Annotated in this window: 49 protein-coding genes, 1 tRNA gene and 1 pseudogene (2 of these 51 only partly in view); 13 read left to right on the top strand and 38 right to left on the bottom strand. The window is 55.5% G+C overall.

Going from position 1 to position 57,671, the window contains the following annotated elements:
• Positions 1 to 1,149, bottom strand: the 5' end (the start) of a protein-coding gene (locus tag QSK07_RS08500) for a TonB-dependent receptor domain-containing protein (RefSeq protein ID WP_285721355.1). It extends 1,224 nt beyond the left edge of the window; only the first 1,149 of its 2,373 coding nucleotides appear in the window; the start codon lies at positions 1,147 to 1,149; the stop codon falls past the left edge of the window.
• A 240-nt stretch (positions 1,150 to 1,389) separates the two neighbouring features.
• Here QSK07_RS08500 and QSK07_RS08505 point away from each other — a divergent pair, with 240 nt between their 5' ends.
• Positions 1,390 to 1,686, top strand: a complete 297-nt coding sequence (locus QSK07_RS08505) for an Rdx family protein (protein WP_033733740.1) — start codon at positions 1,390 to 1,392, stop codon at positions 1,684 to 1,686.
• Here QSK07_RS08505 and QSK07_RS08510 read toward each other — a convergent pair whose 3' ends face one another.
• From QSK07_RS08510 to QSK07_RS08545, 8 genes are all read right to left on the bottom strand, one after another.
• Positions 1,687 to 2,226, bottom strand: a complete 540-nt coding sequence (locus QSK07_RS08510) for a PadR family transcriptional regulator (protein WP_285721356.1) — start codon at positions 2,224 to 2,226, stop codon at positions 1,687 to 1,689.
• Positions 2,227 to 2,297: 71 nt separating this feature from the next.
• Entirely contained in the window at positions 2,298 to 3,125 is an 828-nt protein-coding gene (locus tag QSK07_RS08515) for a siderophore-interacting protein (RefSeq protein ID WP_502921706.1), read from the bottom strand.
• Positions 3,126 to 3,440: 315 nt separating this feature from the next.
• Positions 3,441 to 3,623, bottom strand: coding sequence for a hypothetical protein (locus QSK07_RS08520; RefSeq protein WP_285721358.1), 183 nt, complete (start codon positions 3,621 to 3,623; stop codon positions 3,441 to 3,443).
• Between the two features lie 231 nt (positions 3,624 to 3,854).
• On the bottom strand, positions 3,855 to 4,724 hold the full coding sequence (locus QSK07_RS08525) for a helix-turn-helix domain-containing protein (protein WP_285721359.1): 870 nt from the start codon (positions 4,722 to 4,724) through the stop codon (positions 3,855 to 3,857).
• A 428-nt stretch (positions 4,725 to 5,152) separates the two neighbouring features.
• Positions 5,153 to 5,332, bottom strand: coding sequence for a DUF2474 domain-containing protein (locus QSK07_RS08530; RefSeq protein WP_135907709.1), 180 nt, complete (start codon positions 5,330 to 5,332; stop codon positions 5,153 to 5,155).
• A 1-nt stretch (position 5,333) separates the two neighbouring features.
• Complete coding sequence (cydB, locus tag QSK07_RS08535; RefSeq protein WP_013359001.1) at positions 5,334 to 6,338, bottom strand: cytochrome d ubiquinol oxidase subunit II; 1,005 nt, start codon at positions 6,336 to 6,338, stop codon at positions 5,334 to 5,336.
• Position 6,339: 1 nt separating this feature from the next.
• A complete protein-coding gene (locus tag QSK07_RS08540; protein WP_285721360.1) occupies positions 6,340 to 7,752 on the bottom strand; it encodes a cytochrome ubiquinol oxidase subunit I in 1,413 nt (470 codons plus the stop codon).
• 778 nt (positions 7,753 to 8,530) lie between these two features.
• A complete protein-coding gene (locus tag QSK07_RS08545) occupies positions 8,531 to 8,911 on the bottom strand; it encodes a winged helix-turn-helix transcriptional regulator (protein WP_275221507.1) in 381 nt (126 codons plus the stop codon).
• Between the two features lie 98 nt (positions 8,912 to 9,009).
• Between QSK07_RS08545 and QSK07_RS08550 the strand changes: the two genes are divergently transcribed.
• Both QSK07_RS08550 and treF read left to right on the top strand, forming a co-directional pair.
• On the top strand, positions 9,010 to 9,867 hold the full coding sequence (locus QSK07_RS08550; protein ID WP_285721361.1) for an SDR family oxidoreductase: 858 nt from the start codon (positions 9,010 to 9,012) through the stop codon (positions 9,865 to 9,867).
• Positions 9,868 to 10,218: 351 nt separating this feature from the next.
• Positions 10,219 to 11,877, top strand: a complete 1,659-nt coding sequence (treF, locus tag QSK07_RS08555) for an alpha,alpha-trehalase TreF (protein WP_098052394.1) — start codon at positions 10,219 to 10,221, stop codon at positions 11,875 to 11,877.
• Positions 11,878 to 11,950: 73 nt separating this feature from the next.
• Here treF and QSK07_RS08560 read toward each other — a convergent pair whose 3' ends face one another.
• From QSK07_RS08560 to QSK07_RS08580, 5 genes and pseudogenes are all read right to left on the bottom strand, one after another.
• Positions 11,951 to 12,457 carry a ferritin-like domain-containing protein gene (locus QSK07_RS08560; RefSeq protein WP_285721362.1) on the bottom strand — a complete coding sequence of 169 codons (507 nt, stop codon included), beginning with the start codon at positions 12,455 to 12,457 and terminating at the stop codon, positions 11,951 to 11,953.
• Positions 12,458 to 12,467: 10 nt separating this feature from the next.
• Positions 12,468 to 12,950 (bottom strand): annotated as a pseudogene (locus tag QSK07_RS08565) (YciE/YciF ferroxidase family protein).
• Positions 12,951 to 13,453: 503 nt separating this feature from the next.
• Positions 13,454 to 13,618: a con-10 family general stress protein gene (locus QSK07_RS08570; protein WP_004571242.1), complete on the bottom strand. Its 165-nt coding sequence runs from the start codon at positions 13,616 to 13,618 to the stop codon at positions 13,454 to 13,456.
• Positions 13,619 to 14,369: 751 nt separating this feature from the next.
• Positions 14,370 to 15,335, bottom strand: coding sequence for a sensor domain-containing diguanylate cyclase (locus QSK07_RS08575; protein ID WP_285721363.1), 966 nt, complete (start codon positions 15,333 to 15,335; stop codon positions 14,370 to 14,372).
• Positions 15,336 to 15,637: 302 nt separating this feature from the next.
• Positions 15,638 to 15,713 (bottom strand) — tRNA-Phe (locus tag QSK07_RS08580).
• 223 nt (positions 15,714 to 15,936) lie between these two features.
• Here QSK07_RS08580 and QSK07_RS08585 point away from each other — a divergent pair.
• Complete coding sequence (locus tag QSK07_RS08585; protein WP_285721364.1) at positions 15,937 to 17,256, top strand: methyl-accepting chemotaxis protein; 1,320 nt, start codon at positions 15,937 to 15,939, stop codon at positions 17,254 to 17,256.
• Between the two features lie 28 nt (positions 17,257 to 17,284).
• On the opposite strand, the gene mrdA2 is transcribed toward QSK07_RS08585, so the two are convergent.
• The 14 genes from mrdA2 to QSK07_RS08655 all read right to left on the bottom strand — a co-directional run bounded on the left by mrdA2 (position 17,285) and on the right by QSK07_RS08655 (position 31,508).
• Entirely contained in the window at positions 17,285 to 19,156 is a 1,872-nt protein-coding gene (gene mrdA2, locus QSK07_RS08590; RefSeq protein ID WP_275221516.1) for a peptidoglycan DD-transpeptidase MrdA2, read from the bottom strand.
• A 221-nt stretch (positions 19,157 to 19,377) separates the two neighbouring features.
• Positions 19,378 to 20,091, bottom strand: coding sequence for a purine-nucleoside phosphorylase (gene deoD / locus QSK07_RS08595; protein ID WP_098052385.1), 714 nt, complete (start codon positions 20,089 to 20,091; stop codon positions 19,378 to 19,380).
• Positions 20,092 to 20,117: 26 nt separating this feature from the next.
• Positions 20,118 to 21,341: a phosphopentomutase gene (deoB, locus tag QSK07_RS08600; protein ID WP_285721365.1), complete on the bottom strand. Its 1,224-nt coding sequence runs from the start codon at positions 21,339 to 21,341 to the stop codon at positions 20,118 to 20,120.
• A 95-nt stretch (positions 21,342 to 21,436) separates the two neighbouring features.
• The gene (gene deoA / locus QSK07_RS08605; RefSeq protein ID WP_285721366.1) at positions 21,437 to 22,765 is read right to left on the bottom strand and encodes a thymidine phosphorylase; all 1,329 of its coding nucleotides are present in this window, start codon (positions 22,763 to 22,765) and stop codon (positions 21,437 to 21,439) included.
• Between the two features lie 62 nt (positions 22,766 to 22,827).
• Positions 22,828 to 23,607, bottom strand: a complete 780-nt coding sequence (gene deoC / locus QSK07_RS08610; RefSeq protein ID WP_098052382.1) for a deoxyribose-phosphate aldolase — start codon at positions 23,605 to 23,607, stop codon at positions 22,828 to 22,830.
• Positions 23,608 to 23,841: 234 nt separating this feature from the next.
• The gene (locus QSK07_RS08615; protein WP_285721367.1) at positions 23,842 to 24,639 is read right to left on the bottom strand and encodes a TatD family hydrolase; all 798 of its coding nucleotides are present in this window, start codon (positions 24,637 to 24,639) and stop codon (positions 23,842 to 23,844) included.
• Positions 24,636 to 25,688, bottom strand: coding sequence for a patatin-like phospholipase family protein (locus tag QSK07_RS08620; protein ID WP_285721368.1), 1,053 nt, complete (start codon positions 25,686 to 25,688; stop codon positions 24,636 to 24,638). Before QSK07_RS08620 ends, QSK07_RS08615 begins: the two co-directional genes overlap by 4 nt.
• 221 nt (positions 25,689 to 25,909) lie before the next feature.
• Positions 25,910 to 26,071: a DUF1328 domain-containing protein gene (locus tag QSK07_RS08625; protein WP_003848537.1), complete on the bottom strand. Its 162-nt coding sequence runs from the start codon at positions 26,069 to 26,071 to the stop codon at positions 25,910 to 25,912.
• Between the two features lie 96 nt (positions 26,072 to 26,167).
• The gene (gene osmY, locus QSK07_RS08630; RefSeq protein ID WP_013359017.1) at positions 26,168 to 26,782 is read right to left on the bottom strand and encodes a molecular chaperone OsmY; all 615 of its coding nucleotides are present in this window, start codon (positions 26,780 to 26,782) and stop codon (positions 26,168 to 26,170) included.
• Positions 26,783 to 27,039: 257 nt separating this feature from the next.
• The gene (gene prfC / locus QSK07_RS08635; protein WP_098053131.1) at positions 27,040 to 28,626 is read right to left on the bottom strand and encodes a peptide chain release factor 3; all 1,587 of its coding nucleotides are present in this window, start codon (positions 28,624 to 28,626) and stop codon (positions 27,040 to 27,042) included.
• 293 nt (positions 28,627 to 28,919) lie between these two features.
• Positions 28,920 to 30,023, bottom strand: coding sequence for a M20 peptidase aminoacylase family protein (locus QSK07_RS08640; protein WP_285721369.1), 1,104 nt, complete (start codon positions 30,021 to 30,023; stop codon positions 28,920 to 28,922).
• 4 nt (positions 30,024 to 30,027) lie between these two features.
• Positions 30,028 to 30,501 (bottom strand): YjiG family protein, encoded by a 474-nt coding sequence (locus tag QSK07_RS08645; protein WP_003848518.1) that lies wholly within the window; start codon positions 30,499 to 30,501, stop codon positions 30,028 to 30,030.
• Positions 30,491 to 31,159, bottom strand: a complete 669-nt coding sequence (locus tag QSK07_RS08650) for a nucleoside recognition domain-containing protein (protein WP_285721370.1) — start codon at positions 31,157 to 31,159, stop codon at positions 30,491 to 30,493. Before QSK07_RS08650 ends, QSK07_RS08645 begins: the two co-directional genes overlap by 11 nt.
• Before the next feature lie 196 nt (positions 31,160 to 31,355).
• Entirely contained in the window at positions 31,356 to 31,508 is a 153-nt protein-coding gene (locus tag QSK07_RS08655) for a hypothetical protein (protein ID WP_285721371.1), read from the bottom strand.
• A 141-nt stretch (positions 31,509 to 31,649) separates the two neighbouring features.
• Between QSK07_RS08655 and ftnA the strand changes: the two genes are divergently transcribed.
• Positions 31,650 to 32,156, top strand: a complete 507-nt coding sequence (gene ftnA, locus QSK07_RS08660; RefSeq protein WP_033733871.1) for a non-heme ferritin — start codon at positions 31,650 to 31,652, stop codon at positions 32,154 to 32,156.
• Between the two features lie 357 nt (positions 32,157 to 32,513).
• On the opposite strand, the gene QSK07_RS08665 is transcribed toward ftnA, so the two are convergent.
• Both QSK07_RS08665 and QSK07_RS08670 read right to left on the bottom strand, forming a co-directional pair.
• Complete coding sequence (locus tag QSK07_RS08665) at positions 32,514 to 34,877, bottom strand: glycoside hydrolase family 31 protein (RefSeq protein WP_285721372.1); 2,364 nt, start codon at positions 34,875 to 34,877, stop codon at positions 32,514 to 32,516.
• 10 nt (positions 34,878 to 34,887) lie between these two features.
• Entirely contained in the window at positions 34,888 to 36,198 is a 1,311-nt protein-coding gene (locus QSK07_RS08670) for an MFS transporter (protein WP_285721373.1), read from the bottom strand.
• 223 nt (positions 36,199 to 36,421) lie between these two features.
• Here QSK07_RS08670 and QSK07_RS08675 point away from each other — a divergent pair, with 223 nt between their 5' ends.
• Complete coding sequence (locus QSK07_RS08675; RefSeq protein WP_285721374.1) at positions 36,422 to 37,486, top strand: LacI family DNA-binding transcriptional regulator; 1,065 nt, start codon at positions 36,422 to 36,424, stop codon at positions 37,484 to 37,486.
• An 11-nt stretch (positions 37,487 to 37,497) separates the two neighbouring features.
• Here the strand turns inward: QSK07_RS08675 and QSK07_RS08680 are convergent, their stop codons facing one another.
• Positions 37,498 to 40,347 carry a bifunctional diguanylate cyclase/phosphodiesterase gene (locus tag QSK07_RS08680; protein ID WP_098052373.1) on the bottom strand — a complete coding sequence of 950 codons (2,850 nt, stop codon included), beginning with the start codon at positions 40,345 to 40,347 and terminating at the stop codon, positions 37,498 to 37,500.
• Between the two features lie 272 nt (positions 40,348 to 40,619).
• Complete coding sequence (locus QSK07_RS08685) at positions 40,620 to 41,231, bottom strand: cupin domain-containing protein (protein WP_285721375.1); 612 nt, start codon at positions 41,229 to 41,231, stop codon at positions 40,620 to 40,622.
• Positions 41,232 to 41,562: 331 nt separating this feature from the next.
• Here QSK07_RS08685 and QSK07_RS08690 point away from each other — a divergent pair, with 331 nt between their 5' ends.
• Positions 41,563 to 42,045, top strand: coding sequence for a YlaC family protein (locus QSK07_RS08690; RefSeq protein WP_098052371.1), 483 nt, complete (start codon positions 41,563 to 41,565; stop codon positions 42,043 to 42,045).
• Here the strand turns inward: QSK07_RS08690 and QSK07_RS08695 are convergent.
• The 3 genes from QSK07_RS08695 to QSK07_RS08705 form a co-directional block, all read right to left on the bottom strand.
• Positions 42,006 to 43,445, bottom strand: a complete 1,440-nt coding sequence (locus QSK07_RS08695) for an aminotransferase-like domain-containing protein (protein WP_285721376.1) — start codon at positions 43,443 to 43,445, stop codon at positions 42,006 to 42,008. The genes QSK07_RS08690 and QSK07_RS08695 overlap by 40 nt on opposite strands.
• Before the next feature lie 126 nt (positions 43,446 to 43,571).
• Positions 43,572 to 45,719, bottom strand: a complete 2,148-nt coding sequence (locus QSK07_RS08700) for a bifunctional diguanylate cyclase/phosphodiesterase (RefSeq protein WP_285721377.1) — start codon at positions 45,717 to 45,719, stop codon at positions 43,572 to 43,574.
• Positions 45,720 to 45,863: 144 nt separating this feature from the next.
• On the bottom strand, positions 45,864 to 47,945 hold the full coding sequence (locus QSK07_RS08705; protein WP_285721378.1) for a putative bifunctional diguanylate cyclase/phosphodiesterase: 2,082 nt from the start codon (positions 47,943 to 47,945) through the stop codon (positions 45,864 to 45,866).
• Between the two features lie 546 nt (positions 47,946 to 48,491).
• On the opposite strand from QSK07_RS08705, the gene QSK07_RS08710 reads away from it, so the two are divergent.
• Genes QSK07_RS08710 through QSK07_RS08730 form a run of 5 tightly spaced genes read left to right on the top strand, consistent with a single transcriptional unit; the run spans position 48,492 to position 53,752 of the window.
• Positions 48,492 to 49,061, top strand: a complete 570-nt coding sequence (locus QSK07_RS08710; RefSeq protein WP_275221533.1) for a spore coat protein U domain-containing protein — start codon at positions 48,492 to 48,494, stop codon at positions 49,059 to 49,061.
• Positions 49,062 to 49,083: 22 nt separating this feature from the next.
• Complete coding sequence (locus QSK07_RS08715) at positions 49,084 to 49,599, top strand: Csu type fimbrial protein (RefSeq protein WP_275221535.1); 516 nt, start codon at positions 49,084 to 49,086, stop codon at positions 49,597 to 49,599.
• 25 nt (positions 49,600 to 49,624) lie between these two features.
• Positions 49,625 to 50,323, top strand: a complete 699-nt coding sequence (locus tag QSK07_RS08720; RefSeq protein ID WP_285721379.1) for a fimbrial biogenesis chaperone — start codon at positions 49,625 to 49,627, stop codon at positions 50,321 to 50,323.
• Between the two features lie 7 nt (positions 50,324 to 50,330).
• Positions 50,331 to 52,778: a fimbria/pilus outer membrane usher protein gene (locus QSK07_RS08725; protein ID WP_285721380.1), complete on the top strand. Its 2,448-nt coding sequence runs from the start codon at positions 50,331 to 50,333 to the stop codon at positions 52,776 to 52,778.
• Positions 52,775 to 53,752 (top strand): Csu type fimbrial protein, encoded by a 978-nt coding sequence (locus tag QSK07_RS08730; protein ID WP_285721381.1) that lies wholly within the window; start codon positions 52,775 to 52,777, stop codon positions 53,750 to 53,752. The genes QSK07_RS08725 and QSK07_RS08730 overlap by 4 nt, the downstream gene beginning before the upstream one ends.
• Here the strand turns inward: QSK07_RS08730 and QSK07_RS08735 are convergent.
• The 3 genes from QSK07_RS08735 to exbB all read right to left on the bottom strand — a co-directional run bounded on the left by QSK07_RS08735 (position 53,749) and on the right by exbB (position 56,459).
• The gene (locus tag QSK07_RS08735; RefSeq protein ID WP_285721382.1) at positions 53,749 to 55,071 is read right to left on the bottom strand and encodes an MFS transporter; all 1,323 of its coding nucleotides are present in this window, start codon (positions 55,069 to 55,071) and stop codon (positions 53,749 to 53,751) included. The genes QSK07_RS08730 and QSK07_RS08735 overlap by 4 nt on opposite strands.
• 236 nt (positions 55,072 to 55,307) lie before the next feature.
• Positions 55,308 to 55,730 (bottom strand): TonB system transport protein ExbD, encoded by a 423-nt coding sequence (exbD, locus tag QSK07_RS08740; RefSeq protein ID WP_098052362.1) that lies wholly within the window; start codon positions 55,728 to 55,730, stop codon positions 55,308 to 55,310.
• 6 nt (positions 55,731 to 55,736) lie between these two features.
• Positions 55,737 to 56,459: a tol-pal system-associated acyl-CoA thioesterase gene (exbB, locus tag QSK07_RS08745; protein WP_197061516.1), complete on the bottom strand. Its 723-nt coding sequence runs from the start codon at positions 56,457 to 56,459 to the stop codon at positions 55,737 to 55,739.
• Positions 56,460 to 56,808: 349 nt separating this feature from the next.
• On the opposite strand from exbB, the gene QSK07_RS08750 reads away from it, so the two are divergent.
• Positions 56,809 to 57,671 carry the 5' portion of a TRAP transporter substrate-binding protein gene (locus QSK07_RS08750; RefSeq protein WP_285721383.1) on the top strand. It continues 109 nt past the right edge of the window, so only the first 863 of its 972 coding nucleotides appear in the window; it begins with the start codon at positions 56,809 to 56,811; the stop codon falls past the right edge of the window.

Below are 57,671 nucleotides of genomic sequence, written 5' to 3' on the forward strand. Positions count from 1 at the left end.
TCGTCCGATGTTTTTAAGCGCACGGGTGTCAAAACCGTAACTGTCGCTGTTGTAGTCGGAGTAGACGGTTTGCCTGGCGGTGGCGCTCGACGGCATAAAGGTGTTGTCATGTGCCTGGGTTTGCTGCCAGTAAACGCGGGTTGTCAGACTGTCGATCAGGTCATTGTAAGGCGTGTACTCATCCGCCAGGCTGATGCCCCAGCGTCGGGTATCGCTCTGCTGCTGCGCCGTTCCCAGGACCGTATTGCCGGACGAGCTCCAGCTGTCGTAATGGCTGTGGTTAGTTTTATGGTAATAATCTAAAGTCGCGCTGAGCTTATGAAGATCATTGGGCTGCCAGATACCCGAGGTCATAAAGGCATCGGAATGCCAGTTGGCTGGATAGGCATCAACCGTGTCGCTGTTATTGCGGGTCTGTTGTCCGTCACGACGACTGTAAACAAAGATTCCCCGCAGCGTATCATCGCCTGCTGCTGCCGTAACGCCGTTGTGCCAGCTGCGGCTGGCAGAGTCGTAGTCGCTTTGATAACCGAAATAGTTGCGTTTACCGGGATGCAGATAGTCATCCGGGGATTTGTTACGGAACGAGACATTACCGCCAATCGAGTTATTCGGCTGATCCACTGCCGTGGCACCCTTCTCAATTCCGATATGGCCAAACATATAGGGATCAATGTAATCGCGGCCAATCCCAAAGCTGTCGAGACCGGCACGTCCCACATAGCTGCGGCCGGTGGCCTGCGGTAATGGAATGCCATCCACATCAAGACCCACGCGGTTGCTCTCTAAACCACGAATGTTGTATCCGGTATAACCGGCCCGGTCAAAGCCGCTCTTACCGGCTGAGGAACCGCCACTGGTGCCGGTGGCGCTGATCAGCGGTTCATAACGCATGATCGATCCAAAATCAGTGGCGCCACGTTGCTGCAGATCGCTGGCAGAGAGGATGGTTTTGCTGCCCGCCGTTTGTTTAATTTCCGGTGCATTCACCGTCATTACCGGTTCAGCACTGCTGCCATAGCGGTCGGAAAGGGTCAGCGTGGCAGGTTCACTGCCCGCAGCATAGGTGCAGGTGGTATTGATAAAGGTGGCGAGCAACGCCAGCTCAGACAGACGCGGTTGCGTCAATCTCCGAAAACGTGGTGACATAGGCGCGAATTACCTGATTAATTGTTAGTATTCGCTCACTTGCTTGCTGCAACATAAAAAAACGGCTCTGCATAAAAGCCGTAAAAAGTCAGAACATCATGCGGGTGTAATCATTATCGCCGGGAATTTAATGCAACTGATAATCATTATCAATCCTATTTACATTAAGACATAAACCACAGCGCACAAATTGTTAACCCGAATGCATCTGCATTTATCAATACGTAAAGGAAGAGAGTTATGGCGCAAAAACCTGTGGTTGTTATTCACTACTGTATGCAATGCAACTGGCTGATGCGGTCAGCGTGGATGGCGCAGGAACTGTTGCATACCTTCGCCGAGGATCTGGCAGAGGTCACGCTGAAACCCGGCACCGGCGGTATTTTTGAGATTACGCTGGATGGTCATCTGCTGTGGGAACGTAAGCGGGACGGTGGTTTCCCGGATGCGACTACCCTGAAACAGCGCGTGCGCGACATCTGTTTCCCGGATCGTACCCTGGGCCACATCGACAAGAATAAGAGTGAAATCAGCTGATTAACTGCGGGTGATTTTATCAGCCGCGTCGTGCAGCGCCCTAATCAGCGTCTGCAGCGCGGCCTCTGAAATATCTTCCTGCGCCAGTCGCTGATTCAGAGCCATCTTCAACTCGTGAATCGCCTGTTCCACAGCAGGAATGCTGCGGTTATTGACCACGATAGCTAGCGTGGAGAGTCGCGTAATCAGGCTGGCTACGGTTTCGCGATTATCCGCCAGCTGCGCCTCACCAGCCGCCGTCAGTCGGTAGGCTTTACGTGCTGCCTGCGCATCCACTACCTGAATCGCCTCCATCTCTTCCAGCAGCGTCAGGTTGGGATAGATGATCCCCGGGCTGGGCGAATACTCTCCCTTTGACAGCTCCTCAACGGACTTTATCAGCTCATAGCCGTGCGCCGCATTCTGCGCCAGGAAATGGAGCATCAGCAGGCGAATCTCACTCGCTTCCAGCATCTTTTCACGTCGTTTACGTCGTCCGCTGCAGCCGCCTGCGCGCGAAGTCTGTTCGTCAGATGAAGTGGAAGTCGGATGCTGTTTCATGACCTGCCCTGCTGAAAAAAAGGAGAGTGATGGTAGTCCGCCATCTGGCAAAACTCAATTGCCAGCGCGGCTTACTTCTGATGCCAGTAGGCCACTGCCCGCACGAAGTCGCTGTCGAGACCACGCTGCGATATAAAGTAGTCAGACAGCGCTTTGACAAACTCACCTTCGCCGGTCAGCCAGATAAAGTAATCCTCCGTCGGAATAGCGATCTGATCCAGCCGGGTAATCAGCTGGCTGAGCTGCGCTTTTTGCATCTGACCGCTGCCCAGCCAGTTTGTCGTTACGCCTGCCGCATCCGCTAAATAGTCGCGACCGGTCGCTTCATCGGTTAAGGCATAGAGATGCAGCGCCTGGGCGCGGGCGTCACGCTGACGGCGGGCAAAAGCGGGCAGCCCGGTTTCGTCGCAGACGTAGAGCTGGAATGCGTAATCGGTCGGTACCACCAGCGAGCCGCGTGGCCCACCAACAATCAGTTTGTCGCCCACCTGCGCCTGCGCGGCCCAGTCACTGGCTACGCCATGCTGATGAATATAGAAGTCGAGGGTCAGTGAAGACACACCATCGAATTCCAGCGGCGTGTAATCACGCGCCTGCGGACGTAAACCTTCAGGCCAGACAATGCCTGCATCGGTAATTTGTGGCAGAGCCAGTGCTTCACCTTCAGCAGAAGGGAAAAACACCTTTATGTGGTCATCAAAGCCTGGCGACGTAAAGCCTGCCAGATCGCTGCCGCTGAACCGTATGCGCCAGAATTTCCCGGCAATATGCGTTTTACTTTCGACCTGGATATGGCGAAAACGCAGTTCATTGCGGACGCGCTGGGGTAAACGCTTATCGACTGTTGTAGTCAAAATCTCTCTCCTGAAACAGGGCTTATGCCCGATAGTCAGGGGCATATCCGCCATGATTAAACAACAATGGAATAACAATCATTCTCATCTGAAGCCCCAAGATTAGCTATGATATATCTTCGGCGCAAGAACGAAAAATGCGATCCTGAAACTTAAGATATATTTTAAACAGTGTCGTAAGTGAGTAGATGCGGACAGGAAGCAGCATGAATGAGAAGCATCAGAGATGCAGCATGCAGGTGAATAGGCCTCAGGGAGGAAGCCGCAGGTGCAGAGTGTGAGCAGGTAAATCAGGCAGAAGCTGTCCGGCTCCTGACGAGCCGGGCATTATCTCGCGCCGCCGGTTCTGGGCATCAACACTTACAGCGTGTCGCTGAATCCGGAAAGGGAGGCATTACTGCTGGTGTGATCCGGCAGTTCACCATCACCCAGGATTTCATGCTGGGTAACCTGAGAGTGCGGATGCAGTCCGGCAGGCGGTGAGAAAGGCTCAGCCTGCTGCGCCATCGCCATTGCAGGCAATGCCAGGATCAGGGAAATCATTAAGCGTCGCATAGTTGTCTTCGATTGTCGTTTTGGCCAGAAAAGGCCTGAAATGCAGATGAATCTTCCAGCCCTGTCACAGAAGCACGATGATTCAGATATGACAGGGTTTTCGGGGGAGGATTTTACGCCAGAATGACGACTTATTTTATAAAATCGTGCGGTTTATCACGGTTTATAGCACGAAAGATGCATTGGCAGGAGCAGAAGCGATCGCCCCTGCCCTGCCGGCTACGCCTGCATCACCGGAATAGAAAAAACGCCGCTAAGCCAGTCGGGCTTACAGTGCGTGAAATCAAGACGCAACAGATCTTTGCCCGGACGGCGCGACACGCCCAGCATAGGCAAATGCTGATAGTAGATATCCTCGATAAAGCGCGTCAGCTGCTCCGGCCTGCCGCTCCAGCGGATCGACGCATAAAGGCCGCACATCTCGCTCCAGCTGGCGGCATTGTCACCCAGCAGCCCGGCATGTTGTGGTGCCAGCGCCTGAAACAGGCTGATATTCTGCTGATCAGCAGAGCTATGGCCGGGACCATACTGAAAGCCTAACCAGCCGTGCGTCGCATGACTGCCCGCCAGCGCGACCAGATGCCGTGCCTGCTCTGCCACACGGTGGTCGTGGTCGGCGATATACTCACCAAACCTGCACTCCCACTCCAGTGTATCTCCGCACAGATGCAGTTCTTCCTCACGTTCCACCAGCGTCGCACGCTCTGCCAGCGATCGCACCAGAATGCGACCATGGAAGTTTTTAACCGGCAAATGAGGAATACGGCGAAACGCGCCAGGCGTCAGTGAAAAGTGGCCTTTGAATACCCTCGTGAAGTTTTGCTGGTTATCAAAGCCAAAACGTACGGCGATATCGATCAGCGTCATGCGCGTCAGACGCAGCGCCATGGCCGCCATCGTCAGACGCCGTTTGCGGGTATATGCCGCCAGCGTCTGTCCGGTCATCTCCTTGAACATGCGCTGCATGTGCCATTTGGAATAACCTGATTTCAGGGTAATTTGATCGATATTGAGATCGTCGGTGAGGTTGGCTTCTATCCACTCGACCAGATCGGTAATGTGCTGTTTTTTAATAGCCTGACTGAGCATGATGGCGATTTACGACGCGGGTTAGGACTGGAATTTTCGTTACAAAAGAATAACAAAAATTATGAATCGGTGTAAGGAAAGGGTAAGGCCCACACACCTGTTCGGGGCGATTCCGCATTAATTGCTTAGGTTACTAACTAAAAAAGGCTGACTGACGTCAGCCTCAGATTGTTGACAAAGTCCATCTCGGTAGCGGTAAGACCGAGCCTGCGAAGGGAACACGGTCAGATCAGAAAGACGCAAAAACCGCCATCCATGGCCTGCTCGGCCCGCGCGATTACGCACCTCATCCCTGAGGTGCGCCCGTAACCGGGCCAACGCGTTGCGTTGTTCAAAAACGCTCCCGGCGTTTTTGTCCCTGTCGCGGGACGCTTTCCTCTTCTGACCGTGCTCCCTGCGCATTGAGCTTATTTATTGCTGCCAGACGATTAATGACTGCGCATTCCCGCCGCAGTCATCATCATGCGGAACAGCGAGGCGACAACGCCCAGCGCAAGCACGCTGGCAGCGTAAATAAACACCAGCCACATCACACGCTTCCACCACGGGGCTTTCGTCTCTGCGTTGTGGTTATGGTTGTGGTCTTTCATGCTGCTGAGGCTTTTCATATCAATGATATCCTGCGTCTGCTTTGATTTTTCCACGGAACACGTAGTAGCTCCAGAAGGTATAGCCCAGGATCATCGGGATAATCAGCAGGCTACCCACCAGCATAAAGGCCTGACTCTGCGGAGGTGCCGCAGCGGCCCAGATGGTCACAGAGGGTGGAATAATGTTTGGCCAGATACTGATGCCCAGTCCGGAGAAGCCCAGGAAGATCAGCGCCAGCGTCAGCAGGAACGGTGAATAGTGTGCCTCACGTTTGATGGCGCGAATAATGCCCCACGAACAGAGCAGCACCAGCACCGGAACCGGCAGGAACAGGAAGAGATTTGGCGTGCTGAACCAGCGATGAGAAATGTCGGCATGCGCAAACGGCGTCCACAGGCTGACGATCCCAATAATCACCAACAGTGCAATCACCAGCGGCGTCGCCAGCGCAGACATCTTACGATGCAGTTCATTCTCGGTCTTCATGATGAGCCAGGTACAGCCCAGCAGCGCATAGGCCACCACCAGGCCCACGCCGCAGAACAGCGGGAACGGTGCCAGCCAGTCCATTGCGGAACCGGCAAAGCGGCGTCCCTCAACCGGAATACCATCCAGCAATGCACCGACCGCCACACCCTGACTGAAAGTAGCGATGATCGAACCGGCAATAAACGACTTGTCCCAGAATGCACGATGGCCTTCCACCGCTTTAAAGCGGAACTCGAAGGCAACGCCGCGAAAAATCAGACCGATCAGCATGGCGGTCAGCGGAATCGACAATGCATCGGCGATGACTGCATAGGCCAGCGGGAACGCACCAAACAGGCCTGCGCCCCCCAGCACCAGCCAGGTCTCATTACCATCCCAGACCGGCGCGACGGTATTCACCATCATGTCGCGCTCGCCAGCATCTTTGTTGAACGGGAACAGCAGACCAATACCCAGGTCAAAACCATCCATCACGATATACATCAGGGTTGCGAAGACGATAATCACAAACCAGATAACGGAAAAATCGATCATCTTAGTGGTCTCCATCCTTAAAGGTGGCAGCGGAAAGTGGACGCGCTGGTGTTTTCTTCTGACCCGGTCCACCCTCTTCGGTGATATGACCTTCGCCGACAACCGGTCCCTGCTTAATCAGACGCATCATGTAGTGATACCCCACGCCAAACACCGAGCTGTAGACCAGAATAAAGGCCAGCAGGCTGATGCTCATGTGCATATCGCCATGTGCCGAGACCGCATCAATAGTGCGCTGCACGCCATAAACCACCCACGGCTGACGACCGATTTCCGTGGTAAACCAGCCTGCCAGAATCGCAATCAGACCCGATGGACCCATCAACAGTGCAAACCACAGGAACGGGCGCGACTCATAGAGACGCCCTTTGAAACGCAGCCACAGGCTGACCACGCCCAGCGTGATCATCAGCAGGCCCAGCGCCACCATCACACGGAAGGACCAGAAAATCACCGTTGAATCAGGGCGATCCTCTTTCGGGAACGACTTCAGCGCCGGAACCTGCTTGTCCAGACTGTGCGTCAGAATCAGGCTGCCGAGATAAGGCACTTCCAGCGCATATTTGGTGCGCTCCTGCTCCATGTCGGGAATACCAAACAGGATCAGCGGTGTGGCTTCACCCGGCGGGTTTTCCCAGTGTCCTTCAATCGCCGCGATCTTGGCAGGCTGATGCTCCAGCGTGTTCAGACCGTGAGCATCTCCAATCATCGCCTGAATCGGCGCGACGATCAGCGCCATCCACAACGCCATGGAAAACATCCTGCGGATGGCAGGATTGTTGTTGCCCTTCAGCAGATGACAGGCCGCCGATGAACCGACAAAGAAGGCACTCGCCAGGAACGCCGCCACCGACATATGGAATAACCGGTAAGGGAAAGAGGGGTTAAAGACGATTTTGAACCAGTCCTGCGGAACCACGATGCCATTCTGAATGATGTAGCCCTGCGGCGTATGCATCCAGCTGTTAGAAGCCAGGATCCAGAAGGTCGAAATCAGTGTACCCAGTGCGACCATGCAGGTGGCAAAGAAGTGCAGACCCGGACCTACGCGATTCCAGCCAAACAGCATCACGCCCAGGAAGCCCGCTTCCAGGAAGAACGCCGTCAGCACTTCATAGGTCAGCAGCGGACCGGTGATACTGCCGGCAAACTCTGAGAAGCCGCTCCAGTTCGTGCCGAACTGATAAGCCATCACCAGCCCTGACACCACACCCATACCGAAGTTAACGGCAAAGATTTTGGACCAGAAATGGTAGAGATCGCGATAGGTTTGATCGCGGGTTTTGAGCCACATACCTTCGAGTACGGCCAGGAAGCTGGCGAGACCGATGGTGATGGCGGGAAAGATAATATGGAAGGAAACAGTAAATGCGAACTGAATCCTGGCCAGATGAAAGGCATCTAATCCGAACATTGCTTACCTCTTTGCCACATAGAACACCATGTATTTACTTATTATTAACAACTTAAACCTGATGCGCTGACTTCTCTGCGCTTATTGAAATTCCCGCCGCAAATTTAGAACTATTCGCGACGAGGAAACAGAAACAGTGGGGTTAATGAAAACTATAACAGTCTTTGTTGATTTTTATCATTGTTTTTAGCGGGAATTACTTATTTAAAAATAAGGCTTAAAGGTTAATCAGAGCGTATTTATGTGTCGTTAATGTTACGTTATTTATCACTTTAAAAATTCACATGGGCAAAGCAATTCCTGACTAAAAAAAGCCTTCAACCGGCTGTTTTCAGAGGTTATTTTGTTATAAACCCTGTTTTTAAAAAGGTCAATTTTGAGAACAAATAAATTAAATAATCTTATTTTTTAGAGAGTTACTTCAGTAAATGATTACCACTACCGCTTTGTTTATTTTTTTTGCATTACTCTTGCTAATTCAGACCTGCACCCAGGCGAAAAACAGCCAGAACGGCACCTTTTAGTGCCACCGGATATGTTAATAAAATGGGTCAAAAAGCTGGAATGAATTAACAGCGCGTCCGAAGCAGTCGGTTATTCCGGGCCAGAGCCTGATGAAATGATTTAATAACCAGCAAAGAGGCGAAAAAAACGCTTAGGTTATTTTCCTGCCGTTACGTTATTCCGGTTTCAGGGAGTGAAATGGGAGAAGAACAGATCAGAAATCTCCTGTCAGCATCGCCACACCTTCACGACAGGATGGCTGACAGGCGGGAATTTACTCAGCTGCAGACTTTTCGCGCTGTGCCAGAATCCGGCTCAGGTTCAGCTCCAGCCAGTCCGCCAGCCCCACTACCTGTTCACTGACTTCGCAACCAAGCGGGGTCAGACGATACTCAACGTGCGGCGGTACGACATCGTAAGCGATGCGCTGCACGAAGCCATCTTCTTCCAGATAGCGCAGATTCTGCGCCAGCATGCGTTCACTGACCCCACCGACCGCCCGGCGCAATGCACTGAAACGCAGGGTCTGGTCCTGCAGGGCCAGCAGAATCAGTACGCTCCAGCGGCTGGTCACCCGTTTCAGTACGTCGCGCGACGGACAGTTAACGTTAAGCAGTTCACCGCGACTAAATTTTTCACTTAGTTTTTCAGACATTTAACCTGCGCACCTTAAACTAACAATTCTGTAAGTACTTACTAAAAATTAGTTTATACCCTAGTCTGGATTTCACCAACAGCCACAGGAGTTATCCCATGATTGCAGTTACAGGTGCCACCGGCCAGCTGGGCCGAATCGTTATCGATGCATTACTGAAAAAAGTTCCGGCAGCAGAAATTGTTGCCGCTGTGCGTACGCCCGCCAAAGCGGCCGATCTTGCTGCGCTGGGCGTGATTGTACGCCAGGCCAATTATAGCCAGCCAGAGACGCTGGAGGCCGCTTTTGCAGGCGTGGATAAGCTGCTGCTGATCTCGGGCAGTGAAGTGGGCCAGCGTGAGGCGCAGCATAAAGCTGTCATTGACGCTGCAAAGGCTGCTGGCGTGGGCTTTATCGCCTACACCAGTCTGCTGCATGCGGATACCTCACCGCTGGGTTTAGGTGTTGAACATCGCGCGACCGAAGCGCTGCTGAAAGCCTCGGGCATCCCGTTCGCCCTGCTTCGCAACGGCTGGTACACCGAGAACTATGCCGCCAGCATTCCTCCGGCGCTGGCACATCATGCGTTTATCGGCGCGGCAGGTGAAGGTCGCATCGCGTCGGCTGCCCGTCAGGATTACGCTGAAGCGGCGGCTGAAGTGATGACCCGTGACGATCAGGCGGGCAAAGTCTATGAGCTTGCAGGCGACGACAGCTATACGCTGGCGCAGTTTGCGGCGGAGATTGCTGCACAGAGTGGTGAGAAAGTCGATTACGTCAACTTGTCTCAGACTGACTTTGCCGCCGCGCTGAAAGGCGCTGGCCTGCCAGAAGGTCTGGCGGCGATGCTGGCAGATTCTGATGCCGGTGCAGAAAAAGGTGGCCTGTTTGATGATTCGCGTCAGCTGAGCAAACTGATTGGTCGCCCGACCACAAGCTTGCAGGCGGTGATCCGCGCAGCACTGGCGAACCATTAGTCCAGCTCTTTCTGAGCGGGCAACCCTGCCCGCTCACTTCCCACTCCGGCCCTGATTTCCGTTGCGTATGCCATTTTCTGCACCCTTTACGGCTGCGGTTTCTTTTACAAAATGTGAATAAATGCCAGTTTTCTTCAGCTTAAATTTTTTTATTCATGCTGCTAAGAGATTCATCCGAAATGTGTTTTTTGTGAACACCGCGATATTTGGTTGAATTGACTGGAATTTATTAAAAAGCCTCGATTAATCGACAATTTTTATTACGTTCATAGATATTCTGCATTGTTGTTCCGCAGGATGAGAGGTCTATAATTTCTCCTTTGTGCAACCACGACCGCTCAGGAGGCCGTTATTAATACCCATCGCCAGCAACAAAATGCACTTGAAGAGGTTCGTGCCGGGGCGGAAGTTGAGTATCAATACGATCCCCATGAACTGAAACTGGATCGCATGCAGGATTCTGAACCGGAACCGGAGCTGATTGAAGGCTTACCGGCACCGGATGCGCTCACGCCTGCCGATCGTTATCTGGAACTGTTTGAACATGTCCAGATGTCGCGGATTTTTGAGGATAGTAAAACCTTCCCCGACTGTTCGCCTAAGTACGATCCGCTGGATGTGCTGATGCGCTATCGTCGACAGAAACGCAGCAGTGATTTCGACCTGTCGCGTTTTGTCGCCGATCACTTTTATCTGCCTGGCGTAAACGAAAGTTTTTATGTCTCCAACCCGGATAAATCGCTTAATGAGCATATCGATGACCTGTGGCCGGTTCTGACTAAAATGCCGCAGCAGCATATGCCTCACTCATCGCTGCTGCCGTTACCGAAACCCTATGTTGTACCAGGCGGCCGCTTTGGCGAAACCTACTACTGGGACTCCTACTTCACCATGCTGGGCCTGGCGGAATCGGGCCGTGATGACCTGCTGCGTCATATGGCAGACAACTTTGCCTGGCTGATCGATAACTACGGCCATGTGCCAAACGGCAACCGTACTTATTATCTCAGCCGTTCTCAGCCGCCGGTATTTGCCCTGATGGTGGAGCTATTCGAAGAGGATGGCGTGCGCGGTGCTAAGCGCTATCAGGAACAGCTGATGAAGGAGTATCAGTTCTGGATGGATGGTGCCGGCTCACTGATGCCAAACCAGGCCTATCGTCACGTCGTGCGGATGCCAAATGGCTCGCTGCTGAACCGTTACTGGGATGACCGCGATACGCCACGTGATGAGTCGTGGATGGAAGATGTCGAAACCGCGCGCGAATCTAAACGTCCGGCCAGCGAAGTCTATCGTGACCTGCGTGCGGGTGCAGAGTCGGGCTGGGATTACTCCTCGCGCTGGCTGCGGAATCCGAAACGGCTGTCGAGTATCCGTACGACACAGTTTATCCCTATCGATCTGAATGCGTTCCTGTACAAGCTGGAGCTGATGATTGCCACCCTGTCGCATGCCAAAGGCGAAGAGCTGACGGCGCTGGCCTGGCAGAAAAAGGCGGAAACGCGGAAACGCGCCATTACCCGTTACCTGTGGGACAGCACCGCCGGTGTGTTCCGCGACTACGACTGGCGTCGTGAGCGTTTTGGTGCCTTTACCGTTGCCTCGGTCGTTCCGCTGTTTGTGGGTCTGGCGACGCCGTACCAGGCGCACCTGCAGGCAATCTCCCTGCGTCATCTGTTGCTGAGCAACGGTGGCCTGCTGACCTCAATGGTGGAAAGCGGTGAGCAGTGGGACCGTCCCAACGGATGGGCACCGATGCAGTGGATGGCTGTTGTTGGCCTGAATAACTACGGTGAAGAGACGCTGGCAAGTGAAGTCGCGGTGAACTGGCTTAATACGGTTAATAACTTCTATCAACTGCACCATAAGCTGGTCGAAAAGTATGACATCAGCGGCGACCGCGCCCGTCCCGGCGGTGGCGGCGAGTATCCATTACAGGATGGCTTCGGCTGGACCAACGGCGTCACGCGTAAGCTGATGACGATGTATGGGCATTTAATGGCTGACTGAGTGTCGCAGCCTGTAAATTACTAAATGCAAAAGCCGGATCATTCCCGGCTTTTTTCATGCAGGCATTCAGGCGTTACTTCTTCGCTTCTGCGCCCGGCTGCGACGCACGTTGCAGGAATTTCTGAGTTACTTCAGGCAGGTGCCGGAGCAGCCACTCCGCCATGGCCACTTCCTGATCGCGGATCTCGTTGAGGATGCGAACACCCTGCGTATCACCCACCTGCTCCGCCGCGGCAATCAGGCTGGTGTAGCTGGCGATTTCAGCATTCTCAAAAACGTAGCCACTGATGGCACCCTTCACCACTTCATCTGAGTTAAACATACCGCCCACCGCCTGGCCGGTCGCCGCCATTTTACCCATCGCATCTTTCATCACAGAGTGATCGATAGCGTGGCTGTCAAGCAGCTGTTCCAGCAGGGTCAGCTGATACTTAGTTTCTTCCAGATGTTGTGCCAGACGCTGTTCCAGCGCCGGATAGTGTTCAAGACGGCCTGACATCTTGCTCAGCATGCTTTCTGCCTGCTTTTCCATCGCATGCGCATCGCGCAGCCAGTCATGATAATGTTCAATCGCAGTCATGTGTCACTCCTTAAGAGACGGTAATAGCCTCGGCTACCGAGGTGAGTTTCTCATCCGTTTGTTTCTCTTCATTCAGGGTCGCAGCCAGCAGCTCTGCCGCTTTGGTCTATCCCAGCTTCAGCGCCAGTGCATGCAGCGTGCCGTAGGTGGCAATCTCATAGTGCTCAACTTTCTGTGCCGCACCGATCAGCCCCTGATCGCGGACTTCGCTCTTTTCGACCGAGTCGATAATTTCCTGGGCCTCTTCAACCAGACCTTCAGGCGCATGGCATTTCATTCTTTTGATTTTGACTTCAGGTGTCACGTCTGCCAGTTCATCCAGTCGTTCAATCTGAGCACAGGTCTCTTCAGGATGCTGATTAAACGCAGTGATAAGATTTTCGTCACTGGCAGCACGCGCCATTTCAGGCAATGCACGGGTTATCTGTTTCTCAGCGCTGTATACATCGGAAAGGTCGTGGATGAACAGATCGTTTAACGTTTTCACTGTCATAAGATAGCCTCATCGATCAAAAAGCTGCGTCGGTAATAACGCATCGCCAGTCATATCGTTGGCATCTGAAAAGTTTAGTGGAGATTCTTAATATCGCACGCTGTGGCAGTATGAATTTAATACAAAAGTGGCATACAAAATGCAATTTCCTTTTTACAACAGTCATTTAGCCAAAAACGTTTTTAGGGCTGCGGCTTCGCTCGCTGCGATCGGAATTTGTACAAAACAATAAATCGCTGTATAAATTTTTTAGGATTACGTGCATAAAAAAATCACCAGTCAAACCATAGTTGTACATAAATTTATTAAACCGTATAGCTTTAATCGATCTGGAATAAAAAACCGGCAGGGAAAACCCAACCGGTTTAATTAACGGCATCTCTCTGTGTCAATGGTAAATCAGCGACATAATTCAGGAGGTAATTATATTTCAGGAAAATGAAAAAAGAATCTGTGCAGCCCGGAAATCGCGTTAAGCTGCCATCCAGCAGCCTTAAAAGCGTTTAGCTTCTGCGGCTTACCTTACCTCCCTTGCGCCCGGCTTCGATGGCACGTTCAGGATCGTTCTTAAAGTTCCCGCCACTTTTCTGGCCGCCTTTGCGCCCTGCTTCTGCAGCACGCTCTTTATCAGCCGCAAAATTTCCGGCCCCACCACGATATTGAGTCATTCTGTGTTCCTCTTTGAAATTAAAATCAGAATTTGCACAGTTAATGCTTCATCAGGCCGATTCAGCAACCTGAATGCAGACAGAAAACCTGACCGTTCAAGCGAGAAAAATAAAAAACCCGTTACCGATCTGACTTATTGGCAGTTCAACCCTCATCCGGACTGGTAACGCATTTAACCTATCGCTCTGTTCTATTCAAAAAAGAGATTCGGTGCAAAATACATTTCTTACAAAAATCGCCGCGCCCTATTAATCGATCATTTTCGAAAAAAGTCCAATTGAAAAAAAAGTAACCGAAGCGGCACGGAGATAACTTCATCGATATCAGTTAGTGAAGATGATCAACAAACGATCAATTTCCCCAAGCGAAGCGGTAAATATATTTACACACTGCTGTTTTTGAAGCTGAATTAAGCGAGACGTAAGGCTTAGACTGTGCCCGCTGAAAATAGCTTATTTTGATCAATAAACGATCAATTATACTGATTAAATGAAAATTTTAATCAGAATGATACGCAATAAAGGGTACAAATATTCAGGATTAAACGAAGCGGTGATATTCAGGTAAATCAGGGATCAAAATCGCGTTTTCGGAATAGTACTAAAAAGTGTTTTTTGTGGAGAACTTCATAGGTTTTATGAGCCTACAGGAGGCGAGCAGAAGGCGAAATCAAAAAATGACGGGTGTAATCGTGCAGCGTCAGTCGGAAAATGGTGCGTCAGTGGTGTGCAGGGATGAAGCCTGACAGCGTCAGAGGGGGTCTGACACGGTGGAATAAAAGGCAACGCCGCGTTTACCGTTTTTCTTTATGCGGTACATGGCTTCATCAGCACGTGCCAGGGCGGTATCAAAGTCATCTTTTACCTCAACCTGTGACACGCCTACTGACGCGCCTATGTGCGCGTGCCCGTTAGCCAAATCAAAAGGGGTAAGCACTGCGTCAAGGCAGGCATGCGCCAGCTGTCTGACCTGCGGCTGCCCGAGTGCAAACGGCAATAGCAGGACGAACTCATCGCCGCCGAGCCGGCCAATAATCACTTCCGTCGGGGAGAGTTCAATCAATCGCTGGCTTAACTGAATTAACACTTCATCACCGCTGCGATGCCCCAGGGTGTCGTTAACGTGCTTAAAATTATCCAGGTCAATAAAGACAACGCAGAGCGGCCCCTGCGCTTTCATTTCACAGAAATCATTTTGCAGGGCATGACGATTGTTGAGCAGCGTAAGGGGATCGTGCAGCGCCAGCAGAGCGAGCTGCTCTTCATATTGCTTCTCTTTGGTCATGTCGATGTGAGTACCGATGACTTTAACCGGCTCGCCGTGCGCGTTCCACTCGCTGACCCGGCCCCGATCCAGCACCCACGTAATACTGCCATTTTTGGCGATCATGCGATGCAGCGCTTCATAGTAAGGCGCTTTTCCGGCGATGTGATCGTTAAACGCGCGCAAAACTTCGGCGGCATCATCAGGATGCAGACTCTCTTTCCACGATTCGAAGTTGGCGTCTGTCTCTTTGGGCTGGAAGCCGAGCATCGCGCCCCAGCGCCGGTTAAAAATCACCAGTTTGCCGCTGGGAATATCGAGCTGCCACAGGAATAATCCGGTGCCATCCAGCGCCGCGTTGAGTTTTGTACGGGCGTCATGCGCTATACGCTTCAGACGCGCATTATGCTTTTTCAGGTTCTGTATCTGCAGACGCAGCGCTTCTTCTGACATGACCGTGAGAGAACTGTAAAAAGGGCTATTGTGCCTGTCAGGTTGATTCTGTAAAGAGTGGCTAATAAAACACGATTAGCCGCGGTCAATTGCAGGCTGGACAGCACATCAGGCGGTGCGGGTCTGGCTACACAGCACAGAGGCGAACCGGCAAATTGGTTTCGCCGTGAAATCTGTTTGTATTGCTACAGCATTGTGAGGAGAAATGCGCCGGACTGAAGTGTAATTCGGTAATGTCAGGGAGTCTCGCGACCCGGTTCGCCAGAACGCAAAAACCCGCCAGAGGCGGGTTCTTTTAATTTTGGTGCCCGAACCCGGAATCGAACCAGGGACACGGGGATTTTCAATCCCCTGCTCTACCGACTGAGCTATTCGGGCAACGGGGCGCATTAAACCAAAGCGGCCCGGCAGCGTCAAACGCTTTTCACCAAAATCACATCGACTGACGGCTTTTCCATCAACCCACTGACTACCGCTGGCCTGACTCAAAAACTGTGACGGATGTCAGCATAAATTTCAGGCAGCGAACCGGTAAAGGCTCCATTGTGCCGCGATTTTGCCGATATAGGAGGCGAGGCCAACACGAATAATAAGGATCGCCATGTTTTCCACCATTACATCAGGCATCGCTTCACGCCACGGCTGGCAGAAGCGCTCACACTCAGCCGCCACGCTGAGTTCGCTCAACGGCTCCATCGCCATGGTTGAATTCTCTCCCGATGGCACCATCCTCAGCGCCAATGCGCTGTTTCTGGCGCGTATGGGCTATACGCTGGCGGAGATCGAGGGCCAGCACCACAGCCTGTTTTGTACGCCGGAACAACTACAATCGCGGGCGTATCAGGATTTCTGGCTGCGGCTGAACCGGGGCGAAAGCTTCAGCGATAAATTTCTGCGTATGGCGAAAAACAGCCGCCCGATCTGGCTGGAAGCCAACTATGTGCCGGTGCAGAACCGTCATGGCCGGGTGATTAAAATCGTCAAACTCGCCACCGACATTACGGGTCATATCAACGATGCGCAGGAGCAGCGCGCCATCACCACCGCTATTGAACGGTCGATGGCGGTCATCGCCTTTAACCTCAAAGGTGAAGTGCTGAAAGCCAACGACAACTTTCTGAAAACCATGGGCTACCAACGTGAGGAGGTAGAAGGTATTCACCACAGTCGCTTCTGCTCACAGACACTGCGCGATAGCCGCGAATATAGCGAGTTCTGGGAGCAACTGAACCGGGGTGAATTTGTCTCGGGTCAGTTTCCCCGGGTAAATAAACGGGGCGAGACGGTCTGGCTGCGCGCCACTTATAACCCGGTTTTTGATGAACAGGGCCGGCTCTACAAAATTGTGAAATTCGCCACGGATGTGACAGCACAGGTGGAAAAGAATCAGCAGGAGCATGATGCGGCGCAGCACGCTTATCACACCGCGCTGCAAACGGATGAAAGCACAAAGCTGGGTGCCGATGTGATCGCCAGCAGCGTACAGACCATGAATGCGCTGGCGGGTGAACTGCAGGGGATCTCCGGTGATATCACCGGACTGAGTGAGTCCTCCGATCGTATCGGCGCAATTGTGGAAGGTATTCGTCGGATCGCCGATCAGACCAACCTGCTGGCGCTGAATGCCGCCATTGAAGCAGCGCGGGCGGGCACCCATGGCCGCAGCTTTGCGGTGGTGGCTAACGAAGTCCGCACGCTGGCAGCCAACATTAACCGCGCCACGACCGACATTGAAAACCGGATTCAGCAAAATCATCTGCTGGCAAGCCGGGCGCTGAAAGGTATTGAGTCAAACCTGAAACGTGCCGACCAGGGCGTACAGCTGGCTCAGGAGGCGGGCGGCGTGATTGCAGAAATCCGTGAAGGCGCAACGGACGTGGTGCGTGCCATCGGACAGGTCACTAAAACGCTTAAAGTCTGATGCTCTGTGGGGGCATTTGCCCCCTTCTTTACGGTGTGGCCTGCACCGGCGCGTCTGGCACCGGCGGGATAAAGATATGATCCAGAATATCCCGCATCACGGGCGCAGCCGTTACCCCTTCCCCGCCACCATTCTCCAGAATTAACGCCACCGCCACTTTCGGGTCATTAAACGGCGCAAAGGCGGTGTAGAAGATATGGTCACGCAGCCGCACCGGGATCATCTTCGCGTTATAAGTCTGGTTCTGACGCAGGCTGAATACCTGCGACGTGCCGCTTTTCGCAGCGATGCCATAAGGTGCCGTATGGAAATATTTATAACCGGTGCCATTCGGCGCGTTGGCCATACCAAACATCGCGTGACGCACCAGCGACCAGTAGGGTGAGTGAGGATCGCCAATCTGCGCCTCGTGCTGTTGTGGATGGTAGTTTTCAACGAGGGTGCCACGCTGGGTTTTCTCCAGCAGATGCGGTGCGATGACCCGCCCATTGTTAATCAGCGCGACCATCGCTTTCACCATCTGAATCGGCGTCGCAATCCAGTAGCCCTGACCAATGCCTACCGAAACCGTATCGCCCTGATACCAGGCCTTTTTATGCACCTTCTGCTTCCACTCACGGCCTGGCAATAAGCCATTGTACTCCTCATTCAGGTCGATGCCGGTCGATTTGCCATAGCCAAACTGGCTGAGCATGGTGTGAATCCGGTCAATCCCCATCATGAAAGCCACCTGATAAAAGAAGGTGTCGGCAGACTCTTCTATCGCACGAGTGACATCCAGCATGCCGTGCCCGGTTTTCTTCCAGTCGCGATAGCGCCGGTCCGTGCCCGGTAAAGTCCAGGTCGGCGCACCAAAGAACTGCGACTGTGGCGTAATCACATGAGTCAGCAGCGCTGACATCGCCATATAAGGCTTCACCGTCGAGGCGGGTGGATAGAGTCCCTGCGTGACGCGGTTGATCAGCGGCAGGTCTTTATCCTGCAGCAGCTTTTTGTAAGCCTGATAGCTGATGCCTTTCACAAACGGATTAGGGTCGTAACTGGGACTGGAGACCATCGCCAGCACGGAGCCGTCGTGCGGATCTTCAATCAGCAGCGCCGCACGCTGCCCGGCCAGCAGGCTCTCCACATACTGTTGCAGATGCAGATCCAGCGTCAGCGTCAGGTTTTTACCCGCGACCGGCGGCACCTCTTTCAGCACCCGCACAATGCGGCCATGATTATCCACTTCCACTTCCTGATAACCCGGCTTGCCGTGCAGCAGCGATTCGTAATAGCCCTCAATCCCCTGCTTGCCGATGTTGTGGTCAGCCGCATAGTTTTCGGCGATACCTTCCGCGTTCAGCCGTTTGTAGTCGTTATCGTTGATTTTCGACACATAGCCGATCACATGCGCCAGATCCGCACCATAGGGATATTCACGATCCTGATAGGTCTCAATGCTGGCCCCGGTGAAGTGAAACTGATTCACCGCAAAGCGGGCGACCTGCTCTTCGGTCAGCTCCTCTTTCAGCACCACCGGCTTGTAACGGCTGGTCTGCTTCAGCGCACGGTGGAAGGTGTCAATCTCATCGGGTGTCAGATTTACGATCGGCGTCAGCGCCCGCAGCGTGGCGTTCATATCGTCGATTTTGTAAGGCGTTAGCGTAATGGCGTACCAGCTGACATTGCGCACCAGCGGAATGCCATTGCGGTCATAAATCAGCCCGCGCGTCGGGGCGATGGGGATCATCTTGATGTCGTTCTGATTGGAGCGCGTCTGGTAATAGCTATGATCGCGCACCTGCAGACGATAAAGGTTTACGCCAAGAATAGTGAAACAGAGACAGACCAGAGCAAAGGCGATTGCGGCGCGACGGGCAAATAGCTTCTCTTCAGCATCGAAGTTACGAAAGTTCATCAGGGGGCATTATCAGGCGATTAATTATTATCTGTTGTTGCGGACCATGATAAAGCGCGATCGCGGGCGTGCCAGCGCGAAGATGCACAAGCCTCAACAAAAGTGTGTCATTTGATGTGAATGTTACCGGGACGGCGAGACGGGAAACTCAGACCCTCCGGTCAGGGAGGATCTGAACAGGCGATCGGGCAGCGGACGCGAACTATCACCCGCCGCGCGGATTAGTCACCCAGCAGGACAGACTCCAGCGCAATCTTGATCATGTCGTTGAAGGTTGTCTGACGCTCAGCAGCAGTCGTCTGCTCATGCGTACGAATATGGTCTGATACGGTACAGATGGTCAGCGCTTTCGCGCCGAACTCAGCGGCCACACCATAGATACCCGCAGCTTCCATCTCAACGCCGAGGATGCCATATTTTTCCATCACGTCGAACATCTGCGGATCCGGCGTGTAGAAGAGATCGGCAGAGAAGATGTTACCCACGCGCGCTTCAACACCCAGATTTTTCGCCGCATCAACCGCGTTACGCACCATGTCGAAGTCAGCAATCGCTGCGAAGTCGTGATCTTTGAAACGCATACGGTTCACTTTGGAATCGGTGCAGGCACCCATACCGATCACGATATCACGCAGTTTTACGTCAGGGCGTACGGCACCGCAGGAGCCAACACGGATGATCTTTTTAACGCCAAAGTCCGTGATCAGCTCTTTGGTGTAGATGGAGCAGGAAGGGATACCCATTCCGTGACCCATCACAGAGACTTTACGGCCTTTGTAAGTACCGGTGTAGCCCAGCATGCCGCGCACGTTATTCACTTCAACCACGTTTTCCAGGAATGTTTCTGCGATGTGTTTTGCGCGCAGCGGATCGCCAGGCATCAATACGACGTCTGCGAAATCACCCATTTCAGCATTAATATGAGGGGTTGCCATTGTTTAATCCTTATTAAATTGCTGATTTACAGCATGTTCTTGCCATAGTCCATCTCGGACAGGCCAAAGTAGTATGCAATTGTCTGACCAATATCGGCGAAAGTCTCGCGGTATCCCAGTGAACCCGGCTCTACTTTTGGTCCGTAGATCAGAATCGGAATGTGCTCACGCGTGTGCTCCGTGCCTTCCCAGGTCGGATCACAGCCGTGGTCAGCGGTCAGGATCAGGATGTCATCTTCGCCAACCAGCGCCATCAGCTCAGGCAGACGACGGTCAAACAGCTCCAGCCCGCCCGCATAACCTGCGACATCACGGCGATGTCCCCAGGTTGAATCGAAATCAACGAAGTTGGTGAACACAATCGCCTGATCCGGCGCGGTTTTCATTTCCTGAATCGTCGCGTCAAACAGCGCATCCAGACCGGTCGCTTTGACCTTTTTGGTAATGCCCTGCTCCGCATAGATATCGGCGATTTTACCCACGGAGATCACATGACCGCCCTTCTCATCCACCAGCTTTTTCAGCATGGTGGCGGAGGGTGGCTCGACCGCCAGGTCGTGACGGTTGCCGGTACGCTCGAACTGACCCGCTTTATCACCCACAAACGGACGGGCAATTACGCGTCCAATGTTATAGCCCCCTTCGGTCAGCTCTTCACGGGCAATTTCGCACAGCGCATAGAGCCGCTCAAGACCAAAGGTCTCTTCGTGACAGGCGATCTGGAATACGGAGTCCGCAGAGGTATAGAAAATCGGCTTCCCGGTTTTCATATGCTCTTCGCCCAGCTGGTCGAGGATCACCGTACCTGAAGAGTGGCAGTTACCGAGATAGCCCGGCAGGTCGGCGCGCGCTACCAGCTTGTCCAGCAGTTCCTGCGGGAAGCTGTTCTCTTTATCGCTGAAGTAGCCCCAGTCAAACAGCACCGGCACACCGGCGATCTCCCAGTGGCCTGACGGCGTATCTTTACCTGACGAAAGCTCACTGGCGTAAGCGTACGCACCGGTGATTTTTGCCTCAGGATCCAGACCCGCCGGGAAGCGGCCGGTCGACAGCTCGGCGGCTTTACCCAGCCCCAGCGCGGTGAGATTAGGCAGATGCAATGGGCCTTTACGTCCCTTTTCTGCTTCACCGTTAAAACAGGCTTCGGCGATATGACCCAGGGTATCTGAACCTGCGTCGCCGAATTTATCGGCATCTTTACTGGAGCCAATTCCAAAGGAATCGAGAACCATAATAAAAGCACGTTTCATGCAAGTCTCCTGCGCATTGGCGCGTGACAAGTCAAAAAAAAGCGATCAGATCAGTATACCCGAATGCATCGCGGCTGGCACCGGTTACTGGTCAGTTAGCTGAGATCGCTCACACGGCGATAGACAACCGGCGTCTCAGCCGGGGCGGAATCTCCCAGCACCAGCGCAGCTTTAACCGCTGCGGCGGCCTGCTGCCATTTGTCTTCGCTGCTGGCGTGAATGACCGCCAGCGGACGTTGTGCATCGGCACGTTCGCCCAGGGTGATCATCTCGCTGAAGCCGACGCTGTAGTCGATGCTGTCGCTGGCGCGCTGACGTCCGCCGCCCATCGCCACCACCGCCAGACCCAGCGCACGGGTATCCATACTGCTGACGATGCCTGGCTGGTCGGCATAAACCGGTTTACTCAGCATTGGCGCGGGCAGATAAGCGTCGTAGCGTTCGACGAAATCAGCCGGTCCCTGCTGGGCCGCGACCATGCGGCCAAACACCTCAGCCGCCTTACCGTTATCCAGCACTGTCATCAGCTTCTGACGCGCGTCGGCGTCGCTGGCGGCCAGTTTGCCGGAGATTAGCATTTCGCTGCAGAGCGCCAGCGTCACTTCCAGCAGACGCGGATTACGCTGCTCGCCGGTGAGGAAGCGAACCGCTTCACGCACTTCCAGCGCGTTACCGGCTGAAGAAGCGAGAACCTGGTTCATGTCCGTCAGCAGTGCGGTGGTCTGACAGCCTGCGCCATTGGCGACGCCCACAATCGACTGCGCCAGACTTTCTGACGCTTCATAGGTTGGCATAAACGCGCCGGAACCGACTTTGACATCCATCACCAGCGCATCCAGCCCTTCTGCCAGCTTCTTCGCCAGAATCGAGGCGGTGATCAGCGGAATGGAATCGACGGTGGCGGTGATGTCACGCGTGGCGTAGAAACGCTTATCCGCCGGTGCCAGCGAGCGGGTCTGGCCGATAATCGCCACACCGACCTGCTTAATGATGTCGCGAAAGCGATCATCGCTGGGAAAGATATCGAAGCCCGGAATCGCTTCCAGTTTATCCAGCGTACCGCCGGTATGACCCAGACCACGACCGGAGATCATCGGCACATATCCGCCGCAGGCGGCGACCATCGGTCCTAACATCAGCGACGTCACATCGCCGACGCCGCCGGTCGAGTGCTTATCCACCACTGGCCCGTTAAGGTTGAGTGATTTCCAGTTAAGTACCGTACCGGAATCACGCATCGCCATCGTCAACGCAACCCGCTCCGGCAGCGTCATATCATGGAACCAGATGGTCATTGCCAGCGCGGCAATCTGACCTTCCGAGACGGTGTTATCACGCACGCCGTTAATGAAGAAGCGAATCTCCGCTTCAGTCAGCGCCTGGCCGTCACGTTTTTTGCGAATAATTTCTTGTGGCAGAAACAAAGTAGCCCCCTGGTTCAGGGAAATCAGGATGGAGAACAGGCGGCAAGCGACCGCCTGAAAGATCAGTAACCCGCTTTGCTGGTGTCGCTGTCATGACCCAGGGTGTTGAGCAGGCTCGCCAGCAGGCTTGATGCACCAAAGCGGAAATGGCGCGCATCGGCCCAGTCGGCACCCAGCGTCTCATCTGCCATCTGCAGATAGATCGCGGCATCTTCAGCAGTGCGCACGCCGCCCGCCGGTTTAAAGCCAACCTGCTGGCTGACGCCTTTATCACGGATCACATTCATCATGATCTGCGCCACTGCCGGCGTGGCGTTAACCGGCACTTTACCGGTAGAGGTTTTAATGAAGTCGGCACCCGCGTCGATAGCAATCTCAGAAGCCTGACGGATCAGCGCTTCTTCTTTCAGCTCACCGGTTTCGATGATGACTTTCAGCAACACGTCCGCTTCAGCACAGGCGGTTTTACAGGCTTTCACCAGATCGAAACCAACCTGGCTGTTACCGGCGATCAACGCACGGTACGGGAAGACCACATCCACTTCATCTGCACCGTAGGCGATGGCGGCGCGGGTCTCTGCCAGTGCAATATCGATGTCGTCATTGCCGTGCGGGAAGTTGGTCACCGTGGCGATGCGGATCGCTGGCGTACCCTGCTCGCGCAGCGTTTTACGCGCAATCGGAATAAAGCGCGGATAGATACAGATGGCGGCGGTGTTACCTGCCGGGGATTTAGCCTGATGACACAGGGCGATCACTTTTGCGTCGGTGTCGTCGTCATTCAGGGTGGTTAAATCCATCAGTTTCAGGGCGCGCAGGGCAAGAGGTTTACTATCGGTCATGAGGCTCTCCAAAGGATCGGGGTGCAACCCACCGGCTTGCCGGCGGAATGTTATAATAATAACATGAAGAAAAGGCCTGATATGTGCCAGTAGTCACATAGGGATTAGAAATTGGTGCAATTGCGTCATACTCACTGTGACTTAAATTGCAGATAACAGCGTTTAATCGCCATCATACGCCAGCCGGCCCAATGTTACTATTATCACATTTAAGCGCAGGTGAGGCAGATCCGGTCAGTTACGCAGCGCCGGGAAAGCGGGATCGAGCTGGAAAAGTTGCTGGCTGTTGTGCCACAGCGCATCGGCAATCTCTTCGGGTGACTCCTCTCGCAGGCTGCAGAGTACTTCCCACACCTGACGCGCACGTTCCGGGCGGTTTGGCTGGCCCTGAAAGCCCTGCAGCGGCATATCGGGTGCATCGGTCTCCAGCAGCAGCGAAGAGAGCGGCAGCTGTGCTACGGTCTGACGGGTTTTGCTGGCGCGTTCATAGGTAATTGTCCCGCCAATACCAATCGCATAACCCAGCTTAATAAAGGCCTGCGCCTGCTGCAGGCTGCCCGCGAAACCGTGCACTACGCCACGGCACGGCAGATCGAGACGACGCAGAATCTGCGCCAGCTTGTCATGGGTGCGCCGCGAATGCAGGATCACCGGCAACTGATACTGTTTTGCCAGCTTCAGCTGCGCCTCCAGAAAGCGTTGCTGCTTATCAAACTGCGGATTGTCGCGATAGAGATCCAGCCCGATCTCGCCGATCGCCACCAGCTTACGTGGCCGCTGTTGCAGTAAGGTTTCCAGCTGCCCAAGATGCGCCTCAAGGTGATTTTCAATGACGATAGGGTGCAGGCCCAGCGCCGCGTAAAGCGGCGGATGTTCCGCGGCCAGCGCGCAGACGCGCTCAAACCGGCTGGCATCGATTGCCGGGATGATAATCTTCTCTACACCCGCTTCCGCGGCGCGCGCCAGACTGCCGACAACATCCCCTTCGAAAGGCGGAAAATCGAAATGACAGTGCGTATCGATAAACGTCATGCCAGCGATCCTTTGTCGTAATCCGCATCATTGTCCGCCAGCGGCGGCGTGATAATCAATCGGGTATCCGGCGCATTGGCGACCGGCGCAGGCGGGGTGACGATGCGCGCTGAGATCGTCGGTTCAGCATCGCTCAGCCACTGGCCCAGCGTGGCGAGGAAATAGCGACCACAGCGCCGTCCCAGATGATAATCCTGATTCAGCGCGGCAACACGGCTGCCCAGCGCACTGCTGGCCAGTACATGCGGCGGATAAATTTCAATGATTCGCAGGCCATCCGGCGGATTTTCAATGAACTGCTGAATCTCCTGATAGCTCTGCTCATGCTTATTCAGCACATTGATCATGGGTTGCAGTGCGCCAGTGCTGAGCCAGCGCTCCATCCGCTTAAACCATTTCGGCGTATAAAACATCTGCGACGGCACGGTGCGGATCACCACAATGGTATCTGCCCCGCGACGTGCTGCCTCACGTACCGGAATCGCATCGCTGATGCCACCATCGAGATAGCTAATCCCTTCCAGATTGACGCCCAGCCGGTAGAAACCGGGAATCGCACTGGAAGCTTTGATCAGATCCAGCCAGTTGTCGGCGGTGGGCGTAAAATAGCCAGGCGAATAGTCGTCGCTGCGGCAGGCGCACATATAAAACTCGCGGCCGCTGGAGAACAGCTGTTCCGCACTGCTCATCGCCAGCGGAAATTCACTGCGGGTGATATCGATCAGCCAGTCGAGGTCGATCAGGTTTCCGCCACGCACAAAGCGCAGCGGATCAAAAAAGAGTTTACTGGTGGTATAGCGGGTAATCACGCGACGGGCGTAGCCGGGCTGACCACAGACAAAGGCAGAGAGATTTTGTGCACCGGCAGAGGTGCCGAGCATCAACTGAAAAGGATTGAATCGGGCGCGCTGAAATTCGTCCAGTACCCCTGCCGTGAAAATGCCGCGCTGACCGCCGCCCTCACAAACCAGGGCAATTTTCTGAGCTTTAAAGGGTGTCAGTGCCAGAGGTTCAATGGCGCCGAGTGTGATGGGAATGCGAATACCCACTGTGCAAACCTCAAAAAAGGGTTCCGGGTATGCTGGAGGAGGGATCCGTTAAAGACAGCAGCATTCCGGAGAACCAGTCATCTATTCCTTTAACCGGCAGGCCAGCTGAACTGGCTTGCCATCGCAGCGATGTGAAGGTGTCCTTCTCTTCACGTCAGTCGCTGCAGATGACTGGTCTCCGCTCTATGCTTTGCGTTGCATTACGCTGCAGGACTCATCGGCTAAAGCTTTTTACGGCCGGTAAACAGGCTGATGAGGAACAGGATAATACCAACGACGAAGACAACTTTAGCTGCCCATGCTGCTGTGCCCGCTAAACCGCCAAAACCTAACGCTGCAGCGATCAGTGCGATCACCAGAAAAATAATGCCCCAACGAAACATAAGCCTCTCCTTACCCTATTTAAAATCGAACTGCTTATTTAATCCCCGGATGGGTATCTTTTATCCATGCGGTCACCGAAGTGACCGCACGCAAGCTTAAGATTTAACCGTCAGGTCATTCTTAACGCTTTTCACGCCTTCAATGGCTTTAGCGATGCTTTCTGCACGATCTGACTGTGCCTGAGTAGCAACATGCCCTGAAAGCTGAACAACACCGTCGGTGGTCTCAACTTTTACGTTGCGCGACGGAACAATGTCGTCTGCTAATAGCTTAGCTTTAATTTCGCTGGTCGTAGCGGCATCACCGGCATAACCTTTCACTGAAGATGATTTGCTGTCTCTGACGTGTAGTTTGTCGCTGACGGATTTAACACCTTCGATTTTCTGCACCACTGCCACAGCCTTCTCAGCCTGATCCTGTGAGGTGACGAAACCGCTTAAGGTCACGACGCCGCTATGCGTTTTTACCGAGATATCCGTGCTTTTAATTGCGTCGTCATCCACCAGTGCCGCTTTGGCTTTGGCGGTGATGCCGCTGTCATCCATATAACCATCGACTTTTTTCATAGAACTATCGATTTTCGAACCCGCGCTGTCGGCTGTCTGTGACGCTTTCTGCGACACTGATTCGTCAGCCAGTGCGCTGCCGCTGATCAGTGCTGAGCCAATCATGGCGGCCATCAGGGTTTTAGCAATCTTAGTCTTGTTCATCGATATCTTCCTTCTATCAGTTAACTCACCCAAAACTGTGGGCGAAACAGAGGCACTGATGCCGCTGCGTTACAGGACGTAAGGACAAGAGAAGTCTCTTCCGCCGTCCGATAAAATAATCATAGACGGCATTTTGCAATTTGCCTGGCTAACTGGTTGATCACACGTCAAAACAGAAAAAAAACGGGGTTTTTAGGAGGAGTCTGGAGTGAGGAAATCAGGGCCATTCCCTGCTGGAATGGCCCTGAAACAGGCGATTAGTGCTCGCGCGTTTTACGGAAGGTCACGTCGGGATAACGTTCCTGCGTAATATTAAGATTGACCATGGTTGGCGCGATATAAGTCAAATTATTGCCGCCATCAAGTGCCAGGTTAACTTCGTTTTTGCGCTGGAAGTCCTCAAACTTCTTCGCGTCGCTGCATTCAACCCAGCGCGCCGTAGAGACGTTAATCGCTTCGTAGATCGCTTCGACGTTATATTCGCTTTTCAGACGTGCCACGACCACATCGAACTGCAGTACCCCGACCGCGCCAACGATAAGATCGTTGTTATGCACCGGACGGAAAACCTGCACTGCACCCTCTTCCGACAGCTGAACCAGCCCTTTCAGCAGCTGTTTCTGCTTCAGCGGATCGCGCAGACGAATACGGCGGAACAGCTCTGGCGCAAAGTTCGGAATACCGGTGAACTTCATGTTTTCACCCTGCGTAAAGGTGTCGCCAATCTGTATGGTGCCGTGGTTATGCAGACCGATGATATCGCCAGGATACGCTTCTTCAATGTGTGAACGGTCGCCCGCCATGAAGGTCAGGGCGTCGGAGATCACCACATCTTTGCCGGTGCGCACCTGACGCAGCTTCATCCCTTTTTCATATTTACCGGAGACCACACGCATAAAGGCCACGCGGTCGCGGTGTTTCGGGTCCATGTTAGCCTGGATCTTAAACACGAAGCCGGTGAACTTCTCTTCTTTCGCTTCAACCGTACGGGTATCGGTCTCACGGGGCATTGGACGCGGCGCCCAGGAAACCAGGCCATCCAGCATGTGGTCAACGCCAAAGTTACCCAGCGCGGTGCCGAAGAAGACCGGCGACAGTTCGCCACTCAGGAAGGCCTCCTGCTCGAACTCGTGCGAGGCGCCCTGCACCAGCTCCAGCTCTTCGCGCAACTGTGCCGCCAGATCTTCACCGACCGCGGTGTCGAGATCCGGGTTGTTCAGCCCCTTCACGATGCGCACATCCTGAATGGTGTGGCCTTTACCGGTCTGGTAGAGATAGGTCTCATCTTTGTAGAGATGGTAAACCCCTTTGAACAGCTTGCCGCAGCCGATAGGCCAGGTGATCGGTGCGCAGGCAATTTTCAGCTCGCTCTCTACCTCATCCAGCAGCTCCATCGGATCGCGGATGTCACGGTCAAGTTTGTTCATAAACGTCAGGATTGGCGTATCGCGCAGACGGGTAACTTCCATCAGCTTGCGGGTACGATCCTCGACCCCTTTGGCGGCATCAATCACCATCAGACAGCAGTCAACCGCAGTCAGCGTACGGTAGGTATCTTCCGAGAAGTCTTCATGACCTGGGGTGTCCAGCAGGTTCACCAGGCTATCGCGGTAAGGGAACTGCATCACCGAGGTGGTAATAGAGATACCACGCTGTTTCTCCATCTCCATCCAGTCCGACCTGGCGTGCTGGTTAGAGCCACGGCCTTTTACCGTACCGGCGGTCTGGATAGCCTGTCCGAACAGCAACACTTTTTCGGTAATGGTGGTTTTACCGGCATCCGGGTGCGAAATGATCGCGAAGGTGCGGCGGCGTGCCACCTCTTCTAAAAAGGGATTAGACATGGAATTCTTCTCAATAGGCAGCGCAACGTACTGGCGCTGCTGATAAATCACGGTGGCCGGCAGAACCTTACCGGCGGGTAAACGGTGCCAAAAACGATGTTTCATCGTTGGCGGGTCAGCGCGACGTTACATTGGCGTGAAATCCGGTTACCTGGTCAGCTTTAAGGCGGCATAGCATACAATATTTTGCGGGCGCGGCCTACAGGGAAGGGGACGGGATTTCACAGAGGGAGAATCGGAGAACAACGGATGCGGCAACAGAGTCGGGCGGGTCTGCACCCGCCCCCATTTTGTTATCCCAGTACCTTTCTGACACAGGCTTTAAAAATCTGTACACCAATCTCCAGCGAGCTGAGATCAAAACGCATGTCGGGATGATGCAGCCCCGGCGTCAGGTTGGTGCCCAGCCCCCAGAAGCCCGCCTTCACACCCGGACGCTTCACCGGATAGTAGAAAAAGTCCTCGCTGCCCGGCGTGGTTCGGGTCGGCAGTGCGCCTTCTTCACCCAGCACTTCAACGATGGCCGCGCGGATCACCGCTGTCGCCTCAACATCAATCTCGGCGGCGGGCATCTCTTTCAGCACGCGGACCTCGGCGGTGGCACCCAGTGCCGCCACGCTGTGAGTGATGGCGCGCGTGACCTGCTCTTTAAGCTGCGTCATCGGCCCGTTCTCCTGCGAACGCAGATCCCACACCACGCGGGCTTCATCCGGCACCGAGTTGGTGACACCGGCATCACACAGGAAGCGGGTCGCTTTGACACTCCAGGTCAGGCCTGGGGACAGATGAAGGGCGTTGACGGCCTGAACCGCCTGCACGGCAGCATCCAGTGCATTCACGCCAAGATGCGGTCGCGCCGCATGAGCGGGCTGGCCCTGGATGGTTGCTTCCAGCGTGCTGCAGGCGGAGTAGAGCACCGCAGGCAACGCCTGACCGACCACGCACTCTTCCAGCGGACGCAGATGGAAGCCCAGAATCATCTCCACATCATCCAGTGCGCCTCCTTCGATCATCGAGAGCGCACCCGCACCCAGCTCCTCGGCGGGCTGGAACAGAATCTTCAGCCGGCCACGTTTTACGGTGCCCTCCTGCAGCAGCGCCGCCGCTGCCGTCAGCACCACCGATGAATGACCGTCGTGACCACAGGTGTGACGCGCACACGGCACGCCATCAATGATGTGGCCCAGCGCATCCATATCCGCACGCAGCGCCAGCACTGGCCCCGGCACACCGCTGTCGATCTCCGCCACAATGCCGGTCGTGTTATTGATGTTGCGCGTCACCTTCAGGCCCGCTTTCTCGAGCTGATCGGCGATGTAGGCCGAGGTTTTCACCTCCTGAAAACCCAGCTCCGGAATTTCATGCAGATAGTGGTAATGCTCTAATACCTCAGACACAGCGTTACTCCTGAATAAACAGACGCATAACAGACATTGCGATTAGCGCGTTGATGATGCTCACCAGCATCAGCAGCGGCCAGTATTTTTTAGGCACATCGGCCACGCCCAGTAGCCGCCCCATATATTGCAGCTGCGATCCCATCAGGAAAATCGCCGGCGCCAGAATGGTGATATCTGCGCCGGTCAGCAGCCCTTTGGTCAGCAGGCTTACTGCGACGCCCGTGCCCGCCGACGAGGAGAGCCAGGCGGTGAGCAACACAGTGATTGCCTCGCCCGGCAGGCCAAACAGCCCCATCACCGGCGCAAACACATGCCCGAGAAACTGCATAATGCCGAGCAGGTTCAGCACTTCTGCCAGCACATAGGCCATCACCACATTCGGCATCAGATTGTGAATGGCGATATGAAAGCCTTTACGCGCACCGGTCACAAATACATCGAACGGATTACTGCTTGTCGCGATTTTATTTTCCATCGGCGAAATCCTTCTTATAAACACTGTTTAACACAGCGCGCGTTATCGCCGCACCGACAAATTTGAGAACGAACATTAATAACAGCGGAATAATAACTGGCAGCGTCATTGAGGCGAACAGCGCAGAACCGATGGCGAAGTAATTATTGATTAATCCGGCACCGGAATATTGCCAGGCGCTCATCACCACCAACTCTTTTTTGCCAATCTGTTTCTGGTCAGCCATCTCTTTGGTTAATGCCGCGCCCGCGTCGGTGCTTTGCAGGTCAGTGATTAACGCCAGACCGCAATGACCCGGTAATCCCATCAGCGGTTTAAGCAGCGGCGTCAGCAAGCGATGTGCCGCGCGAATCGCGCCATAGTGGGTAAAGATTTCCAGCACACCCAGCGCCAGCATTACCGTCGGCGTCAGCGACAGGGCAAACAGGAAGCCCGCTTTGGCGCTAAGTCCGCCTGCGCCGAGAAAGGTGTTGCTGGCGGGATCTTTCATGGTGCCGAAGCTGCCGCCCAGCGTGGTGAAGTCAAACGCACCCAGCCATTTAAGGCCCTCGACGTTATAAAACAGCCCTGAGAAAAACAGAATGGCAAAAATTAAAGCGATATAACTGCCTTTGGTCGCCGTCATTTTTACCGGATTAACCACACTCTCTTCTGACATTATTTTCTCCTGATAACATGGCCTGCCGCCCGTCCCCTGCCGTGGCAAGTTTCAATATATGGAACTCAGTTTTAAGCAGGATTTATGCCAGAGCAGCTAAGAGAACGGTTGTTACCGCCTTATTTCCCGACACAGGACGCTTAATCCACGCCATACCTGTTATCGCGCTCTGAAAATGATTTTTCAGAACACAACGTTATATTTCCGGGACGGCATAAGAGAGCGGGTATTTCGTCTGCCGCAGCGACTCTTGCACCAGCAGAATAGCCATCGCCCGCACTATCATGGTGCTGATTCTCCTGACGTTGTTGCCTGATAACCGGTGATACAGAATGAGAATTGGTCGCATTCAATTTCCGAAATAATTCTATTTAAATCAATCAGATAAATTGACTTATTTTGCGAAAAAGGCTTCACTTTACTAACATGTATGATGCATAATTCACCGCATCCACCTGTTTAGTTAACATCTTCTTAAAAGGACTCGGCCATGCTGACTGCTGAAATGACTGGGCGTTTAAACGACCAGCTGAACCTGGAATTTTTCTCTGCCAATCTTTATCTGCAAATGAGCGCCTGGTGCAGCGATAAAGGTTTTGAGGGTGCAGCTTCCTTCCTGAAGATGCATTCACGCGAAGAGATGCAGCATATGCAGCGTCTGTTTGATTACCTGAGCGATACCGGCGCGATGCCGGTGCTGGGCACCATCGCTGCGCCACCGGTTTCTTTCACCTCGCTGAATGAAATCCTGCAGCAGGCGCTGGAGCATGAGCAGCTTATCACCAGCAAAATCAATGAGCTGGCTCACGCCGCTATGACGTCACAGGATTACTCTACCTTCAACTTCCTGCAGTGGTATGTTGCCGAGCAGCACGAAGAAGAGAAGCTGTTCAAAACCGTGCTGGATAAACTGGCGCTGGTCAGCAACAGCGGCAACGGTCTGTTCCTGGTCGATAAAGATCTGGGCCGCATGAGCACCGAGAACCACGCAGAATAATATCTTTCAGGTCGGTTCAGACTGCTGACAATTCCCTGGTACCCTTTCAGTAAGCAATGATAAAGCTTAGGTAGCAGGGAATACGGTCAGAGGAGGAAAGCGTCCCGCGCCATGGACAAAAACGCCGGGAGCGTTTTTTAACAACGCAACGCGTTGGCCCGGCCACGGGCGCACATCAGGGATGAGGGGCGTAATCGCGCGGGTCGAGCGTGTCATGGACTGGCCTTAGCGTCTTTCCGATCTGACTGTATTCCCTGCTCAAGTACGATCTCACAGCGAAGCAGGTCCGGTTTTGCTGTTGCCCTTAACGGCCCCCGCTTCGGGGCCGGACTTTTCTTCACTGCCTCCTCAACACAGCTATGCCAGCCGGTAACTCGCCGCTTTCTCGCCATTCACCCACAGCTCACGACGTTCACCCGCAGGCAGTAACAGCGCAATCTCGCGCCAGACAGGCTGATAATCTCCGCGTTTTTCTACCGTCAGGTCGATTCGGCTGGCGCTGCTGCACAACGTCCAGCTCAGCCACAGCGCGTTGCCCTGCTGCCAGCCATGGCTCTCGCCATCGTCGTCAAACATTTCGCCCTGAGTGGTTATGCCTTCCGGTGCCGGCCATAGCTGCCACTGCCGCACGGTGTCGCGCCGCGCATCGGTGGTGGTTTCGCACTCGCCCAGCGGGATGATCGCACCGGCCCGCACCAGCAGTGGCAGCCGATCCAGCGGCGCATCCAGCGTAATCGTTTCGCCACCTGCAAACGCCCTGCCGCTGTGCCAGTCATACCAGCCGCCCTGGTTGCGTGGCAGATAGACTTCCCGACTCCGTGCGCCCTGCTCCACGACGCTGGCGACAAGCAGATCGCGGCCCAGCATAAAGTCATCACACTCCTGCCAGGTCTGCGGGTCCTGCTCATGATCGAGGAAGGTCGGACGCAGCATTGGCTCATCTTCCACGCTGGCCTGCCACGCCAGGTTATAGAGGTAAGGCATCAGACGATAGCGCAGCCGGATCGCCTCGCGGATCATCGGCGTGACATCCGGGTACATCCATGGCTCGTTCACCGTGTGATCGTCATTCCACGAGTGGATGGTAAAGCGCGGATGCATCACGCCATTCTGAACCCAGCGCACAAACAATTCGGCATCCGGCTTGTCGCCAGAGAAACCGCCGACATCGTGTCCGACGTTAAACAGCCCGGAAAGGCTCATCCCCAGCCCCATACGGATGTTGTAACGCAGGGTCTGCCAGCTGGTACGGTTATCGCCGCTCCAGGTCTGCACATAGCGCTGCATCCCGGCACAGCCGGAACGGGAGATCAGATAGGGGCGTTTGTCTGGCGCAAACTGCTGCTGCGCTTCCATCGAGGCACGCATCATCAGCAGCGGCATCACTGGCCGGATATGCTTGATGGCGATCGGCTGACCAAAACCGTGACAGCGCGCTTCGCCATCCCACACTTCATATTCGTTATTGTCGTTCCAGGTGGAATCGATGCCTTTTTCCAGCAGCTGCTGCGTGACATTCTCCTGCCACCAGCGCACCGCCTGCGGATGGGTGAAATCAAGGTGCGAACCCTCATCATCCCAGAACACCGAACGCTCCGGGCGATCCTGTTCCGAGTCACGAATAAACAGCCCCTGCGCAGCCACTTCCTGATAGCGCGGATGATCCTGCAGCAGACAGGGCTTGATGTTGGCCGCCAGCTTCATTCCGGCACGATGAAACGCATCGCTCAGCGCGTTGGGGTTCGGGACTTTGTCGTAGTTCCAGTTGAAGACATAACGCTTGTTATTGATCGAGGTATAACCGGAAGAGAGCTGGAACGAGTCGCAGGGGATTTCATACTCGCGACACAGGCGGATAAAGGATTGCAGCTGCTGCTGTGCGTCAGGCGCGTCGGTGTAATGCATGGTAGACCCGCTGTAGCCCAGGCTCCACTTTGGCTGAAACAGCGTATGCCCGGTCAGACGGACAAAAGCTTTGGTGACGTCGAGCAGCGTCGGACCGAGCATCATATAATAATCGAGATCGCCCGCCTCAGCGCGGTAACGGCGATAGGGGAGATGGTAGTTATCCAGTTCATTCCCGAGATCGAGCCAGCTGCTGCTGAGGTTGTCATAGAACAGGCCGAAGCTGACGCCATCGCGCTGCGTCAGGGTAAACGGAATATGTTTATAGAGCGGATCGGTACTGGCGGCGTTGTAGCCCATGGCATCGAGATTGCGCATTTCAAAACGCCGGTTAACGCGGTTCAGGTCGCCGCTCTTCTCGCCCAGACCATACACCCGATCCTGCGGCTGCCGACGCTGATAGTGCTCGACGCCGTCGCCATGGGCATTGAGCAGATAGGCACCAGTGTGACGATCGGCAGTCAGCGGCTGCCAGCTCTTACCATCAAACTGCTCCCAGCTCAGGCAGAGCGGCTGATGCACCGTCACCCGTAGCTGTCGGGTGCTGATGCGCAGTTGCTGCGCATCATGCTCCACCTGAAATGCGGGCAGCGTAAAGCCGTCCAGCGCCTCACGGTCACGTCCCTGCCAGGGCACATCGTGCTCTGGCGCAATGTTCCAGGTGCGGTTCAGCGCCAGCTCACCGTCGCGCAACAGCAGCACGCGCATCAGCTTTTCTTCCAGCACGTAAAGCCGCAGGAAATGTCGCGCGTCGACCTTGAGTTCAACAAAGTGATCGGCCTGCTGATGCAGCGTCCAGTTCTTCAGCGTTTTCATCACGATATCCTTATGGGTTAGCAGGGCGCTGGCGGCGTTCGGCGATCAGCATCACCAGGAAAACGGCACCAATCAGGTCAAAGAAGCCCATCGCCACAAACAGCGGATTAAAGCCGATGGTATCGGCGGTAACACCGATAATCAGCGAGAAGATAAAGCTGGCGATCCAGGCGCAGGAACCACGCATACCGTTAACGGTGGCCATCTGGCGGCGATCAAAACGTTCCACCACCAGCGCACTCAGCATGCAGGAGATCACCTGATGACCGAAGCCACCGACGGCGATCAGGGCAATCGCCAGCCAGGGATCTTTCACCAGCGTCATCAGCGCCAGCGACACCATCAGCAGCGCGCCGGTGACTGAACTGGCGACAATAGAATTCACACGGGTCATGCCAAACCAGCGCACATAGATCCTGGTGAGATAGCCGCTGGCGACGCTGCCGAGGTCGGCGGCCAGAAACGGCAGCCAGGCGAACATTACGATCTGCTTAAGATCCATGCCGCGCTCATTGGCAAGATAGAGCGGCACCCAGAAGCTCAGCACCGCCCAGGCGGGTTCAGCAAGAAAGGCCGGAATGGCGATGCCGTAGAATTTCTTCTCTTTACCAATCACTTTCAGCGCGGTGAAGAACGGCAGCTTTTCACCAGTCGCCTCGTTGTCCTGATTAATAAAGGCGCGTTCATCATCGGAAAGACGGGGATGGCACTCCGGTGAGTGATAGCCCCACCACCAGAGTCCCACCCACAGCAGCCCCAGGCCGCCGGTCAGCAGAAATGCGCCCTGCCAGCCAAAGGTAATGTGGGCAACATAGATAATCGGCGGCGCCAGCATCGCACCAATCGAAAAGCCGACGCCCGCCCAGCCCGCCGCGACCGGGCGCTCCTTTTTCGGAAACCAGTCACCAATCGCTTTGGCGTTAGCGGGCGTGGCCGCCGCTTCGGAAGCACCCATGACAAAACGCAGCAGCGCCAGATGCAGCCAGCTTCCCGCTCCAGCGTGCAGCAGACAGGTGAGCGACCAGATCAGCGCGCAAATCAGGAAGCCCATCTTCAGTCCGATCACATCGATCAGCCAGCCGCAAATCGGCTGAAACAGGGTATAGGCGAGCTGAAATGCTGCTACGACCCACGAATACTGTTCGGTGGTCATGTTCAGACTGGTTTTCAGTTCCGGTGCCAGAATGCCGAGGGAGTTACGGGTGATGTAGTTGACGGTTACACCCAGCAAAAACATTCCCAGCATCCACCAGCGTAAATTTCTAATCACGCGCACCGTGCGTGACGCACTGATGGGTTTGGTTGTTGATTCGAGGCTCATTGTGCCACTCCTGATTGCCATTAACGACGCACACCGCCTGCTGGCGTACCGCGTGTCCTGTAAGCGACGTTAAAAAAGTGTGAAACGTGGGTACAGCCACTTTTTTGCAACGCTTTTCATGGCAGGCTGAGTCCCGACAGGAAATGGCACTGAAACGCTTATCTGACGCGATTCAGCAGGCTGTGAAAAATTTTTCATCAGCAGATTTGAAGGCGATCACAGAATGAGACAAAGGCTGAAAATCAGTGAGATTGCGGCGCTGAGCGGCGTCTCGATCAGCACGGTATCGCGGGTGCTGGCGGGAAAAGCGAATACCCGGCCCGCGACGCGGGACAAAGTGCTGGCCGTGGCGCAGCAGCAGGGCGTGCTGGATAACCTGCACAGCGGTCGCCTGCTGCTGAATAACCTAATGGTCTTTGCCCCGCCGCGCGCGTTTGACGTACGCAGCGACATTTTCTACTACAAGGTGATTCAGGGGATCAGCCAGGCAGTGGAGCCACATGAGGTGCGGCTGCGTTACTGTCCGCTGGAAGAGGTGGAGAGTAATGCCGCGCTGTTTATCGATAAGATGCAGCAGACCGAAGCCGCCCTGCTGATCGGCATTGATGATGAGCATATTCATCAGCTGGCGGCGGAGATGAACAAACCCTGTGTGCTGATTAACGCCCGCGATCGCCGGATGCGCCTGCCGTCGGTTTCGCCGCATCATCAGCTTATTGGGGAATTCTCCGCGCGCTATCTGTTTGAGCAGGGACACCGGCAGATCCTGTCGCTGCACTGCCTGCGCCGCTACACCATGGAGCAGCGCTTACAGGGCGTACGTGACGCCTGGCACGCCATGAATCTGCGCTTTGACAGCCGCCAGCATCTGCTGACCCTGAACAGCTTCAGCAGCAATGAGGCGGCGGAGCGACTGGGGGAATATCTGCGCCACTGCCCTGACGCGCTGCGCCCGACCGCGATTCTCGCCAGCGGGGATTACATCGCCGCAGGGGCCGTCACTGCGCTGGAGCAGGCCGGATTGCGGGTGCCGCAGGATATCTCGGTAATGAGCATGGACGGGTTTAACCTGGCCGCTATCCACGACATTCCGCTGACCTCGGTGCAGGTGCCACGTGATGAGCTGGGCGCCGCGGCAGTCAGAATGCTGCAGGAGATGCGGCTGAATCCCGGCACCCCCACCGGCAGCCTGCTGCTGAATGGCAGGCTGGTGGTGCGCGAGTCGGTACGCCGCATCCGCGATAATCTCAGCCATGCGCCGGTTCAGCAGCATGGCCTCTATGATTAACCCGGCGCTGATTAACCCAGCGTTTTCAGCCGCAGTTCCGACGGCTGAGGCCGTCCGAACAGGAAGCCCTGGAACAGCGTACAGCCCTCATCGCGCAGCTTCGCGAACTGCTCATTGCTCTCCACGCCTTCAGCGGTAATCTGGATATCCAGACTGCGGCTCATGCCGGTAATCGCGCGGATAATCGCCAGCGCCTCGCGGCTGTCGCCCATGTCGTTGATAAACGATTTGTCGATTTTGATTTTGTCGAACGGGAAGGAACGCAGATAGCTCAGCGACGAATAGCCGGTGCCGAAATCATCCAGCGCAATCTGTACACCCAGCGCCTTGAGATTCTGCAGTGTACGGATATTCCCCAGTGAGTCATCCAGCAGCACCGATTCGGTGATCTCGACTTCCAGTCGCGCCGGATCGAGACCCGACTCCTTCAGCGCGCCTTCGACCACCGGCACCAGCGAGCTGTTTTTAAACTGCAGCGGTGAGAGGTTGACTGAGACTGACTGCTCCCCTTCCCAGCTTGCCGCTTCACGACAGGCTTCATAGAGCGCAAAGGCTCCCAGCATATGAATCAGGCCGGTCTCTTCTGCAATCGGGATGAAATCGTTGGGCATAATCAGCCCACGGATTGGATGATGCCAGCGCATCAGCGCCTCATAGCCAATAATCGTGCGATGATCGCCATTGGTGATGGGCTGATAGTAGAGCCGCAGATGCCCGCCGCTGATTGCATCGCGCAGATCGTTCTCAATCAGACGGCGGCTGCGCGCCACATCATCCATCTCCAGCGTAAAGTGCTCATAGCGGTTGCGGCCATTACGCTTGGCTTCATACAGCGCCATATCCGCACAGCGCAGCAGCTGCTCCGGCGTATTGGTGATGGTGGTGCTGAGCGCAATACCTACGCTAAGCCCGACCGACAGATTATGACCTTCAACGTTGACCGGTGGACGAATCGCTTCAATCAGACGCTGCGCCACAATGCTCGCCTCATCACTGTTCGCGACCGAGGGCAGCACGATGGCGAACTCATCGCCACCGATGCGTGCCAGCGTATCCTGATCGCGCAGCGTGTTACGCAGACGTTTAGCCACGCTGCGCAGCAGCTCATCGCCAATCTGATGGCCCAGCGCATCGTTCACATTTTTGAAGTTATCCAGATCGAGGCACAGCGCGGCGGTCTGTCGCTGCATCTGGCTCGCGGTGCGCAACGCCTCACTCAGACGCTGGCGGAACAGGATGCGGTTCGGCAGGCTGGTCAGGTTGTCGTGGTGCGCCATATGGTGAATACGGGCATCGGCGGCACGCTGGTCGGTGACATCTTCCACCAGCAGCATCAGGTAGTTGCGGCGTGCATCCTGGCCATTAATCGCGGTGGCGCGGGTATGCAGAATGCGTTCGCCGCTGGCGGTCATCAGCAACTGCTCACGCTCATGCATGCCCTCACTGCGCAGTGCAACGTCCGCCAGATTGTTAAAATAGTCACTGAGCTCAGGCGACATGCATTCGTGCGGACGCTTGTTGACGATCAGTGCTTTTGACAGGCCAAACAGCTGCTGAGTACGGTCATTAACCAGCAGGATCTCGCGGGTGATCGCATCTTCAACAATCACGCAGGAGGGAATGTTAGCAATGATGTTGTCCAGGAATTTAGACAAGGCGGTTTTCTGCGTGCTCTGGGCTTCGGCCAGATCCCGGGCGCGCAGGATCTGCTGCTCCTGCTCACGGCCTTCCGTGCGGTCGCGGGTGATCTTGGCGAAACCGATCAGCTTACCGTCATCATCATGGATCGCGTCGATGACCACATGCGCCCAGAACGCGCTGCCATCTTTACGGTAGCGCCAGCCTTCATCCTCAAAACGGCCGGTTTTCAGTGCGATACCAAGGTTGGCTTCCGGCGTGCGGTTCAGTCGCTCCTGAGCGCTGTAAAACAGCGAGAAGTGCTGACCCACGACTTCCTCCGCTTTATACCCTTTGGCGCGCTGGGCACCGGCATTCCAGTTGATGACCGCGCCGTCGACATCGAGCATATAGATGGCGTAATCGGTGACACCCTCGACCAGCAGGCGAAAACGCTGCTCCTGCTCCCGTTGCTCGCTGCGGACACGCTGCTGTTCGGTGCAGTCACGGGTGATTTTGGCATAACCCAGCAATTTACCCTGATCGTCACGGATCGTGTCGATCACCACATGGGCCCAGAACGCGCTGCCATCTTTGCGGTAGCGCCAGCCCTCATCTTCAAAACGGCCGGTACGATACGCAGTTTGCAGGTTCTGGCTGGGGGTATGATTGAGTCGATCCTGCGCGCTGTAGAAACGGGAAAAATGCTGGCCGACAATCTCTTCCGCCACATAGCCTTTGGCCCGCTGCGCGCCGGCGTTCCAGTTCACTACGTTTCCGTCCTGATCGAGCATGTAGATGGCGTAATCGGTGACGCCCTCCACCAGCAGGCGGAAGCGCATCTCCTGCTCCCGCTCTTTGCGCTGCTGCTCCTGCTGCCGGGTGCAGTCACGGCAGACCGCCGCAAAACCAATCAGCTGAGCGGTCTCGTCGCGGATCGGATAGATGACCACGTGTGCCCAGAAGCTGCTGCCATCTTTACGGCAGCGCCAGCCTTCGTTTTCGTAACGTCCGGTGGTGGCGGCGATATCGAGTTCGCGCTGCGGCTGACCACGGCGGCGATCCTCTTCGTTGTAAAACAGGGCGGCGTGCTGTCCGATAACTTCGTCTGGCCTGTAACCAAGGACGTGCAGACCCCCGCCGTTCCAGCTGGCAACAGTTCCGTCCGGTTTAAGCATGGTGATCGCGTAGTCGATCACGCTTTGTACCAGCATGCGATACATGACATCAGAGTTATTATCCATTGTTATTTGCCTGCTGCTCGGTAGCCTGGTAAAGGCTTAGGAATGTTCTCAATCGCGAGCCGAGACTAAAGCGGAAAAGGTCTGCGAAGACAAGCGCATTAAGAAGAATAACTAATCTTAACAGGGGATATATCGGCAGCGGCGAGCAAATGTTCAATGATGTAATGATCGGGATAAGCGCCTGAAGTTAGGCGTTAAGGCAGGTTTTACAGCCGGCCAGGTCAGAGCGCGAGGCTGGCTCGCGCTTAATCATTTCGCGACAGAAACGGCGTTTACAGATCCATCTGTTGCTGTAAATGCATTGCGGCAATCGGCTGCCAGATCTCAGTTGAGGCGCCCTCTTTACCGGTGAACGGATCCTGCGTCGGCAACGGCACTTTTTTCACCTGCTCCTGCGCCATTTTCAGCTTCGCGGGTTCGTCGCGCAGCGTCTCAGGCGACATGCCGTGCGGATAGGCGCCAATCACCATAAAATCTTCGCTGGCGCTGACCTGGCGATGACCGACACCCGCCGGGATCAGCACCGCATCGCCTGCGCGCAGGGTAACCATCCGGCCACTGTCGCCGCCAAACAGCACTTCCGCCCAGCCTTCCGCAACCCCGAGCAGTTCATGGGTGTTGGGATGGAAGTGGGTATAGGGGAAAATCGGATAGCGCCAGGCGGGTGGCCAGCCGTTTTCGTCGAACGTTTTCTCAAACCACGCTGCGATCTCCTCCTCTTCCGGCACCACGCGCGGCCAGATAATCAGAGGTAACGGGTTATTAGGTACGCCGCCCGACGGGATGGCGAGCATCAGATGCTGAGGATTATCAGAGGCCCCGGCCGCAAAGGTGCCCGCGGCAAAGGACATCATTAACATCAGACTGGAGGATGAGGCACGCATACAGGTTCTCCGGTTTTTTTCTAAGTGTGGCAAACCCGCGGCACAATGCAATGTGCGCCGGACGACACAATTGAGATAATGGACTGATATTGCTGACTAAAGCCAAATGCGTCGTTAACAATAGGGCCAGAGAGTGCCTGGACGGCTGCGGATAGCGGTTCTTACTGCGGTAAAGTGTTGCAAAATGTCAGGCGGCCCGGCACGCAGGTACGGCAGCCCCATACCCGGACACGCTTTTGATAAACTGTTATACAAAAATCGCCCAGATCTGTTTCTGACATGCTTGACTGTTCTCTGTTGTAATAGCTAACAGATGACAGTGAGGTAACAAATGGACGCTATTAAACAAATCCTGATTGACGAGATCGCCACGCTTAACCGCGAAGAACGTCGCGACAATTTGCCGCGCTTCAGCCTCTCGTTTCTGAAGAACCATCCCGGTCTCTGGGCCGTTATGTATCTCTGCTACGGCCTGTGCGTGGCGCTGATATTCACCACCGACATGCTCGGCTGGCCCGCCTTCTGGTTTGCCACCGCATTTGTGCTGGTGATGAGCGTGCTGATGCTGCTCGATATCAACCCGAAATATCGCTTTGAAGATATCGACGCGCTTGATCTGCGTGTCTGCTACAACGGTGAGTGGTATTACGTTCAGCCGGTGCGCGAACAGGCTATCTCACGCATTCTGTCGCTGCCTGAAACACCGGAACGAGTGAAAAGTGGTATCCAGCGTCTGCTGACGCAAAAAGGGGAAGTGGACTTTTATGATGTCTACTACCTGACCTGGGGCCACCAGGAAGCAGCGCGCGTCTGATGCGCCTGCGGTTCCGCTATTAACTGACCCAGCGTTGCTATTGCCGCCTCGGCCCGACTATCCCACGGCCAGGCGGTATTCAGTCTGAAGCAGTGACTGAACTGCTCTCCTGCCGAAAACAACTGACCCGGTGCAATACTGATCCCCTGCGCCAGCGCCTGCTGGTAGAGCCGGGTAGTATTGATGCTGTCCGGCAACGTCACCCAGAGAAAATAGCCGCCGCGCGCTTCGCTGACCGTCGCCTGCGGCGGCAGCACCTTCAGTAGCGCCTGACGCACCATCTGCTGTCGCTTCGCTAGTATCTGTCGCAACCGCTTCAGATGGGTGTCGTAACGCCGCGTGGCAAGAAAGTCGGCCAGCGCCAGCTGCATCGGTGCGCTGGTTGAGAGCGTGCTCATCAGCTGCAGGCGCTGAATGCGCTGCGCATGCTGTCCCGCCGCCACCCAGCCGACGCGAAAACCCGCCACCAGCGACTTGGAAAACGAGCCACAGTGCAGCACGTTTCCCTGGCGATCCCAGGCCTTCGCGGGCAGCGGCGCAGCCTCACCCGCCCAGAGTTCGGCATAGACATCATCTTCAATCATCGGCACCTGATAACGCGCCAGCAGCACCACCAGTTGCTGTTTGCGCTCCGGCGTTAACGTCACGCTCAGCGGATTCTGCAGCGTCGTCATCAGCCAGCAGGCTTTTACCGGCCAGCGTTGCAGCGCCTCCTCCAGCTGGATGAGATCGATGCCCTGCTTTGCATCAACCGGAATCGCCAGCGCCTTGAGCTTGAGCCGCTCGATCGCCTGCAGCGCGCCATAAAAACTCGGTTGCTCAATCACCACATAGTCGCCCGGCTCGGTCAGGGATTGCAGGCTGAGGTTCAGCGCCTCCAGCGCCCCGCTGGTGATGACAATTTCATCCGGCGACAGGGTGATGCCCTGACGTGCATAACGCTGCGCCAGCAGCTGTCGCAGCGTGGCGTTGCCGGGCGGCAGATTGTGCAGCGCATCGGTTGGGGTCAGATGATGAGAGACGTTCGCCAGCGAGCGCATCAGCTGACGCTGCGGAAAGAGTGCCGGATCGGGGAACGCAGAGCCAAACGGCACGATGGCGGGATCGCGCGTGGCCTGCAGTACATCAAACACAAAGTCGTTGATATCGACCTGCTCACTGATCGCTACGCTGAGCGGTGCGGGCGCTAAGGCGCGCGGTGCCACGTAGTAACCTGACTGTGGACGCGAGACGATCCAGCCCTGGCTCTCCAGCAGCTCATAGGCATGCAGCACCGTCATCAGGCTGACACCCTGCTGTGCGACCTGCTGACGCAGCGACGGTAAACGGGTGCCGGGCAGCCAGATGCCAGCCTCGATCTGCTGCTGAATCTCATCCATCAAGCGCTGGTATTTCGCCACGGGGCGCCTCTCCTTGTTTACCGCGAGTCGTCTGACCGCGAGACTTTACCATGCCCGGCGGCCAATGACAGGCGGCGCGCATCGCTTATCGTACTGATTACGCTGATTCTGTTCTGATCAGGCGCGTCAGATCACCGCCACCTGCGGTGTCAGTGGCTGATCGGCCTCAGCAATCGGGCTTACGTTTGCCATCGCCTCTTCCGTTTCCACCGCCACAAAATTAGCCAGATCCAGTACCCGCTCAGGGGGAACCGGCTTGCTCAGCAGATAGCCCTGCAGCGTATTGCAGCCCAGGCTGGTCAGAAAAGCCTGCTGCTCAGTGGTTTCAACGCCTTCAGCCACCACTTTCAGCTGCAGCGACTGCGCCAGCGCCACAATCGCCGATACGATAGTGGCATCCTCTTTCTGGTGCTGCAGCTCATTAACAAAGGCCCGGTCGATCTTAAGCTCGCTGGCCGGCAGCCGTTTCAGATAGAGCAGGCTGGAGTAGCCGGTGCCAAAGTCATCAATTGAAGCTTTCACACCGAGCCGGGTCAGCTCGGTGAGAATACGCACGCTCTCATCGGGATCGCGCATCGCAGTGGTCTCCGTCACTTCCAGCGTCAGCATTTCGGCCGGAATCTGATGTTTTGCCAGCGCATCCACCACCTTCTCTACCAGATTCGATTGTTCAAACTGCAGCGCCGACAGGTTCACCGCCACCGACCAGTCAGGATGGCCCTGCAGATGCCACTGGCGCAGCTGACGACAGGCTTCATGGATCACCCAGTTGCCGATGCTGACAATCATGCCGGTCTTTTCCGCCATCGGCAGGAATTTATCGGGCGACAGCAGGCCACGCTTCGGATGCTGCCAGCGCAGCAACGCCTCAAAACCAAGGATCGGGCCGCGCGGCGCACAATATTTTGGCTGATAGAACAGGCGCAGTTCGTCGTTCTCCAGTGCCTGCCAGAGATCGTTATTCAGCTGAAGCTGGCTCTGCGCCTGAATGTTCATTGAGGGCTGGAAGAAGGTGTAGCCGTTACGGCCATTATTTTTGGTGTGGTACATCGCCGCATCGGCGTTGAACATCAGTTCGCGCTCATCCACGCCATCGCCGGGATAGACGGCGATACCAAGACTCAGTGAGACCACCAGTTCACTGCGTGAGATATCAAACGGGCGATCCACCGCTTTAACCAGTTTATCGGCGATGGCCACAGCATCATTGGGATCGTCGATCTCAACCAGCAGCACAAACTCATCACCACCGAGCCGCGCCAGGGTGTAGTAGCCGGTCATCTGCTGACTCATCCGCTCGGTCACACCGACCAGCAGACTGTCGCCAATGTGGTGTCCAAAGGCGTCGTTAACCGCCTTAAACCCATCGAGATCCATAAACATCAGGGCAAACTGCGTCTGCTCACGGTTCGCTTTGTTGATCGCCTGCTCCAGTCGATCCTCCAGCAGGATACGGTTCGGCAGCCGGGTCAGGTTATCGTGCAGCGCCAGTTGAGCCAGCTCGCGATTCGCTTCAGCCAGCGAACTGGCGAGAATCGAGGTACGCGCCTGCATCCGCGCATCCAGCATCGAGACCAGCAGGGTAATGCCCAGAATCGAGAGGGTGACCACCGTGACCAGAATCGCCAGCCAGTTGCTGTTAACGCCCTGCCCGACCGGATGGCTGTGGACGGGAAACTCTGCCGCCATCATGCCGATATAGTGCATGCCTGAAATCGCACAGCCCATGACCACCGAGGCGCCAATGCGCAGCAGTGTGACCCGGCCGGTCTGACCCTCACGCAGGTTAAACGCCAGCCACAGCGCCGCGCCTGAAGCAGCCAGAGCAATCGCCACCGACAGCGCTACCCAGCCCCATTGCCAGTTGATACCGGGCGAGAACATCAGCGCCGCCATGCCGGTGTAGTGCATCGCCGCGACACCACTGCCGAGGATCAGCGCGCCGCCCGCCAGACGCGGCAAAGGCAGATCGCCACTGCTGCAGACCAGCCACAGTGAAAATATCGACGCGCAGACGGCGATGGCGGCGGAGAAGGCGGTAAGTCCTGCGTTGTAGCTCATGACCATCTCCATGCTCATCGACAGCATGCCGATAAAGTGCATCGCCCAGATGCCGATGCCCATGGAGAAACCGCCGCCGAACAGCCAGACCAGCGCCACTTTACCGGTAGAGTGTACCACCCGTCCCGCCATATCTAAGGCGGTAAACGAAGCGAGCATCGCGACAAGAACTGAGACGATGACGATAAAAGAGTCGTATGAGGTCGCTAACATAGTGCATTCCCGCGAAAGCCGTGCTGGTGGTTGGGCAGTGGTTTTTTAAAATTTGTATTAGTTATTGGCATAGCCCGGTGGCTGATGAGCCGCGAACCCTGCATCCTTTCCACTCATTCTGAGTGATGAAATCTATCGTCAGCTTCAGCCAGAAACCGACGACACCGGCTGCCGCAGTGCGGGAAAACTGAACGCGTCAACCCGATCCGGAGGCGTTGGCTTGCCCAGCAGATACCCCTGCAATGCATCAAAGCCTAAGCTGGTGAGCAGATGCTGCTGCTCTTCCGTCTCAACCCCTTCCGCTACCATGCGCAGGTTAAGACTTTGCGCCAGCGTCAGCATGGCGCTGACCACGGTCGCATCTTCACTGCCAGGTCGCAGGCAGTTGATAAAGCTGCGATCGATTTTAAGTTCACTGGCATCCAGATGTTTAAGATGCAACAGGTTGGCATAGCCGATGCCGAAGTTATCAATGGCGACGCTGACGCCTGCCTGCTGCAACTCACGAATCCGCTGCTGGCTGAAAACAGGGTCGCGCATGGCAATCGTTTCGGTGATCTCCAGCATCAGCGCGCTACCTGACAGCTGGTAACGCGCCAGCGTCCCGGTCAGCGTGCTGAGCAGATCACGCTGGTGAAACTGCAATGCCGAGAGATTCACCGAGACCGTCCAGTCGCTGTGTCCCTGGCTGTGCCAGATCCTTAACTGCCGGCACGCCTCCTCAATTACCCAGTTGCCCAGCGCCACAATCTGACCGGTTTTTTCGGCGCGCGGCAAAAACAGCTCAGGCGTCAGTAGACCGCGCTGCGGATGCTGCCAGCGTAGCAGCGCTTCAAATCCCATTAATCGTGTGCCGCCGGAACGGAATTTAGGCTGATAGAACAGCCGCATCTGCTGCCGATCGATCGCTTCCCACAGATCGTTGGCCAGCTCCAGCTGATGCTGCGTTGCCGCGCTCATGGCGGGTTCAAACAGGCACCAGCCGTTTCGTCCACTGTGTTTGGTGTGATACATCGCCGCGTCGGCATTAAACAACAGCTCCTGCCGGCTGCTGCCATGCAGTGGAAAGATCGCAATACCGGCACTGAGTGAAACGTGCAGTACATAGCGGTCAAGTTCAAACGGCGTACCGATCACCTTAACCAGTTTTTGCGCCAGCTGCCGGGCCGGGCTGATATCACACTCCGCCATCAGCACAAACTCATCCCCGCCAAGCCGCACCAGCAACATGGTGTTACTGAGCTGACTGCGCAGCCGTTCCGCCACCGCCACCAGTAACCGGTCACCGACATGATGTCCCCAGGTGTCATTGACCGCCTTGAAGCCGTCGAGATCCATATAGATCACCGCAAAGCGATCTTCATTCAGCATCGCCTGTTTGATGGCGAGATCAAGCTGCTGCTCCAGCATCACCCGGTTGGGCAGCGCCGTCAGGTTGTCATGCATTGCCAGCTGACACAGCTCCTGGTTAGCGCGATTGAGCCGGGTTGCCAGCCGCGCGGCGCGCACCTGGGCGTCCAGCATCGAACTCAGCAGAGTGATCCCCAGAATAATTAACGTAATCAGCGTGACCCATACCGCCAGTCCCGGATTACTGACGCCATGCGGCTGCATCGTGCTGTCGTGGCTGAACGCCGCCGCCGCCATCCCCACATAGTGCATGCCCGCAATCGCAATCCCCATCACCAGTGAGGCCAGCCCACGCATCAGCAGCAGATGATGGTCACCCTGCCGCAGGTGAAACGCCAGCCACAGCGCCACGCCTGAGGCTACAAACGCAATCAGCACAGAGAGCGCTACCAGCAGCCTGTTCCACTCAGGGCGGGGATCAATCAGCAGAGCATACATACCGAGATAGTGCATCACTACCATACCCACGCCCAGGATCAGCGTGCCGCGCAGCAGCCGCTGACGGGTGAGATGTAAACCGCTCACCGTCTGGCCGAAAGCAAATATTGACGCCAGGATCGCCACCAGCAGTGAGAGGATCGTCAGCCGCGTGTCATAGCGCATCGTCATCGGCATCATCATTGCCAGCATCCCGATAAAATGCATGGCCCAGATGCCAATCCCCATTGCCGTGCCGCCCACCAGCAGCCAGAACCGCGCGCTCCAGCCATGGGAGACCGCCACCCGTCCGGCGGTGTCCAGTGCTGTAAAAGAGGCAATAAACGCCACGATCAGCGAAACACAGATCAGAATGTTATCCCAGGTGACAAGCAACATGTACAACTCCTCACCACCCGCAGAAAAACAGGTGCTGTATAAAGTCAGAAAAGTAATCTTAAAAACACCCATCGGGTGAAAGTTAATAAACTTCGGTATTTCCTGGCCCTGAAGACCGGGCAAAACAGCCCCACAAACGCAGGGTCATTTGTGACCTGCATTTTATTAACCGCCTGCTGAGTGTGGCGCTAAATCGTTATTATGTCTGATTGGTACAGGAACATATCACCGAAGCAGAAAGCATTCCAGATACCGGTAAAACAAGGGGGTTTTATTTTGCCGCCTCGCTATTTTGCCTTGCTGTAACTGGGTTATCGGCCAGAGAGACCATATGATTAACGAAAAATAAACAGCAGCACTTCGCGTAACGCTTTAACTGATCTATAGTAAGTAAAACTGATATAAATCATCATTCTTAAGTCTAAGATTTTTCTTAAGACTGCGGCGCTGCCGGTCTTGTTATTTTTATTTCCTTATTTTGGGTTGAATCGTTAATAAACACCGGGTGAAAAAGCACTGACTCTCGATAATCCGTAAGGAAATATTATGAAACTCAAGCTTTTTCTGTTTGCCGCTGCAGGATTAACTGTTGCAGTTCCAACCCTTACCCAGGCGGCTACGACCTCGGGAACCATCAATGCCACGTTAACGCTGACCACCGGTTGTCTGGTTAACGGACAGTCAGCCACGGCGGGCGTTAACTTCGGTACCCTGAACTTTGGCAGCAGCGCCGCCACCTTTGATACCCTGAACGCCACCCTGGTTGGTGCAGCCGGTAACGGTATTTTTGTGCGCTGCACCACCGGTCAGGATTACAACGTGGTCGTGACCAGCAGTAATGCTGCGCCAGCTACTATCTATGGTACCGCCTCTACGTCGCCGCGCTATCTGATTCTGGGATCGAATAATGCGCAGGGTATCGCCTATACCCTCTACAGTGATGCCTCCTTCACCACGGCGATCGCCAACAATACGCCTATCGCGGCCAGTGGCACCACTGACCCGACTCTGGGTACCAACTACGCCATTTATGGACGGGTGGTCGGTGGTGGCTTTAACCCTCTGATCCCTGCCGGAACCTATACCGATACCATTAACGTGGCCGTGAACTACTAATTGCTGCCGCAGGTAAATAAGGTTGGTTCTCTGGCGACTCTGCCTGACGATCGCACGCAGCCTGCCCCTGCTGATAGCAAGCGTCAGCGCCTGGAGTCTGCCCACCAGCACCTTCCAGGTGACCGCCTCGGTGGTGGCAGGCTGCGTGATATCCGGTACCAATACCGGCGTTTTCGGCACGCTTGATTTCGGCACGCAGTCTGGTGTGGCGACCAGTACCGTTAACGCCAGCTTCGTGCAGAGCACCTCCATTAACCTTGCCTGTACACCAGGCACCACACTGAGCATGAGCATCAATCAGGGCAGTAACTTCACTACAACCCGTAATCTGAAGCTGCCCAATTTCACCAATACCGTTCCCTATACGCTCTTTAGTAACGCCAGCCGCACCACGGTCATCCCGGTAAACCAGGCGGTGTCGCTGAGCTATAGCAATGCCAATAACATTACGCTGCCGATCTATGGCCAGCTACAACTGCCCGGCACTGCGCGCGCCGGCGTTTATACCGATACGCTGACCGTCACCCTGAGCTGGTGAGGTGATAGAAAACAAGGATATGATCATGAAGCCACTGCGCGCCCTGCTGCTCCTGCTGAGTTCCACCCTGCTCTCTCCGGCGTTCGCCGCCAACTCGGTGATGATCTGGCCCATTGATCCCGCCATTAATCCTGAAGAGAAAGCCAGCGAGCTCTGGCTTGAGAATCGCGGTAACAGCACGACCATGATGCAGATCCGGGTTTTCAGCTGGCAGCAGATTAACAGTCAGGAGCAGTATCAGACCCAGCAGCAGGTAGTCGCCAGCCCGCCGATGGTGCGGATGGATCCGGGCCAGAAACAGCTGGTCAGGCTGATTAAACAGACGCCCCCTGCGGCCGGTAAAGAGCTGGCCTATCGTGTGGTACTGGATGAGATCCCGACGCCGAACAACCCTGGCGAAAATCAGGCCGGACTAACCTTTCAGATGCGCTATTCGGTGCCGCTGTTTGTGTATGGTACCGGGCTCTCTACCGACAGCGCCCGCCCTGCTCTGCGCTGGCAACAGGTCAGCGAAGGCGGCAAGCGCTGGCTTCAGCTGACCAACAGCGGCAACGGCCACGCCCGGCTCAGCAATGTGGCGATTGGCGGTCGCAAACTGGGCGAAGGCTTATACGGCTATGTTCTGGCGGACAGCACGCATCGCTGGCCGCTCACCTCGCCGGTGGGGGGCGAACTTACCGCTGACGTGAACAAAAGCCAGTGGCGCAGCGCTGCTCAGAAGTAAGCGCTGAATGAGACCTTTTTCCCTGCATCCCTGCGCGCTGGCGGTGGCCAGCGTGATTTACGCGCTTACGCCGGATCCTGTACTGGCGGAGACTTACTCATCCCTGCCCCCGCCGCCCAGCCTGCAGACCAGCGGCGCGGGTCAGCAATACATGCTGGAGCTGGTGATTAACCAGCAGGCGAACGGCAATATTGTGGCGGTGGAGCAGCGCGACGGTCATTTCTGGCTGCGTAGCGGCGATCTGCAGCGTGCCGGGCTGTCACCGGATAAGCTGGGCCAGCAGCCACAGGTTGATGTCAGCAACCTGCCATCCATCAGCGTGGAGTATGACGCTGCGCGGCAGCGCCTGCTGCTGACCGTGCCGCCTGACTGGCTGCCCGGCCAGATCATTGGTGAGGCGAAAAACGGACCGCGCTTTCCAGGCCGTACCAGCAGCGGTGCGCTGATTAATTACGATCTGTACGCCAGCCGCACTGATACCAGCGGCACCCGACTTTCCGCCTGGAACGAACTGCGGCTGTTTGGTGATGCCGGGCACGTCTCAACTAACGGCGTCTGGCAGCAGCAGCTGGAAGGCAGTACGACTTATCAGGACAACGGCTATATCCGCTACGACAGCTGGTGGAGCAATGAAGATGAGAACACGGCGGTAAGCTGGCGGGTCGGGGATCTGGTCACCGATTCGCTGGCGTGGAGCAGCAGCGTGCGGCTCGGCGGCATCCGCATCGGCCGCGACTTTAGCGTCCGTCCCGATCTGGTGACCTATCCGCTGCCCGCTTTTTCCGGCCAGGCAGCCGTTCCCTCTACCGTCGATCTCTTTATCAACGGCTATCGTTCCAGCCAGGAAAATGTGCAGCCAGGCCCCTGGTCGATGACCAATGTGCCGTTTGTTAACGGCGCGGGTAACGCAGTGATCACGACCACCGATGCAGTGGGTCGTCGCGTCACGACCACCATGCCGTTTTACGTCTCCAGTAATCTGCTGAAGTCGGGCCTGTCGGATTATGCCTTTTCCGCTGGTGCGATCCGCGAGAACTACGGCATAAAAAACTTCGATTATGGGCAGGCCGCCGCCAGCGCTTCTTACAGATACGGCATGACCGACTGGCTGACGCTGGAGAGTCACGCTGAAGGCAGCGAAAGCCTGGCGATGGGCGGGCTGGGCGGTCAGTTACGCGTCGACAGCTGGGGCGTGGTCAACGGCGCGGTGGCGCAGAGTCAGCTTGATGGCGAGAGCGGCAGGCAGTATAGCTGGGGTTACCAGTACAACAACAGCTGGTTCAACATCGGCACGCAGCAGACCCAGCGCAGCAGCGACTTCGGCAATCTGGCGCTGGTCGGCAGTCGTGCCGGTAGCCAGGCGGATAGCCGTTACGCGTTGTCGCGCCGCAGTGCGCAGTACAGCGCCAGCGTCTCGCTGAATCAGTCTGGCAGCGTGGGTGCCGCTTTCATCGATATCACCGACGGCCAGGGCGACCGCACCCGCTTGTGGAACCTCTCATGGAGTAAAAACCTGTGGGGTAACAGCAGTCTCTATGTCTCTGCCAGCCGCGATCAGCAGGAGAAGAGCTGGACGGGTGCCATCTCACTGGTGATCCCGTTTGGTGAACAGGGCAGCGCGGCCATCAGCACCGAACGCGATCAGCGCGGTCGCGACAGCCAGCGTGTCTACGCCTCCAGCGCCATGCCCAGCGACGGCGGGTTCGCCTGGGATGCCTCCTGGGCGAATCAGAGCGGTGACAGCGGCGATTATCGTCAGGGCAGTCTGCACTATCGCAATAACCAGATTGATACCTCCGGCGGTTTTTATGGCGATAATGACAACCTCACGCAATGGGCTGATCTCTCCGGTGCGCTGGTGTTAATGGATAACAGCGTCTTTGCCGCTAACGCCATTAACGACGCCTTTGTGCTGGTGAAAACAAGCTATCCCGACGTGAACGTGCGCTACGAAAATCAGTCGATGGGACGCACCAATCAACAGGGCTATCTGCTGGTGCCCGCCATCAGCAGCTACTACCCGGCCAAATATGATATCGACACCCTCGACCTGCCCGCCGATATGACCACGCCGCAGGTTGAGCAGCGCTTCGCTGTGAAACGCCAGAGCGGCTACCTGCTCAACTTCCCGGTCGAGAAACTGCGCGCCGCCAGCGTGATCCTGGTCGATGCGCAGGGCCAGCCGCTGCCGGTCTCAAGCCTGGTGCAGCGGCCTGACCATCCCACCGGATATGTCGGCTGGGATGGCATCGTCTGGATGGAAGATCTTACCGCCAGTAATCCGATCGAGGTAGTCACGCCCGATGGGCGCCGCTGCGAGACCGAACTGCATATCGCCAGCGGTCAGCCGCAGGCACTGAAAACCTATGGCCCCCTGACCTGCGCGCTGCCGGCTCCTGTTGCAGGTAGCGCCGCCGCGCCTGCTGAACCTTTTATGTCCGGAAATCCACTATGATGAGATCGCTGTTACTGGCTGGCCTGTTGCTGCTACTGCCGTCACTGAGCTACGCCGCCTGTACCCTGCCCGCCTCCACGGCGAGCTTTGGTTCGGTCACCACGTTTGTGGCGAATACCACCGTCAGCTCGGTCACCACCAACGCCAACGTCAACTGTGGCTCCGGCTCGTCGCTGTCGCTGCTGGGCAATAACCAGATAACCTTCCAGCTGACCGGTGCAACCACTGTCAGCGGCACGCGCGGCATCCTCAAGCGTAGCGGTGACACCGGCAGCGATAATGTACCGGTGCAACTCTGCACCGACAGTGCCTGCGCCACCGAACTGACCATCGGTGGCACGCCATTTGTCTATGCATCACAGACTTTGATCAACCTGGCGGGTTTGCTGGGCAGCCTCAATTTTGCCATTCCGGTCTATCTGCGCACCGTTCCCGGTCAGGTGGTCGCCGCCGGAACCTATCAGGTGACGCTGAACATGGCGGTGACTTATCGCATCTGCACCAGTGTCGGCGTGGGCAATCTCTGCTTAAGTGAGCAGACCGGCAGTGGCGTAATCCCGATTAACATCACCGCTATCCTGACCAATGACTGCACGACCATTACCTCGCCCAATATTAGCTTTGGCAGCGCGCCGCTGGTGGGCAGCTTTTCCACCGTCTCGCAGACCATCAACGTATTGTGCAGTAAAGGCAGCACCTATACCGTCGGACTGAGCAATGGCAGCTATGCGGTGAGCAGCGTCAGGAATATGGCGAGCGGGACGAATCGGCTGAGCTATGAGATTTATAAAAGTACCACCAGCAATCGCTGGGGCCCGGCAGGCACGGAACGCTGGAGCAGTACCACCTCGACGGCGGTATCCACGGATGGACTGACGCGCGGCTTTAACTACACCGCGCGCATCCTGACCACGCAGAACACGCCGCCAGCCGGTAACTACAGCGACAGCGTGGTGGTCGATTTGTCCTTTTAGAGAGAAGCGCTGGCCGGGGTAGCGCTGTGGCGCAACTGATACTGTTTCACCATCCGGCCAATTAACAGCGTACCAATCAGCCCGCAGACGGCAGCAAAGGTCAGCCAGACGCCCGGCATCGCTTTATCACCGGTGGCGTGGATCAGATAGCTGGAGATGGCAGGCGTGAAGCCGCCAAACAGCGCCGTCGCCAGACTGTAGGCCATAGAGAAACCGGCGGCACGCACCTCAGCAGGCATAATCTCCGCCAGATACACCACCATCGCCCCGTTGTAACTGGCATAAAGGAATGACAGCCACAGTTCCGCTTCCAGCAGATGAGCGAAGCTGGCCGATCCCACCAGCCAGTGCAGCACCGGCCAGGTCGTCACAATCATCAGCAGGGTAAAGATGATCAGCAGCGGACGGCGACCCACGCGGTCCGACAGCGCTCCCATCAGCGGCAGCCAGAAGAGGTTTGAGACACCCACGCAGAGGGTAACCAGAAACGCCTGCTTATCGCTCATCATCAGCACGGTTTTACCAAAGGTCGGGGTAAAGGCAGTGATCATGTAGAACATCACCGTAGTGGTGACCACCATCAGCATGCCCGCCAGCACCAGCGCCCAGTTGCTGGCAACTGACCGCATAATTTCCGTCATGCGCGGGTGATGTTTACGTTTGCTGAACGCTTCGGTCTCTTCCAGCATCCGGCGAATGTAGAACAGGAACGGCACAATCAGGCAGCCGACCACGAACGGGATACGCCAGCCCCACTCCGTCACCGCTTCTTTCGCCATCAGATGATTCAGCATCAGGCCCAGCAGGGCGGCAAAAATCACCGCAATCTGCTGACTGCCTGATTGCCAGCTGACGAAAAAGCCTTTACGACCTTTCGGCGCGACTTCCGCGAGATAGACCGATACGCCACCCAGCTCGACGCCTGCCGAGAAGCCCTGCAACAGGCGTCCCAGCAGGATCAGAATCGGTGCAGCCGCGCCCAGCGTGGCGTAGCCTGGCACCAGCGCAATGGTCAGGGTACCTATCGCCATTAAGCCCAGCGTCAGTAATAAGCCTTTACGACGACCATGATGGTCGATGTAAGCACCCAGAATGATCGCCCCCAGCGGGCGCATCAGGAAACCGGCACCAAAGGTCATCAGGGTGAGCATCAGGGAAGCAAACGGGTCATCACCGGGAAAGAAGGTTCTGGCAATGGCGGTGGCATAATAGCCAAACACCATAAAATCGTACATCTCCAGAAAGTTACCACTGGTGACGTTAAAGATGGTTCGGGCAGCACTTTTTGGCGGCTTTTGTAAAGACGGGGTGTAACTCATAACGGCTTCCTGTTGTTTTTTAGCCGTTTTAGCCTGCCTGATGCGAGATTAATGTGACCTGGCTCACCATTGCACTTTACAATTCTGTGTACATAAGTAACAACCAATTAACAATTCAGATCAGCCAGCATAAGTGATCCGCCAGGCGGCTGATCTGCCTGATTTAATCTGGCTGAAGAGCCGCCATAAAAAAAGGCGACCTTAACCGTCGCCTTTTCATTTTGCCGGATAACCCGCTATTTCTTCACGGTTTCCATGCCCATCAGACCAATTTTCAGGTAACCCGCCGTGCGCAGCTTATCCATGATGCTCATGAGCGTTTCATAATCTACCGACTTGTCTGCCTGGAAGAAAATGGTGGTCTCTTTGTTGCCCTGCGTCTGGCTGGTCAGCACATTCACCAGCGAGTCCGGGGTGACCTGATCGTTACCCACGTAAAGCTGCTTATCCGCTTTAATCGACAGATAGACCGGCTTTTCCGGACGCGGTTGCGGCGCGCTGGTGGAAGCAGGCAGATTAACGCGCACATCGACCGTAGCCAGTGGCGCGGCCACCATAAAGATGATCAGCAGTACCAGCATGACGTCGATAAACGGCGTCACGTTGATCTCATGCATTTCACCATCGGTTTCCAGATCATCATTTAATCGCATGGCCATAACAACTTACCCTAAGCGCAGTTTCTGGGCGGTCGCAGGACGCGGAACCTCTGTGGCGACGGTACCCAAATCGATATCGCGACTCTGCAGCAGCATCACCTGCGCGGCGACATCCCCCAGCGAGGCTTTGTAGTTGGCAATCATGCGGGCAAAAACGTTATAGATGACGACGGCCGGGATCGCAGCAACCAGACCAATCGCGGTCGCCAGCAGCGCTTCGGCAATACCCGGTGCCACCACCGCAAGGTTGGTGGTCTGGGTTTTCGCGATGCCAATAAAGCTGTTCATGATGCCCCAGACGGTGCCGAACAGGCCGATAAAGGGTGCAACAGACCCGATGGTCGCCAGGAAACCGTTGCCACGTCCAGCATGGCGGCTGAAGGCGGCTACGCGGCGCTCAAGGCGGAAACTGGTGCGATCTTTAATACCGTTGGTATCTTCCACGCCAGCCGACAGTTCAAGCTCATTCTGCGCATCGTTCAATAGCACCACTGAGTGGCTGTGCCCGGTAAACGTCTGGGCAATGCGGGCGGCGTCATTCAGATTGCGGGCTTCGCCCAGTGCCAGTTGCTCACGCTTCAGGCGACGCTTAGCCGCGCTGAGTTCGGCATATTTACCGAAGAAGATCGCCCAGGTCACCACTGAGGCCAATAACAGGCCAATCATGACCACCTTTACCACGATATCGGCATGTTGATACATGCCCCAAACGGAGAGGTCCGTTTGCATCAAATCACTGGCTACCACGCTGCTTCTCCAACTTCTGATTCAGGGATGCGAAACAAGCGCAAATAATAGCAAAATGGCGGCGAATTGATAGTAGTTCTCATTAGTATTTACAAAGCTAATCCACGCTTTTGACCTGTTGCTGAACAGGTTCAGGTACGGTTTGTGAGGATGTTTCTAAAATGTGAAGCTGCATGAAAATTTATTAAAACAACGTTTCAAAATGTGACGTGATTCATTCAATCAGCATTGCTGCATTTTACTCAGGCACGTTTTTACTATGCTGGCTCCTCACGGCCCTCTGAGGTTAGTCCTGAGCGCAGGCCGTCTTACCTCTGTGGGAGACAATATAATGAGAATGATGAAAACATGCGTGGCCAGTGCCCTTGCGGCGATGATAGCAAGCGCCACCGCCACGGCACAGGTGATCAAAGTGGCTGAAGTGCAGCCTGCCGGTTATCCCACCGTAGTCGCTCTGCAACACATGGGCGACAAACTGAAACAGGCCACCGATGGACGGCTGGAGATGAAGCTCTACGCCGGTGGCGTGCTGGGTGATGAAGATCAGACGCTGCAGCAGGTGCAGCTGGGGGCTATCGATATGATCCGCGTCTCACTGGCCCCGGTCACCTCGATTGCCCCGGAAACCAGCGTGCTGACCCTGCCCTACATTTTCCGCGATGTTGACCACATGCACAAAGTGCTGGATGGCGAGACAGGCCGAGAGATTGCCGACAAATTCGATAACGATCCCAACGCCCGCATGGTGTTCCTGGGCTGGACCGATGCCGGTGAGCGCAACATGATCACCAAAAAGCCGCTGGCGAAACCGGACGATCTCAAAGGCATGAAGATCCGGGTACAGAACAGCGCCATCTCACTGGCGACGCTGAAAGCCATGGGCGCGAATCCGGTAGCGATGGGCGTCAGTGAAGTGTTCAGTGCGATGCAGACCGGCGTGGTTGATGGCACCGAAAACAACCCACCAACCTTTGTCGCCCACAACTACATGCCGGTCGCGAAGTATTACACCCTTAGCGGCCACTTTATCCAGCCAGAGATGATCCTGTTCTCAAAACGCGCCTGGGATCGCCTGAAACCCGAGGATCAGGCACTGCTGAAAAAGCTTGGCAAAGAGGCACAGGATGAGGAGCGCCAGCTCTGGGCGACCTATACCGAAGAGTCGATCGCCAAAATGAAGGCGGGCGGCGTCAC

The organism is Pantoea sp. QMID4, assembly GCF_030270445.1.
Classification (GTDB): Bacteria; Pseudomonadota; Gammaproteobacteria; order Enterobacterales; family Enterobacteriaceae; genus Pantoea; species Pantoea vagans.

Excerpts from the sequence above, each read along its gene's own strand:
- QSK07_RS08505 (WP_033733740.1), top strand. The coding sequence starts at position 1,390 with ATGGCGCAAAAACCTGTGGTTGTTATTCACTACTGTATGCAATGCAAC.
- QSK07_RS08510 (WP_285721356.1), bottom strand. The coding sequence starts at position 2,226 with ATGAAACAGCATCCGACTTCCACTTCATCTGACGAACAGACTTCGCGC.
- QSK07_RS08515 (WP_502921706.1), bottom strand. The coding sequence starts at position 3,125 with ATGCCCCTGACTATCGGGCATAAGCCCTGTTTCAGGAGAGAGATTTTG.
- QSK07_RS08520 (WP_285721358.1), bottom strand. The coding sequence starts at position 3,623 with ATGATTTCCCTGATCCTGGCATTGCCTGCAATGGCGATGGCGCAGCAG.
- QSK07_RS08525 (WP_285721359.1), bottom strand. The coding sequence starts at position 4,724 with ATGCTCAGTCAGGCTATTAAAAAACAGCACATTACCGATCTGGTCGAG.
- QSK07_RS08530 (WP_135907709.1), bottom strand. The coding sequence starts at position 5,332 with ATGAAAAGCCTCAGCAGCATGAAAGACCACAACCATAACCACAACGCA.
- cydB (WP_013359001.1), bottom strand. The coding sequence starts at position 6,338 with ATGATCGATTTTTCCGTTATCTGGTTTGTGATTATCGTCTTCGCAACC.
- QSK07_RS08540 (WP_285721360.1), bottom strand. The coding sequence starts at position 7,752 with ATGTTCGGATTAGATGCCTTTCATCTGGCCAGGATTCAGTTCGCATTT.
- QSK07_RS08545 (WP_275221507.1), bottom strand. The coding sequence starts at position 8,911 with ATGTCTGAAAAACTAAGTGAAAAATTTAGTCGCGGTGAACTGCTTAAC.
- QSK07_RS08550 (WP_285721361.1), top strand. The coding sequence starts at position 9,010 with ATGATTGCAGTTACAGGTGCCACCGGCCAGCTGGGCCGAATCGTTATC.
- QSK07_RS08560 (WP_285721362.1), bottom strand. The coding sequence starts at position 12,457 with ATGACTGCGATTGAACATTATCATGACTGGCTGCGCGATGCGCATGCG.
- QSK07_RS08570 (WP_004571242.1), bottom strand. The coding sequence starts at position 13,618 with ATGACTCAATATCGTGGTGGGGCCGGAAATTTTGCGGCTGATAAAGAG.
- QSK07_RS08575 (WP_285721363.1), bottom strand. The coding sequence starts at position 15,335 with ATGTCAGAAGAAGCGCTGCGTCTGCAGATACAGAACCTGAAAAAGCAT.
- QSK07_RS08585 (WP_285721364.1), top strand. The coding sequence starts at position 15,937 with ATGTTTTCCACCATTACATCAGGCATCGCTTCACGCCACGGCTGGCAG.
- mrdA2 (WP_275221516.1), bottom strand. The coding sequence starts at position 19,156 with ATGAACTTTCGTAACTTCGATGCTGAAGAGAAGCTATTTGCCCGTCGC.
- deoD (WP_098052385.1), bottom strand. The coding sequence starts at position 20,091 with ATGGCAACCCCTCATATTAATGCTGAAATGGGTGATTTCGCAGACGTC.
- deoB (WP_285721365.1), bottom strand. The coding sequence starts at position 21,341 with ATGAAACGTGCTTTTATTATGGTTCTCGATTCCTTTGGAATTGGCTCC.
- deoC (WP_098052382.1), bottom strand. The coding sequence starts at position 23,607 with ATGACCGATAGTAAACCTCTTGCCCTGCGCGCCCTGAAACTGATGGAT.
- QSK07_RS08615 (WP_285721367.1), bottom strand. The coding sequence starts at position 24,639 with ATGACGTTTATCGATACGCACTGTCATTTCGATTTTCCGCCTTTCGAA.
- QSK07_RS08625 (WP_003848537.1), bottom strand. The coding sequence starts at position 26,071 with ATGTTTCGTTGGGGCATTATTTTTCTGGTGATCGCACTGATCGCTGCA.
- osmY (WP_013359017.1), bottom strand. The coding sequence starts at position 26,782 with ATGAACAAGACTAAGATTGCTAAAACCCTGATGGCCGCCATGATTGGC.
- prfC (WP_098053131.1), bottom strand. The coding sequence starts at position 28,626 with ATGTCTAATCCCTTTTTAGAAGAGGTGGCACGCCGCCGCACCTTCGCG.
- QSK07_RS08645 (WP_003848518.1), bottom strand. The coding sequence starts at position 30,501 with ATGGAAAATAAAATCGCGACAAGCAGTAATCCGTTCGATGTATTTGTG.
- QSK07_RS08650 (WP_285721370.1), bottom strand. The coding sequence starts at position 31,159 with ATGTCAGAAGAGAGTGTGGTTAATCCGGTAAAAATGACGGCGACCAAA.
- QSK07_RS08655 (WP_285721371.1), bottom strand. The coding sequence starts at position 31,508 with ATGCGACCAATTCTCATTCTGTATCACCGGTTATCAGGCAACAACGTC.
- ftnA (WP_033733871.1), top strand. The coding sequence starts at position 31,650 with ATGCTGACTGCTGAAATGACTGGGCGTTTAAACGACCAGCTGAACCTG.
- QSK07_RS08665 (WP_285721372.1), bottom strand. The coding sequence starts at position 34,877 with ATGAAAACGCTGAAGAACTGGACGCTGCATCAGCAGGCCGATCACTTT.
- QSK07_RS08670 (WP_285721373.1), bottom strand. The coding sequence starts at position 36,198 with ATGAGCCTCGAATCAACAACCAAACCCATCAGTGCGTCACGCACGGTG.
- QSK07_RS08675 (WP_285721374.1), top strand. The coding sequence starts at position 36,422 with ATGAGACAAAGGCTGAAAATCAGTGAGATTGCGGCGCTGAGCGGCGTC.
- QSK07_RS08680 (WP_098052373.1), bottom strand. The coding sequence starts at position 40,347 with ATGGATAATAACTCTGATGTCATGTATCGCATGCTGGTACAAAGCGTG.
- QSK07_RS08685 (WP_285721375.1), bottom strand. The coding sequence starts at position 41,231 with ATGCGTGCCTCATCCTCCAGTCTGATGTTAATGATGTCCTTTGCCGCG.
- QSK07_RS08690 (WP_098052371.1), top strand. The coding sequence starts at position 41,563 with ATGGACGCTATTAAACAAATCCTGATTGACGAGATCGCCACGCTTAAC.
- QSK07_RS08700 (WP_285721377.1), bottom strand. The coding sequence starts at position 45,719 with ATGTTAGCGACCTCATACGACTCTTTTATCGTCATCGTCTCAGTTCTT.
- QSK07_RS08705 (WP_285721378.1), bottom strand. The coding sequence starts at position 47,945 with ATGTTGCTTGTCACCTGGGATAACATTCTGATCTGTGTTTCGCTGATC.
- QSK07_RS08710 (WP_275221533.1), top strand. The coding sequence starts at position 48,492 with ATGAAACTCAAGCTTTTTCTGTTTGCCGCTGCAGGATTAACTGTTGCA.
- QSK07_RS08720 (WP_285721379.1), top strand. The coding sequence starts at position 49,625 with ATGAAGCCACTGCGCGCCCTGCTGCTCCTGCTGAGTTCCACCCTGCTC.
- QSK07_RS08725 (WP_285721380.1), top strand. The coding sequence starts at position 50,331 with ATGAGACCTTTTTCCCTGCATCCCTGCGCGCTGGCGGTGGCCAGCGTG.
- QSK07_RS08730 (WP_285721381.1), top strand. The coding sequence starts at position 52,775 with ATGATGAGATCGCTGTTACTGGCTGGCCTGTTGCTGCTACTGCCGTCA.
- QSK07_RS08735 (WP_285721382.1), bottom strand. The coding sequence starts at position 55,071 with ATGAGTTACACCCCGTCTTTACAAAAGCCGCCAAAAAGTGCTGCCCGA.
- exbD (WP_098052362.1), bottom strand. The coding sequence starts at position 55,730 with ATGGCCATGCGATTAAATGATGATCTGGAAACCGATGGTGAAATGCAT.
- exbB (WP_197061516.1), bottom strand. The coding sequence starts at position 56,459 with ATGCAAACGGACCTCTCCGTTTGGGGCATGTATCAACATGCCGATATC.